At 52.0% G+C, this 57671-nt stretch carries 43 protein-coding genes and 5 pseudogenes (2 of these 48 running past the window's edge); 21 read left to right on the forward strand and 27 right to left on the reverse strand.

Translation table 11 applies throughout. From position 1 onward, the window contains the following. The 4 genes from nrdE to NL510_RS06065 form a co-directional block, all read right to left on the reverse strand. Nucleotides 1-1081 carry the 5' portion of a class 1b ribonucleoside-diphosphate reductase subunit alpha gene (nrdE, locus tag NL510_RS06050; RefSeq protein ID WP_253382459.1) on the reverse strand. Its footprint begins 1064 nt before the window's first position, so the window shows 1081 of its 2145 coding nt (coding positions 1-1081); its start codon is at nt 1079-1081; the stop codon falls past the left edge of the window. Then, the gene (gene nrdI, locus NL510_RS06055) at nt 1054-1464 is read right to left on the reverse strand and encodes a class Ib ribonucleoside-diphosphate reductase assembly flavoprotein NrdI (protein ID WP_253382462.1); all 411 of its coding nucleotides are present in this window, start codon (nt 1462-1464) and stop codon (nt 1054-1056) included. Before nrdI ends, nrdE begins: the two co-directional genes overlap by 28 nt. Next, entirely contained in the window at nt 1461-1700 is a 240-nt protein-coding gene (gene nrdH / locus NL510_RS06060) for a glutaredoxin-like protein NrdH (protein ID WP_253382464.1), read from the reverse strand. The genes nrdI and nrdH overlap by 4 nt, the downstream gene beginning before the upstream one ends. Before the next feature lie 243 nt (nt 1701-1943). Further along, entirely contained in the window at nt 1944-2270 is a 327-nt protein-coding gene (locus NL510_RS06065; protein ID WP_253382466.1) for an ElaB/YgaM/YqjD family protein, read from the reverse strand. A gap of 158 nt (nt 2271-2428) precedes the next feature. Here NL510_RS06065 and NL510_RS06070 point away from each other — a divergent pair, with 158 nt between their 5' ends. Then, nucleotides 2429-2773, forward strand: coding sequence for a DUF2002 family protein (locus NL510_RS06070; protein WP_253382468.1), 345 nt, complete (start codon nt 2429-2431; stop codon nt 2771-2773). Nucleotides 2774-2805: 32 nt separating this feature from the next. On the opposite strand, the gene alaE is transcribed toward NL510_RS06070, so the two are convergent. Continuing rightward, nucleotides 2806-3255: an L-alanine exporter AlaE gene (gene alaE / locus NL510_RS06075; protein WP_253382470.1), complete on the reverse strand. Its 450-nt coding sequence runs from the start codon at nt 3253-3255 to the stop codon at nt 2806-2808. A gap of 482 nt (nt 3256-3737) precedes the next feature. On the opposite strand from alaE, the gene stpA reads away from it, so the two are divergent. Then, nucleotides 3738-4142: a DNA-binding protein StpA gene (gene stpA, locus NL510_RS06080; RefSeq protein ID WP_253382472.1), complete on the forward strand. Its 405-nt coding sequence runs from the start codon at nt 3738-3740 to the stop codon at nt 4140-4142. Between the two features lie 38 nt (nt 4143-4180). On the opposite strand, the gene NL510_RS06085 is transcribed toward stpA, so the two are convergent. Further along, complete coding sequence (locus tag NL510_RS06085) at nt 4181-4360, reverse strand: GDFGVC terminal motif YodC-like protein (RefSeq protein WP_253382475.1); 180 nt, start codon at nt 4358-4360, stop codon at nt 4181-4183. A 209-nt stretch (nt 4361-4569) separates the two neighbouring features. Here NL510_RS06085 and NL510_RS06090 point away from each other — a divergent pair, with 209 nt between their 5' ends. Further along, complete coding sequence (locus NL510_RS06090) at nt 4570-4728, forward strand: YqaE/Pmp3 family membrane protein (protein WP_253382477.1); 159 nt, start codon at nt 4570-4572, stop codon at nt 4726-4728. Here the strand turns inward: NL510_RS06090 and NL510_RS06095 are convergent. After that, nucleotides 4725-5654, reverse strand: coding sequence for a LysR substrate-binding domain-containing protein (locus tag NL510_RS06095; protein WP_253382479.1), 930 nt, complete (start codon nt 5652-5654; stop codon nt 4725-4727). The two genes, NL510_RS06090 and NL510_RS06095, sit on opposite strands and share 4 nt — an antisense overlap. A 320-nt stretch (nt 5655-5974) precedes the next feature. On the opposite strand from NL510_RS06095, the gene NL510_RS06100 reads away from it, so the two are divergent. From NL510_RS06100 to NL510_RS06130, 7 genes are all read left to right on the forward strand, one after another. Continuing rightward, complete coding sequence (locus tag NL510_RS06100) at nt 5975-6580, forward strand: ankyrin repeat domain-containing protein (RefSeq protein WP_253382481.1); 606 nt, start codon at nt 5975-5977, stop codon at nt 6578-6580. Nucleotides 6581-6686: 106 nt separating this feature from the next. After that, the gene (fdrA, locus tag NL510_RS06105; protein WP_253382483.1) at nt 6687-8228 is read left to right on the forward strand and encodes an acyl-CoA synthetase FdrA; all 1542 of its coding nucleotides are present in this window, start codon (nt 6687-6689) and stop codon (nt 8226-8228) included. Then, on the forward strand, nt 8225-9643 hold the full coding sequence (locus NL510_RS06110; protein WP_253382485.1) for a YlbE family protein: 1419 nt from the start codon (nt 8225-8227) through the stop codon (nt 9641-9643). Before fdrA ends, NL510_RS06110 begins: the two co-directional genes overlap by 4 nt. An 11-nt stretch (nt 9644-9654) precedes the next feature. After that, on the forward strand, nt 9655-11208 hold the full coding sequence (locus tag NL510_RS06115; protein ID WP_253382487.1) for a xanthine permease: 1554 nt from the start codon (nt 9655-9657) through the stop codon (nt 11206-11208). Beyond that, complete coding sequence (locus NL510_RS06120; protein WP_253382489.1) at nt 11205-12161, forward strand: carbamate kinase family protein; 957 nt, start codon at nt 11205-11207, stop codon at nt 12159-12161. The genes NL510_RS06115 and NL510_RS06120 overlap by 4 nt, the downstream gene beginning before the upstream one ends. Before the next feature lies 1 nt (nt 12162). Beyond that, the gene (locus NL510_RS06125; protein ID WP_253382491.1) at nt 12163-13542 is read left to right on the forward strand and encodes an amidohydrolase family protein; all 1380 of its coding nucleotides are present in this window, start codon (nt 12163-12165) and stop codon (nt 13540-13542) included. A gap of 178 nt (nt 13543-13720) precedes the next feature. After that, nucleotides 13721-14902 carry an aminotransferase-like domain-containing protein gene (locus NL510_RS06130; protein WP_253382493.1) on the forward strand — a complete coding sequence of 394 codons (1182 nt, stop codon included), beginning with the start codon at nt 13721-13723 and terminating at the stop codon, nt 14900-14902. 272 nt (nt 14903-15174) lie between these two features. Here NL510_RS06130 and NL510_RS06135 read toward each other — a convergent pair whose 3' ends face one another. From NL510_RS06135 to NL510_RS06180, 10 genes are all read right to left on the reverse strand, one after another. Further along, nucleotides 15175-16158, reverse strand: a complete 984-nt coding sequence (locus NL510_RS06135; protein WP_253382495.1) for a fimbrial protein — start codon at nt 16156-16158, stop codon at nt 15175-15177. Nucleotides 16159-16172: 14 nt separating this feature from the next. Beyond that, nucleotides 16173-18662, reverse strand: coding sequence for a fimbrial biogenesis outer membrane usher protein (locus NL510_RS06140; protein ID WP_301308590.1), 2490 nt, complete (start codon nt 18660-18662; stop codon nt 16173-16175). A gap of 10 nt (nt 18663-18672) precedes the next feature. Next, entirely contained in the window at nt 18673-19356 is a 684-nt protein-coding gene (locus tag NL510_RS06145; RefSeq protein ID WP_253382497.1) for a fimbria/pilus periplasmic chaperone, read from the reverse strand. 50 nt (nt 19357-19406) lie between these two features. Beyond that, nucleotides 19407-19955 (reverse strand): fimbrial protein, encoded by a 549-nt coding sequence (locus tag NL510_RS06150; RefSeq protein ID WP_253382499.1) that lies wholly within the window; start codon nt 19953-19955, stop codon nt 19407-19409. A 475-nt stretch (nt 19956-20430) separates the two neighbouring features. Continuing rightward, on the reverse strand, nt 20431-21600 hold the full coding sequence (locus tag NL510_RS06155; RefSeq protein ID WP_253384776.1) for a beta-barrel domain-containing protein: 1170 nt from the start codon (nt 21598-21600) through the stop codon (nt 20431-20433). A gap of 10 nt (nt 21601-21610) precedes the next feature. Further along, nucleotides 21611-23803, reverse strand: coding sequence for a type I secretion system permease/ATPase (locus NL510_RS06160; protein ID WP_253382501.1), 2193 nt, complete (start codon nt 23801-23803; stop codon nt 21611-21613). Next, nucleotides 23800-25203, reverse strand: a complete 1404-nt coding sequence (locus tag NL510_RS06165; RefSeq protein WP_253382503.1) for a TolC family outer membrane protein — start codon at nt 25201-25203, stop codon at nt 23800-23802. Before NL510_RS06165 ends, NL510_RS06160 begins: the two co-directional genes overlap by 4 nt. An 83-nt stretch (nt 25204-25286) precedes the next feature. Then, nucleotides 25287-37328, reverse strand: coding sequence for a BapA/Bap/LapF family large adhesin (locus NL510_RS06170; protein ID WP_253382505.1), 12042 nt, complete (start codon nt 37326-37328; stop codon nt 25287-25289). Nucleotides 37329-38016: 688 nt separating this feature from the next. Next, nucleotides 38017-38373, reverse strand: coding sequence for a KPN_00521 family repetitive protein (locus NL510_RS06175; protein WP_253382507.1), 357 nt, complete (start codon nt 38371-38373; stop codon nt 38017-38019). A gap of 155 nt (nt 38374-38528) precedes the next feature. Continuing rightward, nucleotides 38529-38945, reverse strand: coding sequence for a hypothetical protein (locus NL510_RS06180; protein ID WP_253382509.1), 417 nt, complete (start codon nt 38943-38945; stop codon nt 38529-38531). A 412-nt stretch (nt 38946-39357) separates the two neighbouring features. On the opposite strand from NL510_RS06180, the pseudogene NL510_RS06185 reads away from it, so the two are divergent. Continuing rightward, nucleotides 39358-39585 (forward strand): annotated as a pseudogene (locus NL510_RS06185) (IS3 family transposase); the annotation flags it as partial. A gap of 30 nt (nt 39586-39615) precedes the next feature. Here the strand turns inward: NL510_RS06185 and NL510_RS06190 are convergent. Both NL510_RS06190 and NL510_RS06195 read right to left on the reverse strand, forming a co-directional pair. Further along, nucleotides 39616-40310: pseudogene (locus NL510_RS06190) on the reverse strand (IS3 family transposase); the annotation flags it as partial. A 71-nt stretch (nt 40311-40381) separates the two neighbouring features. Further along, nucleotides 40382-40839, reverse strand: a pseudogene (locus NL510_RS06195) (IS5 family transposase); the annotation flags it as partial. A 90-nt stretch (nt 40840-40929) separates the two neighbouring features. Here NL510_RS06195 and NL510_RS06200 point away from each other — a divergent pair. The 5 genes and pseudogenes from NL510_RS06200 to NL510_RS06220 all read left to right on the forward strand — a co-directional run. Beyond that, nucleotides 40930-41520, forward strand: a pseudogene (locus NL510_RS06200) (His-Xaa-Ser system radical SAM maturase HxsC); the annotation flags it as partial. After that, nucleotides 41517-42140 (forward strand): His-Xaa-Ser repeat protein HxsA, encoded by a 624-nt coding sequence (gene hxsA, locus NL510_RS06205; protein ID WP_075205844.1) that lies wholly within the window; start codon nt 41517-41519, stop codon nt 42138-42140. The pseudogene NL510_RS06200 and the gene hxsA, both read left to right, overlap by 4 nt. Nucleotides 42141-42146: 6 nt before the next feature. Further along, nucleotides 42147-42479 (forward strand): hypothetical protein, encoded by a 333-nt coding sequence (locus NL510_RS06210; protein WP_253382512.1) that lies wholly within the window; start codon nt 42147-42149, stop codon nt 42477-42479. 80 nt (nt 42480-42559) lie between these two features. Beyond that, a pseudogene (locus NL510_RS06215) lies at nt 42560-44749 on the forward strand (AAA family ATPase). Between the two features lie 426 nt (nt 44750-45175). Continuing rightward, nucleotides 45176-45712, forward strand: a complete 537-nt coding sequence (locus NL510_RS06220; protein ID WP_253382514.1) for a hypothetical protein — start codon at nt 45176-45178, stop codon at nt 45710-45712. 662 nt (nt 45713-46374) lie between these two features. Here NL510_RS06220 and NL510_RS06225 read toward each other — a convergent pair. From NL510_RS06225 to NL510_RS06255, 7 genes are all read right to left on the reverse strand, one after another. Further along, nucleotides 46375-47604 carry an integrase domain-containing protein gene (locus tag NL510_RS06225; protein WP_253382516.1) on the reverse strand — a complete coding sequence of 410 codons (1230 nt, stop codon included), beginning with the start codon at nt 47602-47604 and terminating at the stop codon, nt 46375-46377. Between the two features lie 666 nt (nt 47605-48270). Next, nucleotides 48271-48834: a DUF8453 domain-containing protein gene (locus NL510_RS06230; protein ID WP_253382519.1), complete on the reverse strand. Its 564-nt coding sequence runs from the start codon at nt 48832-48834 to the stop codon at nt 48271-48273. A gap of 108 nt (nt 48835-48942) precedes the next feature. After that, nucleotides 48943-51276, reverse strand: coding sequence for a primase-helicase zinc-binding domain-containing protein (locus tag NL510_RS06235; RefSeq protein WP_253382521.1), 2334 nt, complete (start codon nt 51274-51276; stop codon nt 48943-48945). Nucleotides 51277-51290: 14 nt separating this feature from the next. Further along, nucleotides 51291-51611, reverse strand: a complete 321-nt coding sequence (locus tag NL510_RS06240; RefSeq protein WP_253382522.1) for a DUF5375 domain-containing protein — start codon at nt 51609-51611, stop codon at nt 51291-51293. Beyond that, nucleotides 51608-51835, reverse strand: a complete 228-nt coding sequence (locus NL510_RS06245) for a hypothetical protein (protein ID WP_032983269.1) — start codon at nt 51833-51835, stop codon at nt 51608-51610. Before NL510_RS06245 ends, NL510_RS06240 begins: the two co-directional genes overlap by 4 nt. After that, entirely contained in the window at nt 51832-52383 is a 552-nt protein-coding gene (locus NL510_RS06250) for a host cell division inhibitor Icd-like protein (protein WP_253382524.1), read from the reverse strand. The genes NL510_RS06245 and NL510_RS06250 overlap by 4 nt, the downstream gene beginning before the upstream one ends. Next, on the reverse strand, nt 52380-52646 hold the full coding sequence (locus NL510_RS06255) for a helix-turn-helix transcriptional regulator (RefSeq protein ID WP_137561653.1): 267 nt from the start codon (nt 52644-52646) through the stop codon (nt 52380-52382). The genes NL510_RS06250 and NL510_RS06255 overlap by 4 nt, the downstream gene beginning before the upstream one ends. A 537-nt stretch (nt 52647-53183) precedes the next feature. Between NL510_RS06255 and sid the strand changes: the two genes are divergently transcribed. The 5 genes from sid (at nt 53184) to NL510_RS06280 (ending at nt 56634) form a co-directional block, all read left to right on the forward strand. Then, nucleotides 53184-53927: a capsid size-determining scaffold Sid gene (gene sid / locus NL510_RS06260; protein ID WP_253382526.1), complete on the forward strand. Its 744-nt coding sequence runs from the start codon at nt 53184-53186 to the stop codon at nt 53925-53927. Between the two features lie 2 nt (nt 53928-53929). Continuing rightward, entirely contained in the window at nt 53930-54148 is a 219-nt protein-coding gene (locus NL510_RS06265) for an ogr/Delta-like zinc finger family protein (protein ID WP_014830132.1), read from the forward strand. A gap of 28 nt (nt 54149-54176) precedes the next feature. Further along, entirely contained in the window at nt 54177-54740 is a 564-nt protein-coding gene (locus NL510_RS06270; RefSeq protein ID WP_253382528.1) for a phage polarity suppression protein, read from the forward strand. Between the two features lie 374 nt (nt 54741-55114). Continuing rightward, on the forward strand, nt 55115-55972 hold the full coding sequence (locus NL510_RS06275) for a hypothetical protein (RefSeq protein WP_125366330.1): 858 nt from the start codon (nt 55115-55117) through the stop codon (nt 55970-55972). Further along, nucleotides 55969-56634, forward strand: coding sequence for a hypothetical protein (locus tag NL510_RS06280; RefSeq protein WP_125366332.1), 666 nt, complete (start codon nt 55969-55971; stop codon nt 56632-56634). Before NL510_RS06275 ends, NL510_RS06280 begins: the two co-directional genes overlap by 4 nt. 135 nt (nt 56635-56769) lie before the next feature. On the opposite strand, the gene NL510_RS06285 is transcribed toward NL510_RS06280, so the two are convergent. Further along, nucleotides 56770-57671, reverse strand: partial view of an integrase domain-containing protein gene (locus NL510_RS06285; RefSeq protein ID WP_125366334.1) — the 3' portion only. The gene runs 307 nt beyond the window's last position; 902 of the gene's 1209 nt are visible here — the last part of the coding sequence; its start codon lies off the right edge, out of view — the gene reads right to left on this strand; it ends in the stop codon at nt 56770-56772.

Below are 57671 nucleotides of genomic sequence, written 5' to 3' on the forward strand. Positions count from 1 at the left end.
ATTCAAACTGGATCTCCGCCAGCGTCTGGAAAAAATCGCGGGCGTTGATGTACTTCTTGCGAATACGCGGGTCGGATACCAGCGCGTCGTACCGTTCGCTGATGGCGACGTCGCCGAAGGCTTTGCCGTAAATACGCTCAATATCGTAAGGCGAAAACAGCGCCATGTCGGCGTTCTCTTTGGCAAGCGCAAAGGTGATATCGGGGATCACGACGCCCAACGACAGGGTTTTAATGCGGATTTTTTCGTCGGCGTTTTCACGTTTGGTATCCAGAAAACGCAGAATATCCGGATGGTGCGCATGCAGATAGACCGCTCCGGCCCCCTGACGCGCCCCTAGCTGGTTGGCGTAAGAGAACGCATCTTCCAGCATTTTCATTACCGGGATCACCCCGGATGACTGGTTTTCAATACGTTTAATCGGCGCGCCCGCTTCACGCAGGTTAGAGAGCAAAAACGCCACGCCGCCGCCGCGCTTAGACAGCTGCAGCGCCGAGTTTACCGCGCGACCAATCGACTCCATATTGTCTTCAATGCGCAGCAGGAAGCAGGAGACCAGCTCGCCGCGCTGGGCTTTTCCGCAGTTGAGAAAAGTGGGAGTAGCGGGCTGAAAGCGCCCGGAAAGGATCTCTGCGGTGAGCCGTTCAGCCAGCGTCTCATCCCCTTGCGCCAGCGTCAGCGCGACCATCACCGTGCGATCTTCAAAGCTCTCCAGGTAGCGTTTGCCGTCAAAAGTTTTCAGGGTGTAGCTGGTGTAATACTTCCATGCCCCGAGGAAGGTCTTGAAACGGAAACCGCTGGCATAGGCCTGCGCAAACAGCTTCCTGACAAAGGGGCGATCGTAACGGGCCAGCACGCGTTCTTCGTAATAGCCTTCATTGACCAGATAGTCGAGACGTTCATCCTGGCTGGCGAAGGTCACGCTGTTAGGACGGACGTGGGTGGCAAAAAACGCATCAACTGCATCATGATCTTTGTCAAACTGGATACGTCCGTCGCGATCGTAAAGGTTCAGCATGGCGTTTAATGCGTGGTAATCCGGTGCCGCCTGAATTAGAGGTTCTGCAGTTGTTGTTGCCAAAATTGGTTCACTCCTTTACGCACGTTTTCGACGTCCTGCTGTGTCCCCATCAGTTCAAAGCGATAGAGATACGGGACGCCGCATTTTTGAGAGATGACATCTCCGGCGCGGCCAAAGGCATCGCCGAAGTTGCGATTGCCCGCCGCAATGACGCCGCGGATCAACTGCCGGTTATGGGGATCGTTGAGAAAGCGGATCACCTGGCGAGGCACCGCCCCAGCCGTACCGCCTCCGCCATAGCTGGGCACCACCAAAATGTACGGTTCGTCTACCTGAATGCGCTCTCGTTCGTTGAGGGGAATACGCGTTGCTGGCAGCCCGAGACGCTCCATAAAGCGAAGCGTATTCTCCGAGCTGCTGGAGAAGTACACCAGCCCACTCATGCACGGGGGGCCTGGGCGGCCAGTTGGTTAATCATGTCCGGGCGAAAGCCGGACCAGCTGGTTTCACCCGCGACCACCACCGGCAGTTGACGGAACCCTTGCGCGCGTAGCGTGTCGGCGGCATCAGGTATCAGGTCGATGTTGACCATCTCAAATGCCACGCCACGGCTTTCCATCGCGCGTTTTGTTGCGTGGCATTGAACACAATCGCTACGAGTGTAAATAATAATGCTCATGATTCGTATTTCCATTTAGAATAAAAGTGCGGCGCGATTGTACGCGTCATGTAGTGCGACTCTTGCTAAAGGAAATACTAGATGTAGTTGTGAAAAGTTTCAACCATACAACATATGGGAATTATAGCGTGATGATGCCACGATGATGAGCATAGCGGGGCAGGGCAAGCTGTACGAGTTTTTCAGGCGCAGGGGCAAAGAAACGCCCCGGAGCCAGAGGCTACCGGGGCCGATGAACATCACTTACTTACGCAGGCTGAGCAGGGCACCAACAAAAATACCCACAGCGGCGACGGTACCCAGCGCGCACAGCGGTTTATCACGCATGAAAGTATTGGCACAGCTTACCGCGTCGCAGGCAGCCTGTGTCGCACGCGAACGTCCGTTCATCCGGGCACGTGTTTCACGGAGTAAAGACTGAGCCTTACGTTTTGCGGCATCGGCTTCATCCTTAGCGTCAGTTCCCCAGGATTTCAGCACCTCTTCCAGCGTATCCGCTAATTGACTGACATCGTGACGAATATCCTGAGCGTTGTCGTTAATATCGTTTCGGTTCGGTCTGTTAAACATACGATCCTCCGTAATATGTGTTCCCGTTTAGTTTAGTTCAGAAATGTAATATCTGAAGCGAGTCATCTCTTATCAGGGCGTTTATGGAATATTCTGAAAGCCCTGCGAAGGCTGAATACGGTAAGGTTGCCGGGCAGGAATGATAACGAGGAAAAGATATGTATTTACGACCCGATGAGGTGGCGCGCGTTCTTGAAAAAGCGGGATTCACCATGGATGAAGTGACATCCAAAGCGTATGGTTATCGCCGTGGCGAGAATTATGTTTACGTTAACCGTGAAGCGAGAATGGGGCGAACGGCTCTCATTATTCACCCGACGCTAAAAGACAAAAGCCAGTCATTTGCAGAGCCAGCCTCGGATATTAAAACCTGCGACCATTACCAGCAATTCCCGCTCTATTTAGGCGGTGAGAGGCACGAACATTATGGTATTCCGCATGGATTCAGCTCGCGAATGGCGCTGGAGCGGTTTCTGCAGGGACTGTTTGGCGACGTACAATAACACTGCGACTGGCACAGGCCAGTCGCCTCGCATCACGCCTTTGCCTGGTGGTACTGGCTGACTTTAAATAGCCGACGACAGTAGTCGAGAAAATAGCCGTACACCGCGCCCATCAACATTGAAATCACGATATTCGAACTCACTGCGGCAATGATTTGATGCCCGTCAGCGCCGACAACCAGCAAAATAACGACGTACACTGGAGACTGGAACGTCACATAGGCCAACACATCTGCCAGGTTTTTCATCCAGCCAGCCTGGCTAAGGCGGCGCGCGTAGCGCATAACCGCATCGCGGTATAATCCGTAAGGCCAGGCAATAATGATATTGACCGGGATCGCGACCAGGCGAGAAGAGAGCGACTGCTCGAAGGACATTCCCGAGAGGAATATTTCAATCAGCATATTCACAACGGAACAGTAAACAACCATCGCGAAAGTATCCGCTACCGCGTGGCGCAGGCGAGATTGCGATGAGAACATGGCCGAACTCCTTGAGAAGAACACAATAGAAACGTATTGCCTGCGGCGTATAGTGCTTTAGGTTGCTTTTTTTGATGTGTATAGCGTATAGCTCTGAGTTTGAACTGACAACTAGTGATAAGTTTTTATTTATTGGCGTTTTGTCGACAAAATTCTCTAAATTTGTTTATTTTATGTTCGGTGCGTTATTTTGTCTCTCAAATGTTGTTTTCTTTCTTAAAATCAAGGCATTGAATATTTTACCGACAGGCGATTCCTCCACGCCAGGAACGGTCATGCTTTCTGTAAGGCGGAGTAAATGTAAGCGTTTATATTGATATGATGATTTGCTCGTGCGGGATCCTGCGGTTGTAATTAAATTACGTATTTAAAAATATTTACAATATTGACGAATAGACGCGATGGGTAGATATTGGTGAAGAAATCAATTATTCTGTCCGTTGATTTTTCGACTCCCACTAAATAAAAGGTTTTCATTTAATATGTCTTTGACTTTACAGAATCTTAATAATATCCGCACTCTGCGTGCCATGTCGCGTGAATTATCCCTGGACGTTCTTGAAGAAATGCTGGAGAAAGTCAGGATTGTCGCTGAAGAGAAACGTAGTGAACAGGCGGAATTCGAGCAACAGCGCGCTGAGCAGCAGGATAAAATTAATGCGCTGCTGGAGCAGATGAAAGCCGATGGTATTTCACCGTCCGACTTGCTGGGCACTGATCGTGTTCCGGCAGGACAACCGGCGAAAAAACGCAAAGCGCGTGAAGCAAAATATCGCTTTATTGACGTGAATGGCGAAGAGAAAACCTGGACTGGCCAGGGCCGCACGCCAAAACCTATCGCCGCTGCGCTGGCAGAAGGTAAATCACTGGATGATTTTCTGATTTAATTCATGAACCGGGCGGGAATTTCCGCCCGGCTATTTTGTTAGCAAACGCCGAAATCACCCGCTTCGGTATATAGCGTCACATCCGCCGCTTGCAGGGTAAATTTTTCCCCTTGTTCATCGCTGGCCTGCACCGTCACAAGGCTTTCACCTTTCACTTCGAGCACTTTCAGTTTCGGACCGCCCTGGCGCGGTTGTACAAAATCACCGACAGAAAACATAGTACCTCCTCAATGTTTAGCGATCTTAACCATAGCCGACGCCCCGCGCGGGGTACAGTCTCATCACGTGATCGGCGGCGCTTAAGCCAGTGTAAAGAGGGTAAAGGCAGGTAAAAGCGTGAGAGCAACATGGCAGCAACGCGTAAACTGACTACGCTTAGAGATAGTCTCTTTTTTATTTTCAATTGGTTAGCTTGCACGGAGTATTTATGGGTTTTTGGCGTATTCTTTTTACTATCGTTTTGCCGCCGCTGGGCGTGCTGCTTGGCAAAGGTTTTGGCTGGGCATTTATTCTGAACATCCTTCTGACGTTGCTGGGCTACATCCCCGGCCTCATCCACGCGTTTTGGGTCCAGACCAAAAGCTAAGCACGCCACAATAAATCACTGTAGATCCCGGTCAGCACGCCCTCTGGTGCAAACTGCTGTTTGATCCAGCGTGTTACCTGACCGGTCGCCGCATGTTGTGTGGCAAGCAGCATGCGCGAGTCCTGACGGGGATTATTGATCCGCCGCGTCACCAGCAGCCCGTCTTGCACCGCCTCCCTGGCCATATGTTCCGGAAGAAATCCAATCCCTTCGCCGAGGATTTGACACTGGCATTTGGTGTTAAAGTCCGGCACCAGAATCGCTTCCTGGCCGTGAAGCAACCAGCCGACCTTCTTGTTTATCGTATGCGCGGTATCCTCCACCATAATAGTGGGATACAGGCGCAACTGGCTTTCCGCTATCGGCTCCGGGGTGAAGGCCAGCGGGTGTGTCGGGGCGATGGCGAAGATCCAGCGGATGGCGCCGATCTCGGTGTAATCAATGCCGCCTCCGTCGAGCAGGGTGTCCGGCGCGCCGATCGCGATATTAGCCTGGTGATTAATGATGGAGTCCCAGACGCCATTATACACCTCGGTGGTGACGGTTATCTGGCAGGTCGGAAACTGTTTTTTCAGCACCTGCAGCAGCCGTGCGGTATGGCGTGGTGTATACAACAGTTGATTGATACAGATACGCACCCGCGCCTCTATCCCTTGTGAAATCGTATCAATGCCGCGCTTGATGGCATGGAAGTCATTGAGCAGATCCGTGGCCTTACGGTAAAAGTAAAGGCCGGATTCGGTTAACTCTATGCTGCGCGTGTTACGCACAAACAACACCACGTCCAGCCCGGTCTCCATGCGCTTAATGGTGTAACTGATGGCCGACGTGGTAACGCCAAGCTCTACGGCCGCTTTGCTAAAGCTGCTAAAGCGTGCTGCGGTAGTGAAAGCCAGAAGGTTCTCTTCGGTAAAGATGGAATTCATATCACGGCTCCCGACAGCCATCAGTTTTGAACATATTTTAATAACCACGCTACAACGCATTTGAAGACGATCACAGTTCTTGCTCTTTACTGAAGCCCGCATCGGAAGTGGCCTCTTCAGGCATAAGCATAATGCAGCCAGACGAGCCAAAAAGCGCTGAAACATAAAAAAAAGGGTGCACAGCCGCACGTTTTGGCTGCATTGTTAAATTTAACTCAACAATGAATTGCCTGTCGATGAATCATTTTTAAGCGGATTCTTTTCTGACCAGGCTATTGCTATTCTCAGGTCAACAGCAATGAAATGAGCGGAGTCTGAATATGTCTGCAACTGAACGCGTTACTGAATTTCTGCTGGCAGCAGAGCAAGGCAACCCTGATGCGCTAAAAGCCTGTCTGGATAAAGGTGTGGATATCAATGCCACCAACCGTCAAAAAAGAACTGCGATTATTATTGCCAGCCTGAAAAAACATTATGTCTGTGTGGAATTACTCATTGCCGCAGGCGCGGATATTGATAAACAAGACCAAACCTGTTTTAACCCCTTCCTGATTAGCTGCCTGACCAATGATCTTACGCTGCTGAGAATCGTATTACCGGCCAATCCCGATCTTGATCGCCTGACGCGTTTTGGCGGGGTGGGTATCACCCCTGCCAGCGAGAAAGGCCACGTTGAAATTGTGCGTGAGCTGCTTGAGCGTACCGACATCAACGTCAACCACACTAACTTCGTCGGCTGGACACCCTTGCTGGAAGCCATTGTGCTAAACGACGGTGGTGCAAAACAGCAAGAAATAGTAAAGCTGCTGTTGGATAACGGCGCCAGCCCACATATGACCGATAAGTACGGCAAATCCCCGCTTGAACTGGCGCGGGAAAAAGGTTTCCACGAGATAGCTGACCTGCTGCTGGCCGCTGGCGCGTAACAACATCGGTTAGCCATATCCGGCTGACCGCTTATTTAAAAAGTCTTTCACCGACGTGCATTTTGCACGACGGCGGCCCCTTTTTATCTTCAATCAGGTGAAAATAATGCCTACAAAAATCGTTATAAAAAAGAACACCTATTTCGATTCGGTCTCATTAATGTCGGTGTCTACCAAAGCCAATAAATTGCCGGGCGTAGAGCAGGCCTTCGTCGCGATGGGCACGGAAATGAATAAAGGCGTATTAAAAAATCTTGGGCTGTTAACGCCGGAATTAGCCGATGCCAAAAACGGCGACCTGATTATTGTCATTCGAGGCGAGGCGGCGAATGATGAAACGCTGGCGGCCATTGAAGCCTTGTTTATCCGTAAAGAGAGTGGCGGCTCCCATGAAGCGCGCTACGCCACGCTTTCCAGCGCTAAAGCCCATCGCCCTGATGCAAACCTTGCGGTGATATCGGTGAATGGCGCCTTTGCTGCCCGCGAGGCGCGACAGGCGCTGGAAAACAACCTCAACGTGATGCTGTTTTCCGATAACGTGTCCCTTGACGACGAGCTGGCGCTAAAACAGCTGGCGCATGAGAAAGGACTGCTGCTGATGGGACCGGACTGCGGGACCGCCATCATCAACGGGGCCGGACTTTGCTTTGCCAATGCGGTACGCCGCGGGGCGATAGGCATTGTCGGCGCATCCGGCACTGGCAGCCAGGAGCTGAGCGTACGGATCCATGAATTTGGCGGCGGCGTATCGCAACTGATCGGCACCGGCGGACGCGATCTGAGTGAGAAGATCGGCGGCCTGATGATGCTGGACGCCATTGAGATGCTGGAAGCAGACGACGCGACGCAGGTGATTGCGCTGATCTCCAAACCCCCTGCGCCAGCGGTGGCCACAAAAGTGCTGGCCCGTGCGCGCGCCTGCCGCAAGCCGGTCGTTGTCTGTTTCCTTGGCCGTAACGCTCTCCCGGCCGATGAAGAGGGCCTGCAGTTTGCCCGAGCGACCAAAGAGGCGGCGCTAAAAGCGGTGCTCCTGACCGGCATTAAAAAAGAGTCTCTCGATCTGCATCCGCTTAACTGGCCGCTGATTGAAGAGGCGCGCGCCCGCCTGACGCCTCAGCAAAAGTACATTCGCGGCCTGTTCTGCGGCGGCACCCTGTGCGATGAGGCGATGTTTGCCGCGCTGGAAAAATACGCCGATGTTTACAGCAACATTCAGCCCGATCCGTCAAAACGTTTGAGTAACATCAACGTCAGTCACGCCCATACCTTCCTCGACTTTGGCGATGACGATTTCACCCACGGCAAACCGCACCCGATGATCGACCCGACCAACCGTATCAGCCGTCTGCTGCAGGAGGCGCGGGATCCACAGGTGGGGGTGATCGTGATGGACTTCGTGCTGGGTTTCGGCGCCCATGAGGATCCGGTGGGGGTGATGCTCGACGCCATTAAAGAGGCGCAGGCGATTGCCAAAGCCGATAACCGGCCGCTGGAGATTCTGGGCTATGTGCTGGGCACCGACCAGGATCCGCAGTCGCTGGCGCAGCAGTGCCAGCAGTTGACTGACGCAGGTGTGATCTGGGCCAGCAGCAGCACCAATGCCGGATTACTGGCACGCGAATTTGTCTGCAAAGGGGAGAAAGCATGATGACCACCTTATTTAGCCAGCCGCTGAACGTAATCAACGTCGGCATTGCGATGTTCAGTGATGACCTTAAAAAACAGCATATTCCCGTGACCCAGCTCGACTGGACGCCGCCGGGGCAGGGCAATATGCAGGTGGTAGAGGCGCTCGACCAGTTGGCGGAAAAACCGCTGGCGGAGAAAATCGCCGCTGCGAACAATATCGCGCTTGAGCGCATTATTCAGTCCCATCCGGTGCTGGTGGGCTACGACCAGGCGATTAACGTCGTGCCCGGTATGACCCGCACCACCCTTCTGCACGCGGGTCCGCCCGTCGCCTGGGAACACATGTGTGGGGCGATGAAAGGGGCGGTCACCGGGGCGCTGGTGTTTGAAGGATTAGCGAAAGATCTCGATGACGCCGCACGGCTGGCGGCCTCGGGAGACATTACCCTTTCCCCCTGCCACGAGCACGACTGCGTGGGCTCAATGGCGGGCGTCACCTCTGCATCCATGTTTATGCATATCGTTGAGAACAAAACCTACGGCAACCGGGCCTTCACCAACCTCAGCGAGCAGATGGCGAAGATCCTGCGCATGGGCGCTAACGACCAGAGCGTGATCGACCGCCTGAACTGGATGCGCGACGTGCTCGGCCCGATGCTGCGCGACGCGATGAACATCATCGGTGAAATCGACCTGCGTCTGATGCTGGCCCAGGCGCTGCACATGGGCGACGAGTGCCACAACCGCAACAATGCCGGGACCACGCTGCTGATCCAGGCGCTGACGCCGGGGCTGATTCAGGCGGGTTATCCGCTGGAACAACAGCGAGAGGTGTTTGAGTTCGTCGCCAGCAGCGACTACTTCTCCGGCCCGACGTGGATGGCGATGTGCAAAGCCGCGCTGGATGCCGCCCACGGCATTGAGTACAGCACCGTGGTTACGACCATGGCGCGTAACGGCTACGAGTTCGGCCTGCGTGTCTCAGGCCTGCCGGGGCAGTGGTTCACCGGCCCGGCCCAGCAGGTGATTGGCCCGATGTTCGCGGGCTATAAGCCGGAAGACTCCGGGCTGGATATCGGCGACAGCGCCATTACCGAAACCTACGGCATCGGCGGCTTTGCCATGGCGACGGCCCCGGCAATCGTGGCGCTGGTGGGCGGCACGGTGGAGGAAGCCATCGACTTCTCGCGACAGATGCGCGAAATCACCCTTGGTGAAAATCCGAACGTCACCATTCCGCTGCTCTGCTTTATGGGTATCCCGAGCGCCATCGACATCACCAGAGTGGCTGGCAGCGGCATTCTGCCGGTCATTAATACCGCCATTGCCCATAAAGAGGCGGGCATCGGCATGATTGGGGCGGGCATCGTTCATCCGCCGTATAGCTGTTTTGAAAAGGCGTTGTTGACCTTCCGCGATCGCTACTTTTTATAAGGCAAGCATCCATGAAAAACATGAAACTGGAGTGGAAAAGAGGTGACTGGGCGGCGTATTTCGGGTTGATGACCAACAACCTGACCAATTTGCTGACTATGATGGGGCTGCTCATTTTTGTCGTCGGCATCCCGAAGGAGATTGTATATGGACGCATCGCGCCCGCCTTCGGGCTGGCGGTGCTGGTGGCGAGCGTCTGCTATACGTGGTTTGGCCTGCAGATGGCGCGCCAGAGCGGGCGGAATGACGTGACTGCGTTACCGTCCGGCCCGAGCGCGCCGTCTATTTTTACCGTGACCTTCCTGGTCTTAATGCCTGTTTATCAGCAAACGGGCGATGCGGATTTTGCCATTCAAATTGGCCTGGTGTGGTGCTTTGTGGAGGCGATGATCCTGGCGGGCGGGTCGTTTTTAGGCGAGACCATTCGCAAGATGATCCCGCGCACCGTGCTGCTGTCGTGCCTGTCTGGCCTGGGGTTGCTGCTGCTGGCGATGAACCCGATGCTGCAGGCGTTCGAGGCACCAACCGTGTCGTTTATCGTCCTGCTGCTGATCTTTATTAACTGGTTTGGCAAAAAGCCGATCTTTGCCCGTATCCCGACCGGTTTGCTGCTGTTAATTGCCGGTACAGCACTGGCGTGGATCTCGGGTCTGCAAAGCCCGGAGGCGATCAAATCGTCCATGTCATCGTTCGGTTTTAACCCGCCGCAGGTCCACATCGACAACTTTATACAGGGGATGCCGCACGCATTGCCGTACCTGGCGTCTGCGGTGCCGCTGGGGCTGGCGAACTACATTTTCGATCTGGAAAACATTGAAAGCGCCCACGCAGCGGGAGATGAATACCCGACGCGTAAAGTGATGCTGGCAAACGGTCTGGCCTCCATGCTCGGTTGCCTGATGGGCAACCCGTTTCCGGTAACGGTCTATGTGGGCCACCCGGGCTGGAAAGCGATGGGGGCAAGCATTGGCTATACGCTGGCTTCGGGGGTGACGATGTTCATCGTGCCGCTGTTCGGGCTGGGGGCGTTTATGCTCGCTATCATTCCGATGACCGCCATCGTGCCGATATTGGTGTTTATCGGCGTGGTCACTGCCAACCAGGTCGTGAGGGAAACGCCCAAAGTGGAGGTGCCGGTGATCTTCATCTGTCTGTTCCCGTGGATCGCCAACTGGGCGCTGACCATGATGAACAGCGTGATGGGCGCGGCGGGCACCAGTGCGGCGAAAATCGGTAGCGACGTGCTGCACGGCAAAGGCATCTACTACGAAGGATTAGTTCATCTGGGCAACGGCGCGCCGCTCGCCAGCATGCTCTGGGGCTGTATCGCCATCTTCGCCATTATCAACAAGCCGCTGCGCGGCGCTGTTGCGGTAGCCGTCGGCGCGTTGCTGGCGCTGTTTGGGGTGATCCACGCCCCGGTGGTCGGCTTTGCGCAGGGCAGTTCGCTGATGTTCGTCACGGCCTATCTGATGATGGGCGGCATGTTTGTGGTGAAACATTTCCTCGATAGCCGGGAAGCGGCAAGCGCTGAATCTGGCGCTGTTGCAAAGGAAAACCTATGAAAGCGCTTATGGTGGTTGCCATTGGCGGCAACAGTATTATCAAAGACAACGCCAGCCAGTCGATTGAACATCAGGCGCAGGCGGTAAAAGCGGTGGCAGAATCAATACTGGCGATGCTGGCCTCTGACTATGACATTGTGCTGACGCACGGTAACGGCCCCCAGGTTGGGCTGGATCTGCGACGCGCGGAAATCGCCCACGAGCGGGAAGGGCTGCCGCTGACGCCGCTGGCAAACTGTGTGGCGGACACCCAGGGCGGTATCGGCTACCTGATCCAGCAGGCGCTCAACAATCGGCTGGCCGTGCGCGGTGGGCAGAAAGCGGTAACGGTGGTCACCCAGGTAGAGGTGGATAAAAACGATCCCGGCTTCATTCACCCCACTAAGCCGATTGGCGCGTTTCTTAGCGAGGCGCAGCGCGATGAGCTGCAACGGGCGCATCCGGACTGGCATTTTGTTGAAGACGCTGGACGGGGCTATCGCCGCGTGGTGGCGTCGCCGCAGCCGCTGCGCATTGTCGAAGCGGATGCGATCAAAACCCTGACGCAAAAGGGCTATGTGGCGATCGGCGCGGGCGGCGGCGGGATCCCCGTGGTGCGTGGCGAGCAGGGCGATTACCAGAGCGTCGACGCGGTGATTGATAAAGATCTCTCTACCGCGCTGCTGGCGCGTGAGATCTGCGCCGACGTGCTTGTTATCACCACCGGCGTCGAGAAAGTATGCATCAACTACGGCAAGCCGGACCAACAGGCGCTGGATACCGTCAACGTGGCGCAAATGACGCGCTACATGGCGCAAGGGCACTTCCCGGCAGGCAGCATGCTGCCCAAAATCGTTGCTTCGCTGGAGTTTTTAAACCACGGCGGCAAGCGCGTGATTATTACCTCCCCGGACTGCCTGCCTGCGGCGCTGCACGGCGAAACCGGTACCCATATTGTGAGTGAAGGAAGATAAGATGAGTGAGAATAAAAGTCGCCGGGAATTCATCAGCCACAGCGGCAAAATGGTTACCGCCTGCGCGCTGTTTGGCGCGACCGGCTCTGTTGCGTATGCTGCGCAGACCGCCGCGCCCGCCTGCGAGACGGGCAAGCTGATGAACATTACCGCAAAACACTATTATCTGGATAACGTGCTGCTGGAGGCTGGGTTTAACGTTGAGGGCAACGTAGCGACGAGCACCCGTACCGAGCTGAAAACGCTGGAGATCAAAGACGGGAAAATCGTCGCTCTGCGCGATAACCAAAGCCATGCCGATGCCACATTGCCGCACTACGACGCGGGCAGCAAACTGCTGCTCCCGGCGATGCGCGATATGCATATTCACCTCGATAAGACCTTTTACGGCGGCCCGTGGCGCTCCCTGAACCGCCCGGCGGGAACCACAATTCAGGATATGATCCGTCTGGAACAAACGCTGTTGCCAGAGTTGCAGCCCTACATGCAGGAACGCGCGGAAAAGCTGATTGACCTGATCCAGTCGAAAGGTTCAACCCTCGCCCGTAGCCACTGCAACATTGAGCCTGTTTCCGGCCTGAAAAATCTGGAAAACCTGCAGGCGGTATTAGCGCGCCGCAAGCCCGGGTTTGACTGCGAAATCGTCGCCTTCCCGCAGCATGGCCTGCTGCTGTCGAATGCTGAAAAGCTGATGCGCGAGGCGATGCAGGCCGGGGCGCACTACGTGGGCGGGCTTGATCCCACAAGCGTTGACGGCGCGATGGAAAAATCCCTCGACACCCTGTTCCAGATTGCGCTGGATTATGATAAGGGGGTCGATATTCACCTGCATGAAACCAGCCCGGCGGGCGTGGCGGCGGTGAACTACATGGTTGAAACCGTGGAGAAAACCCCGGCGCTGAAGGGTAAGTTGACCATCAGCCACGCCTTTGCGCTGGCAACGCTCAACGCACAACAGGTGGATGAGATTGCGACCCGCATGGCGCAGCAACAGGTGACGATTGCCTCCACCGTTCCGATTGGCACCCTGCACATGCCGCTTAAACAGTTGCGGGATAAAGGCGTGTTTGTGATGACGGGCACCGACAGCGTGATCGACCATTGGTCGCCGTACGGCCTGGGGGACATGCTGGAAAAAGCCAACCTCTATGCGCAGCTCTATATCCGCCCGAACGAGCAAACCCTTTCCCGGGCATTAGGTATCGCGACCGGTGACGTACTGCCGCTGAACGATAAAGGTGAACGCGTGTGGCCAAAAGTACAGGATGATGCCAGCTTTGTGCTGATGGACGCCTCCTGTTCCGCCGAAGCCGTGGCGCGCATTTCTCCGCGTACCGCGACGTTCCACAAGGGCAATCTGGTCTGGGGAACCCTTCCCTGATCCCTTGTCGGGGTATCGCTGCAGGTGATACCCCGTCAGGCGCAGCGCACTTTTGAAATGACCTCTATAGCCAATAACCGAGCGATAAAAATGCACACGTTGGCACTAAGCTTACGGAATTTATCGCCTATATTCTGCTAAGATTGGGCACAATATAATAAAAGAAGGTAAACAAAGAATGTCTGTGAACAAACTCGCCCACAGCGCACAGGGCCTGCAATCATCTGCCATCCGTGAACTATTAAAACACAGCAAAATGGCGGGCGTGATTTCGCTCGGTGGGGGGATCCCAAACCCTGACCTGTTCGATCACGAGGGCCTGAAAATAGCTGCGGATGCCGTATTATCACAGCATTTTGGCGAGGCGTTTCAGTACGGCCTGACCGAAGGCGTACCGGGGCTACGTGAAGAGATCCAGCGTATTTGTGAAGGCCGTGGAATTGTCTGTAAAGCCGATGATGTGGTGGTTACATCCGGTTCGCAACAGTCTCTGGATGTTCTGGCGCGCGCGTTGATTAACCCTGGCGATACGGTCGTCGTAGAACGTCCTACCTATCTGGCCGCGCTGCAGGTGTTTGGCCTGGCGCAGGCAAATTTTGCATCCGTTGGCACCGACGGCGACGGCATGATCGTTGATGAGCTCGAAACGCTGGTGGCGCATAAAACCATCAAAGCGGTCTACATTGTGCCGACGTTTGGTAATCCTGGTGGCGTAACGCTTTCAGAACCCCGTCGTAAGCAACTGGTGGCATTATCAAAACGTTATGATTTCGTGATTATCGAAGATGATCCGTACAGTGAAATAAATTATACCGACGAGGTATTCCGCCCGCTGATTGCCCATGCCAAAGATATCGGCAATGAACAGAATCTGGTTTATACCTCGACCTTCTCGAAAATTCTTGCGCCGGGAACCCGCGTGGGTTGGGTGCTGGTACCTGAGTGGCTAAAAGGCGCGGTGGTGAATCTCAAGCAAACGACCGACCTGCACACCAGTACGCTGTCGCAATTGATGACCTGGGAGTATCTAAAAACCGGTCGTCTGGCGGCTCAGATTGCTATGATCCGCGAAGCGTATCGTCAGAAATACCAGACGTTCGCCAACGCGCTGGAAGCGGAACTGGGTGATGTAATGTCCTTTCACAAGCCGAAGGGCGGTATGTTCCTGTGGGCAAAAATGAATAACGGGATGAACACCACGCGCTGGCTGGAAAAAACGTTAAGCAATGGCGTGGTGTTTGTGCCGGGTGAGTTCTTCTACTGCAATGAATCAGACCCTACTACGCTGCGTATGTCGTTTGTCACACCGACGGACGAACAGCTGAAAGAGGCGGTAAGACGTCTGAAGTCATCTCTGTAAATGTTAACAGGTGCCGCTTAATAGGCGGCGCTCATTTTTGTGTAGTGTTAATAATGTAAGCTCTTGAGGAGGGAAACTCAGTTGAGCCGGAAAAATTTGCCGAAGATATGCTTCATCAGTCCCTCTTAACGTTGGCGCAGGATAGCAGCCTTGATGAGAAGGTTAACCATCTTTGGTGCCACTACCTGAGTAAAATTGATCCGCAGGATGTCCCTGAATTTATACGCTCGAATTTTTTGTTTGCGCAAGCGCGTAGATGATTTTTTTATTTTTTAATCGTATATCATCATTACGCGCATCCGGCTTTCAACTTTCCCCGCTTTAACTTTACCGCTACCGTAGCGGGTATATTTGAAGGTCAGACTAAGGGGATAAGAGGTAGATTTGAGCGCCTGATAGCGTGAAAAAATCTTGGTTGTCGTCGGTTCGGCCTGGTTAACGTTTACGTTAATACCGTTGCTTTTCAACGCAAACCCGACCTCACCGGCGCTGTCTCGCGCATCGCGGACGTTCCTTAGCACGTTATTGCCCCCAATATTATCTGCGGCGAAGTAATACTTTACATTGCTGCTGGCGAATCCAAACTTGCTGCTGCACGCTATTTCGGGTTGCGTTGCAGGCTCCAGGTAACCGCGGGTGTCGATTTCTTGTGCGGATATATTGGGTATGATAAGGCTGTTGTTTGTCAGAGTGCAGGTGGTGGGGGTGAACTTTACGCTGACAATAATATTATTGATGTACTGATCTTTGTTGTTATTGCCACTAAAACCACAGGAAATGCTGCAGGGTGCTGGCTTTATTATAATTTGCTCTCTCAACGGGAATTCTTCGCCTATTGTGTATTCTGGTGGGTTAAGATCTTCCGGGTTATCAATGATTGCTGTCTTAATGCTGTATGCACTGTTGAGGCTAGCAGCGCTTTGATTGTCTCCAGGGTTGAAGTGGTTTTTATAAGACGTATTTGCCTTTAACGATATTTGTAAAATAAAAAAGTGGTTGGCGCTGTATTTTATTTTGTACTCCTTATTGCCTTCAGCGATGTGAGTAGTAAAATAATTACCGATAAATGTACAGAAGAAGTTAGAGATGTCAGCATCAAAATTCATAGTCGAGCTAATAAGTATTTTAGAGGGGTCATCTAAGTTGATCTCGAGTGTTGCGGAGTGCTTAGTGTTTTTACTTGTATCTTTTATCTTGCAATACGCCTGGGCCTGACTTGCGCTCAGTATCAGCATTAGCATGAATAACCCTTTCATAATAAATCCTTTTATTATTGACAAATGTACGTTTTATTTTCATCAATTGCTGCGTTCAGCGTTATGAGGCACGAGGATACGCCATCGCGATCTGCGCCCACCCTGATTTGCACCGGGATGACGTCAGCACGCATATAAACCTGGCTCCCCTGGCCGACCACCCCGATAGGGCTGCCCGTCATATCAAACACGTTATAGCCAAAGGTGAGGGGAGACGCGTCGGCATGGCGGGCTTTAACATACCACGGACTCCGCGAGTCGGTTTCGAACCGGCTGAGCACCACCGCTCCCCGGTAAGGCGCAACCTGGTTACGGTTGCCCAGCAGCGCTGTGTTGCTGTCCGTTTGTGAAATATCCAGAGTGAGCTGATTTTCCCGATACGGCGTCAGGCCATCATAGACAACGGTACCGGAGCGATCGGTGGTACGGTAACGCTGGCCGTTGACATAAGCGCCTGCAAGTCCAGGCGCTTGCAGGATGGCAACGGTGTCGGATAGCCGGTTCGCCAGGTTTACGCCCCCGGACCAGACAACAATACCGCCGGCAATACTGCCGCTAGCCTGCTGATATTGGGATGAATGGCTTACGCTACCGTTGAGGGTGGCGAAAGCGCTATTCCAGCTCAGGTTCGAGCCGATACTGGTTTCATTATTCTGACGCTGGTTGCTGACATTGACGCCATAGCTAAACTGATCGCGACTCCCGGCCATTCCATATAATCCGGCGGTATTTGAGGCATAGCCGTTATTATCGAAAGTTGTCGAGTTAGAGACCGTCAGGCGTCGGGGCAATGCGCTATCACCCTTGTCCCAGTTGAGCGGTACCGAGAAGTAAATACTCACCCGTTTGTCTTGCCGATCGTCTTCGTCGTAGGTCTGGTTAGCCGAAAGGGAGAAGCTGGTCTGCCGCCAGTTATTGGCATAACTGACCTGGTAATCTTTTCTGTTTCCGCTTTTCCCCCAGTAATCGCGCCACAGCACGCTGGCAGTAAGTGAACCCCAGCCGTCGGGAAGAGACTGACTGACGTTAACTGAAAAACTGTTTTTACGACCAAAATCGTTTTGATAATAGTTGCCAACGTTATACACGTCGTTTTCGTCATACTTGTAACGATCTTTGCTGTTGGCCCAGACATGATCGTTAAACGTCCGATAATTGCGGGACGAATAGCGGTATGCCGCCAGGCCAAAACGCGTCTGCGTCGGCGCCACGAATTTACTGTAGCTTAGCTGATAGCTCTGCCCGTCGAGGGTCTGCCCGTCATCCTGTTTGCTATGCGATTTAGTGGCATCAACAGAAAGTGCGCCAATCAGGGTGTTCCACCCCGTGCCGAGCGTCGCCGCAGTGTAATCATCAGCGAGAAGCGTGCCGCCAAAGAGGGTGAGAAAATTATTTAACCCATACTGGTAGCTGGTTTGCAGGAAGTCAGTTTGTTCCGTCGCGCCCTCAATATAGCTCTGACCGGCGGCAATATCATATTTTGAGACGCCCGGCTGCAGCATATTGGGAACGGACGAAAAGGGGACCAGATAGTGAGTGACTGAGCCATCGGCCTCTTTGACGCTGACGTCAAGGTCGGCGCCGCCCCCCGCAGAGCTTAAATCTGAAATCGCAAACGGGCCTGGCGGCACCTCCTTCTGATAGATGATAAAGCCGTTTTGCTCAATGGTAACCAGAGCATTACTCTGAGCAATCCCCTGCACGATGGGGGTAAAGTTTTGCCGAGAATCGGGGAGCATTTGCATATCGGTTGCCAGCCGTACGCCACGGAAACGAACGATGTCAAAAATATCGCCCGAGGTATAAATATCACCGGCACGCAGCGTGCTCATCAGCTCCGCTATACCGCGCTCCAGATATAACGTATTGCTTTTCCATTCACCCTTATTGTCGTCACTTTTGTTGTAAGACGCATCTGAGTGCAACTGCCATCCCAGCAGATTCAGGCCACTGTTAAAGCGCGCATAGCTGCTTTTGCTGTCGCCTCCCTGCTGATGATGGCTGACGTACTGGCTAAAATAGTAGGAAGTGTAGAGCGCATTAATCCCCCGGTCCCAACTTTCAGGAGTCAGATAACCTTGTTCGCGCTCGATGACAAAGGCCTGCGGGACGGTAAGATTAAGGCGCAGCAGGCTCATCTCCCATGACGTCTGCCCCCCCTGAACGACCTGTTGCAGGGGAATGCACTGCGATGAGGAGGCCTCGCCGGAAGCCTCAGTTTTGATACCCAGCATGACGACGGTATTCAGCGGTAAGCAGGTTTCCTCCGTCGTCTCTTTTACCTCAACGGCATATTTTCCGCGCCATTGCTGGTTAATATAAATATCGAGATCGTATACTCCCGCCAGCGGGCGATCGGCTGACACCGCAAACTGTGATTGCTTTTCACCTTTCATTCCTCCTATTAGAAAATGGGTGTCGAATGTTTCATCGACGCCGAGCACATCAGAAGAAAAAAGAAGCATATTAATCGCGCAGGCAAGGGCCGTTATCTTACTGAACATGATTAACGCCTCACTTCACACTGAGCTTATGACTGATGGTATTGCCACTATCATCAATAATTGTCAGGCTGTAACTGCTGGTCAAAATATTTTTCAGGGACAGCACCTGTTTAGAGAACGGCGCCAGCATAACGCTGTCATTATTCACCTGGATATTGGCCGTTTTAATGGCCGTTATGGTAACCCAGTTAGCGGTATTATTCGTAATGAATGGCTGATTGTCACGTCGTGTAATTTCTAGTTGGGAAAAAGTTTTATCACTTATTCCTGCTATACCTTTGGGTCGATAAAATAGCTTTACCCTGTTTTGCATCGCCAGCTTAAGGACGCTGGTATTACTTTCGCTGGATGAATTGGGTGGGATATCCAGAACATTCAGATAAAATAAACTCTCTTTGTTTGCTGGCAGCATATTGGGTGTTTGTTTTATTTTTATCTGCTGCCCTGAATTCGCTGATACACGCACAATTGCCGGAGATAATACAAAAGGGACGTGGATCTTCTCGGGGGGGAGGGAGCTGTCGCCATCATCAATCCATGATTGAACCAGTGACGTCCTGGGACTCTGATTCATCAATTGTACAGTGATCTCTTTTTTATCCGCCGGATAAATAACTCTGGTGCCATAAATGACGACCCCAGCCTGGGCTGGAAGAATGGCGGATAGAAGAAAGAGAGTGATAAATCCTTTCATGCGGCTCTCCTTTTTAGGCCCGGCAACAGCGTTGTTGCCGGGGTACTTATTTAATCACTGCTCACTTCTAAGGTGACGGTTGCTGAGACGTCACCTGCGGTAACGGCGCCATCTGCACTTCGGGCATAGTATGCGGAAATGGGTATTTGATACTCACCCTTATCATCGAATGCGCCAGTAGGGACGATTATTTCATTATAGTTTTTGGTGATCTGCTTATCATTATATTCTAAGTAGAATCCCGTATTGTTACCCCCGGCTGAATTGTTGTTTTTAACTATGTTTTGTGCAGTCAGGTCGGCCGCTTTAATTTTTATTGAAATATTTTTATTATTTCCTTCGCATTTGATTTTGAGGTTTTCAGTTTGCGCAGACGTTCCTTCTATTTTTTTACCAATGTCGCTTCCCTGGACGTCCGAAATTTTAATACGTTCCAGTCTGATCTCTTCCTTGCTATTCCCTGAAACAAATTGGCATGGCGTATCAACGACCGTGCCTAAAATAGTCAGTTCACCCGCATCTTCATAATCTGCTGCAAAGACGGCAGTACTTGCAAATATGGTTGATAACATAGCGGTAGCAATTAATGTTTTTTTCATGATGAATTCCTTGTGCGATTTTTCCATTTTAAGAATCGACTGGGGCGGGCATAAAGTTCGCATAAGAACATTCTCAAATCAACTGAATGTTTGTTTTTTTATTCAGGCAGGATGAAAAGAATGCAAGCGCATTTGATTGGTGAATGAATTGTATTGTAAGTATTATTTATAGATATTATTGCCCGTAATTTATTTATGTGTTACCCGAATTTGTCGAATGTTTCGGCTATTGTATTTGCGGTGTGAATCAATCAGGGCGCTTCATGAAAAATGCGCCTGGGAGGGTTAATACCTCACTGCCTCAGGCAACCTTTTTTTTAGCAAGGACTTTTGCAACTAATTTAGCCAAAAATACATCAGGGTTAGTAAACCCGTACGCGAGTAACGCACTCCCGCATTGCGCGCAAGTGCGTTTTTGGTCTGTTATTAATATTACCGGGACAATGTGCTCAGGGAACCGGGGCACCCTCAAACATCACCGCTCCCTCAGCGCCTCTTTCGCCCGGTTAAACGGCTTAATCATATAATCCAGCACCGTTTTCTCACCGGTTTTGATATCCACCGTGGCAATCATCCCCGGGACAATCGAGAAATGCCTGCCCGCTTTATTGACCAGATAATCCTGGCTGGTGCGGATAAATACCCGGTAATAGAACACTTCCGGCTTGGCTTCATCCTGAATGGTGTCCGGTGAGATGGTCTCTACGACGCCGTGCAGCCCGCCGTAAATGGCGTAATCATAGGCCGTTATCTTCACCAGCGCTTTCTGCTCAGGATGGATAAACGCGATATCGCGCGGGGATAGCCGCGTTTCAATCAGCAGATGATCGTCGACGGGTACAATCTCCATCAGCTCACCGTTGGGCGGAATGACGCCGCCTATGGTGGTAACTTTGATGTTTTTCACGATCCCGCGCACCGGGGATTTTACGGTCAGGCGGTTGACCGAATCCTCACGGCCTTTCAGTACCGCCGCAACCATATCAACCTCGGCGTTGGCTTTGGATAAGGCCTCACGCGCCTGAACGTAATACTGCGAGCGTACGTCGGTGAGTTTCAGCTCCAGATCGCTTTTTTGCCGCTGCAGGCGCAGCACTTCCACGTGGCTGGCAGCACCGGTTTTGACCAGCCGCTGGGTGATGGCCAGCTCTTTGTTAGCAAGATCCAGCGCGGCGCGTAACTCTCTTTGCGTATCTTCAAGCTGCGCGCGACGGGAGGTATAAAGTCGGGTTTCTGCCGCGGTCAAATCCGTCCATTTCGCCAGCGAAGGGGGAAATTTGAGCGGCAGGTCGTTGACCTCAGCGTACAAACGCACGCTGGAGGCCAGCGACGCCCGGTAGCGCGCCGCGCTTTCACCGACGTTGGATTCCGACCGCGTTGGATCAAGCCGCGCCAGTACCTGACCGGCCTGCACCTGATCGCCCTCATGCACGTTCAGCTCGGTGAGGATCCCCCCGTCCAGCGACTGCAAAACCTGTTCACGCGAGCTGGGGATCACTTTGCCGGTCCCGGTTGAAACTTCATCCAGAACGCCAAACCACGCCCAGATCCCAACAACGATAAACAGCAGCAGTGAGAAAATCACTATCCGCCGCGCACCGGTGTAGCCACTTTCGGAGTCGAGGGCGTTATCCAGGTCTTCCATTGCCGCAACGTCACGCCGATTGATTTTCATTTTTCCACTCCCGTCCGGTTGCCTGCTGCTGTTGCTGCATGCGGCTGCTGTTTAGCGCCTGCGCTTTCGGCGCGTCCATTACCAGCATGCCCTCTTTTAGCACAACCACGCGTTCCACCAGCTCCAGCACCGGCACGCGGTGGGTAGCGACGATGAGCGTTCGGTTGCCGAGCCAGGCCCCCAGACGCTGGATAAATTCCCGCTCGGTATGCTCGTCAAGCGACGCGGTGGGTTCGTCCATCAGGACGATGTTAGGGTCGCGCAGGAGCATGCGTGCCAGCAATATGGACTGCCGCTGCCCGCCGGAAAGCCCGACACCGTTCTCCATAATCGGGTAATCCAGCCCCTTCGGCAGCTTCTGCACGAAACTTGCCGCACCGCACATCTCCAGCACCTCAAAAATCTCTTCATCGGTGGCGCGCGGCATGCCGAGGGTGATGTTCTCGCGCAGGGTACCGTAAAACAGCCGCGCGTTCTGAGTCATAAAACCGACGTTACGCCGCACGTCCGCCACGTCCAGGTGGGGCAGGCTGAAATTGTCGAGCCGCAGCTCGCCGCCAGCCAGATCCATGCCGCCTGCCAGAGCCTGCAGCAGGGTCGATTTGCCCGCGCCGTTACGCCCGAGGATCGCCACTTTTTCACCCGGTTTGATCTCCAGGCGGTTAATACGCAGCGCCATGCGCGGATCTTCCGGGTGGTAGCGAAACTGGGCCTGCTCAAACAGGTAGTGACCGCGCAGCACGTCCTGGCGGATGGGCGTCTCTTCGCGCTGGTTTTCCGTCGGAAGTTGCATAATGCTGTCCAGCCCTTCCTTCGCGGCTTTCACCTGCTGCCAGCGTGCGAGAACGCCGCACAGCGTCGCCATCGGCGCAATCATGCGTGAAGCCAGCATGGAGGCGGCGACCACCGAACCGGTGGTTAATGTCCCGTCAATGACCATCGGCGCACCCACCACGATCACCGCGGCATAGACCAGGCTCTGGATGGTCATGCCCCAACTGATGAGGTTCTGCGTCAGTTCGCGGGTGCGTAAACCCGATTCCGCCGTAATCTGGATATAGCTGTTCCACTGCTGCAAAAAGCGGTTTTCCGCCTGCATCAGCTTGATGTCTTCCAGCCCCTGCACGCTCTCTACCAGTACCGCGTTACGTAGGGTCGATTCATGCGCCGACTGTTTCGCCAGTTCAGCCAGCTTCTTTTGCAGCAGCAGGCCAGGGAGCACCATGATCACCGCCGCAACCGGCGCTATCCACGCCAGCTGCGGGGCAATGATCGCCAGCACCACCACAAACAGTAAAAAGAACGGCAGGTCGACAATCGTCGAGATGGTCGAAGAGGTGACCATCTCGCGGATCTGCTCCAGCTCACGTAACTGTGAGATGAAGCTCCCGGTCGAACGCGGAATGGCGCTGTTGCGCAGGCGCAAGGCGTGGCCGAAGACCCGGTCAGAGACGCGCAGATCCGAACGCTTGCCCAGCAGATCCATAATGTGCCCGCGCGCCACGCGCAGCACAAAACCAAACAGCGTGGCAATCAGTACCCCAATGGTCAGCACGTAGAGCGTGGGATAAGACTGGGCGGGGATCACGCGGTCATAGACCTGCATGGAGAAGACAATGCCCGACAGCGACAGCACGTTGATAAACAGCGCGGCCAGCATCACCCAGGTGTAGGGGCGCAGATCGCGCAGTACCAGCCGGTAGAGCCAGTCCGGGCGGTATTTTGAGATGTAAGCATCCACGCGGCTGTCCTTCAGCGCCGCCAGCGGACGCAGGGCGATGACGTAGCGGATGGCGGGTAACATCGCGCTCATCGACAGGCGGTTAGTGTGGGTTTTGTCATCAAAAAAACTGACTTCCAGCGTATCCTCGCCGTCGAAATGTTCAATGACGCCGATTTTGCCTTCATCCAGCGCCACCACTACCGGCAGACGCCAGCTGTTAATGGCGTGCTGGTCGGCTGTCAGCAGTTGAAAAGAGAGCCCGGCCTCGCGGGCAAGCTGGGTGAGGGCGGGGACCATCGGCTTGCCCTTTAACCAGGGTGCGCCCGCCATCAGCGCGCCGGGAGAGCAGGCGACGCGGTAGCGCGTGGCGACATAACCAAAGGCCTGCGCCCACTGTTCCAGCTCTTCGTCCGTTACCATCTCGCCTTGCGGAATGTCACGTTGCTTCATGGCTGGATCTCCACGGTCTGGATGGTACGGTTTTCAAGATCGAACGAGTGGCGTAAGCGTCCGGTGTTATACAGGCAGTTCAACTGCAGTTGATGCAACTGCCCGGCCGTTTGCTGCTGGGTGAAGCGCGCCTGAAAAACCTCCTGCTCGGCGTTGAGCACGTCGAGCAACGGACGAGAACCGAGATCGAGATATTGCTGTTGATACAGCTCGCGGGTGCGGGCGCTAAGCGCTTCCTGGCGGCCCTGAATTTGCAGGGTGCTCATCAGGCTCATCACCTGGCTGCGGGCTTCCAGCAGCTTTTGCCGCACATCGAGGCGCGTGCGCTGGATGGTCGCCTGGGCGGATTCCACCGCATGTCCGGCGGCGTTACGCCGGGCGGTGAGACCGCCGCCCTGATAGAGCGGCATTTGCACTTTGACCCACGCCGAATACTGGGTGCGATCCCGCGTTTCGTTCCCCGCAAAGCGATCGTTAAGGTAGTGACGGACTTCTGGCTCAAGTGAGATAGTTGGCGTCATCTGCGCATTGGCGTAGTCGAGATTCGCCTGTGCCGCGTTGGCCTGCGCCCAGGCGGCGAGCACGGCCGGAACCAGCCGGTCGTCCGGCTCGGCGATATCGCAACTGCGGGCCAGGCTTTGCGGGAATTCGTTACTGACCTCGTTGAGGTTGTTCCAGCCGAGGAAGCTCATCAGCGTAGCGCGGGAGCTGTCGAGGCTGGCCTGATACTGCATCAATTGCGCGCGCGCGCCTTCGATACGCGCATCGGTTTGCACCACGTCAGAGAGTGAGCTGGCGCCTTCGTCATTGCGCAGTTTCGCCAGTTTGCCGATAGAGGTAAGGGCGTCGAGCTGTTCTTTCGCGGTGTCCACCATCTGTTGCCAGGTTTGGACCTGTACCATGGCGATGGCGGTATCATGCGCGATGGTGTCGATGCTCACCAGTACGTTGGCCTGCTGCTGAGCGACGCCAGCGCTTTCAGCACGCACCTGGCTCGCCACTTTGCCGAAATCGTAGAGCATTTGTGAAAGAGAGAGCACCAGCGACGGGGTAAAACCATTATCTCCGCCGTCATGGGTATAACCATTTTCCATTCCGGCATTGACCTGCGGGTAATATTTCGATTTCGCGACATCCACGTTTTCATTCTGTTCGTACAGCCTACCGACCGCTTCACTGATGGCCGGGTGCCAGGTGACGGCGCGGTTGACTGCTTCACCCAGCTGTAGCGTGCCGGGGGCGGCAATGCCCGCTACGGGGGCCACGCGGCCATTTAAAGAGGGGAGTTCCTGCGTTTCGCTGAGTTGTCCGGTATTGATCAATGCCGCCGGATTCGCCGCAAGCGTGGGCACAGATATCAGGCAGCACGAGAGCCACCAGTAAGGCATCTTCTTTCCCATGTCAAATCCCTAATAAAAGGTACAGCTTTATTGTTTATGCCCGGGCGCTGTGGGTGCGCCCGGGTCATTTGGTGCAGGTGCTATCAGGTAATGATGTGTTGCTGGTTAACAAGCTCGTCATAGGTGGTCTGAACGCTGTCCAGCGTCACGAGCGTAGATTTAGTGTAGGCGCTCCCTGTACCATCACGGTCGATAGAGATCACAGTATTGCCACCGCTTTGAGAAACAGAGACGTAGTTACCAAGCGTAGCCGCGCTCCCGTTCCAGCCCACCAGCAGATCGCCGATGTCGATTTTATCCCCCTGCGCCAGCGAGAAGTTGGTCCAGTGATCGCCCGCAGTGCTGTTGACGTTGCCTGCCGTGGCGTTGCCCGCCGTGTTGTTCAGCACCTGGTAAATCAGCGTATCCGCATAGGCCGTACCGGTAATAATGTCGTTATGCTCAGAGCTGATAAACTGCGGCGCCATGTTGATGGTCAGTGTGGCGGTATCCGTTTTGCCAGCCGCATCGGTCAGGGTGTAGTTAAAGACCTCCTTCGAGGTGATAGTTGCCAGCGACACGCCGCTGTTCAGGGTGTAGGTATAGTGGCCGTCCGCCGCAATCGCCAGGGTGCCGTAATGACCGACAACATTGACGGTGGCGCTACCGGTGTATGGATCCAGCGTGGTGGTAACACCGTTGTAGCCGGTCACGCTCAGTCGGGTGTCGACTGAGTTCAGCTGATCCATGGCGCCGGCGGAGTCGGTTCCGTCAAAGATGTTACCGTTGACGGTATGACCGCTGGTGGAGTCGTACTGCGTCAGTGAATAAGAGGTCCCGGTGACGCTTGGGGTAATGGTCACCGGACCTACGCCGAGTGCAGGCATGCTGCCGGTGTAGCTCAGGGTGTAAGTACCCGCGTTAAGATCCAGACCGGTTACGGCAATATTTGCAGTGCCTCCCAGCAGCAAACCGCCGCCGAACGAGCCCGTCTTGAGCGTGGTGCCGCCCTGCGAAATGGCCCAGTTGACCGTCAGCCCGCCCAGCGTCAACAGGGATGCGACGTTGAAGTGCAGCACAATGTCATGCAGGGCGGTGTTGGCATCGACCACAAACGTCCCGCTCCCGTTACCCGAGGAGGAGGACAGCAGGGCCGCGTTCCAGCTTGCGCTGCCGACGCTGGTATCCGAATACCCCGTGGTATGGTGTACCGAGGTCACATTAAGGACATCGCTAATATCGTTCACCGCATCCATCGCCCGTGCGGTTGGGGTGATATTCAGCGACGCGGTGTCTTTCGCGCCGTTGGGTGCTTTAATGGTGTAGACGAAGGTGTCCGGCGTGCTGATATGGTCCGCGCCTACCCCGGTTTTCAGGGTATAGGTGTACTGCCCGGACGAATTGATCGTCAACGTACCGTACTCGCCAACAATGTTGGTTACGCCGCTGTTGTTGATCGCCACGCCGTTCACTTCCGACACCACCGTGCCGGATGGCGCAATATCATCCGCCAGCACGTTACCGGCGGTGCTGGTGCTTACGCTCGATACGCTGTAGACGTGATCTTCCAGCACGTTCAGGGTATAGGCCGTCAGCGCGGTGATCCCCGCCGCGGTGTTCAGGAGGAACAGGTATTCCCCGGACGGCAGGTTCAGCGTCAGCGTCGACGAGGTGCCGCCAAGCAGCGGCGCACGCAGCCAGCCCGGCTGGACGCGCGTCTGCTCGAAGGTCTGGGTCGCGTCGTTGAACTTATAAACGTACAGGTCAAACACCGATGCCAGCGCCACGCCGCCAACGGAGGCCTGAATAGTCATGGTGCGGGTCGTGCCTTCCTCCACGCTGTAGATGATCGGGTTACTCAGATCGTCAAGCAGGTTCAGCCCCAGCGTATTGCCAAGATTGATACCCACCACGGTAAAGCCACCCTGCGACGAGGTCCCGTTATTGATTTCATTCACGGTGGTGTCGAAGGTCAGCGAGGCTGAGTTGTCCACTGCCACAATGCTGTTGGCGGTGGTGCCTGCGCCCAGCGACAGCACCAGGTTCGCCGAGGCGCTGGTCCCGTTGTGGGTGATGGTGTAGGTGAAGTTCTCCGTACGGCCAACCACCGAGGCGCTGGTATTGGTCAGGGTGTAGGTGTAGCTACCGTCACGGTTAATGGTCAGCGTACCGTACTGGCCCTGAATCACCGTGCCGTCAGTGGTAACGTTCGTCACCACGCCCAGGGCGTTGGTCACCGCCGTCACCGTGGTGCCCGCAGGGGCGTTGTCGCTGCCGGTGGTCGGGTCAACGTCGAGGATAACGTTACCGCCGAGGCTGGTTTCGCCGGTCACCACGCCCGCGCTGGTCTCTTTCACACCGACGTCAATGCTGGTGTAAGAGCCCGTTGCCAGCAGATTGGTGTTGTAGCTGAGTACGCGATACTGGCCGCTGGCAAGGCCGTTCAGGTTCAGCGAGACGCCGGTGGACCCCAGGGTCAACAGGTCGGCGAACTGCGGCTGTCCGGTATTCACGACGGTGGTCCAGGTGTTGTTGACGGCGTCGAAACGCTGTACCACCAGCTCAAGGGTATTGAGCAGCGATAGCACCGCGCCGGTCGCGTTGGCATTGACCGTGATATCCGCGCTGCCGCCGCTGCCGACCGTGAAGCCAACCTGCGCCGTGTCGTTGCCAAGCAGCGTCAACACGTTGCCCAGAGCGCCCACCAGCAGGAAACCGTAATCGCTGTACTGCGAGTTGGTGACCGTCGCCGTGGTGCTAAGTTCCAGCTCCTCGACGTTAGTGCTGGCCGAAAGCGGAACCACTGGCGCGAGGACAGAAGCTGGCAGGGAAGGGTTGCCTGCGGCATCCGTCGCGGTGATTTGCAGCGTCTGGCCTTCGGTCTGTTTGTTGAGGAAGGTGTAGCTGTAGGTACCGTTGCTCCCCGCCGTGGTGGTGACCGTGCTGCCATCCGCCAGGCGAATTGTAACGGTACTGCCCGCTTCGGCACTTCCCGTCAGGACGCTACCGTCGGCGTTAAAGGTACCGGTAGGGAGGGTTGGCCCCGTAACGTCGACAATCACCGTGGTGGCCGACGAGACAGGCCCGGTGCCTGTACCGTTACTCGCCGACGCGGTAAAGGCATGAGGGCCTTCACTCAGCGCTGGCGTAGTGAACGTCCAGTTGCCCGATGCGTTTGCGACCACCGTGCCCATCGGCACGCCGTTGTTAAACAGGGTAACGGTGGCGTTTGGCTGCGCCGTTCCGCTCAGGGTCGGGGTGGTGTCATCAGTGGTTTTACCGTTGGTCAGATTCCCGGTGATGGTGCCGACGTTATCGTTAATGGTGGCGATAACCGGCGCGTCAGGCAGAGTGGTAAACGGTGCCGTGACCGTGGCGCTGGAGCCAGCGTTACCGGCTTTATCCGTGGCGAAGGCCAGCAGCGTTTCGCCGCTGGTCTGCGCCGGGCTGATGGTGGCGTTAAAGTTGCCGTTGCCGTCCGCCGTGGCGGTGCCCAGTACCGTGCCGGTGCTGGTGGTGATAGTGACCGTGCTGCCCGCTTCTGCCGTACCGGTTACTTGCGTTCCATTAACGATCACCGCCAGCGCCAGCGGCAGCGCCGGTGGTGTGATATCCACCGTAATTGAGGTGATGGAGGATGCCGGGCTGGTATTGCCCGCCGCATCGGTCGCCGTGGCAGTGAAGTTATGTTGCCCTTCCGTCAGCGTCGTGCTGGTCTGCCCCAGCGTCCAGTTGCCGTTAGCATCGGCGGTCACGGTGCCGACCAGCGTGGTGCCGTCGTAGATCCTGACCGTTGCATTAGCCTCAGCGGTACCGTTGAGGGTTGGACGGGTATCGTTGGTCGGGTTGTTGCCGACCATCGGTCCGGTAATGCTGCCCACATCATCGACGACCGCGCTAATAACCGGCGCGACGGGTGCGGTAGCATCCACAACAACCGTAAAGCCCGCCGTCGGTGGGCTGATGTTGCCCGCCGCGTCGATCGCTCTGATGGTAAGGGTATGGGACCCCTCCGTCAGCGCGGTGGTTGGCGTAAAGCTCCAGTTGCCGCCAGTGGCCACCACGCTGCCAATCAGCGTACCGCCATCGTAAATATTTACCGTGGAACCAGCCTCTGCCGTGCCGTTCAGCGTCGGCAGTGCATCGTTGGTCAACTGGCCGTTGGTCAGATTGACGGTGGCCCCGATGTCGTCCACAACGGAGGTCAGAACCGGCGCTGCAGGCGGCGTGGTATCGATATTAACCACGAAGTTGTTAGATGCGCTGCTGACGTTGCCCGCCGCATCGGTTGCCGTTGCGCTGAGGGTATGAGCACCACTGGTTAGCGGCGTGGTGAGCTGAATCGACCATTTACCGTCGGCGCCCGCCGTGGCCTGGCCGATTTGCGTTCCGTTCTCAAACAGGCGTATGACGGCGTTAGCTTCGCTGGTGCCGTTGAGCACCGGCAGCGTGTCGTCGGTGACCTGGCCGCTGCCAAAGGTGCCGGTAATGGAACCCTGATCGTCAACGCCCTGACTGATGATTGGCGCGACAGGTGCGACGGTATCTACGACCACCGTGAACCCAGACGACGGTTGGCTGAGGTTGCCGGCCGCATCGGTCGCCGTCAGCGTCAACGTATGGCTGCCGTTGGCCAGCGGGGTGGTCGGGGTAAAGGTCCAGTTGCCCGCACCGTCTGCGGTGGTCTGGGCAATTAACACCCCGTTATCGTAGAAACGGAGCACGGCGTTGGCTTCAGCGGTTCCCGTAAGGGTCGGCTGGGTATCGTTGGTTGCCTGGCCGCTGGTGAGCGCGCCGGTCGACGGCAATTGATCGTCAGTGACGGTGTTAATCACCGGTGGGACAGGAATGCCGGTATCGACGGTCAGGTCAAACAGCGTGGTGCCGGTGCTGGTGTTCCCCGCCGCGTCCGTTGCCGTCAGGCTCAGCGGATGCGGCCCTTCGCCCAGAGGCGTGGTTGGCGTAAAAGTCCAGGTGCCGGAGGCATTCACCAGGGCGGTGCCAATCTCCACGTTATTATCAAAGATATGAATAGTGGAGCCGATTTCCCCGGTGCCGTTGAAGGTTGGCTGGGTGTCGTTGGTGGCAGAGCCGGTGGTCAAGGTTCCGGTGACCGGACCGACATCATCCACCACGCTGGTTAACGCAGGCGCGATCGGGCTGACGGTATCGACGGTCAGATTAAAGGCCGATGAATTGGCGGACACGTTGCCTGCGGCGTCGCTGGCGTTAATGCGAATGCTGTGCGCACCCTCAGGCAGTGCGGTCGCCGGGGTCCATGTCCAGGTTCCATCGCCTCCTACCACAACGGTCGCAATTTCAGCGCCATTATCAAGAATATGGAGAGTATCACCCGCGGTTCCCGTCCCGGCGAGGGTAGGGGTGTTGTCGTTAGTGACCTGGCCCGACGTCAGCACACCATTTACGCCACCCGGGACGTTATCCGTGACGGTGGTGAGAACGGGCGCATCTGGCGCAAGGGTGTCGACGATCACGCTGTACGAGTTGGATGGCGCACTGACGTTACCCAGCGGGTCGGTGGCGATAACGTTGAAGGTATGGTTGCCTTCACCCAGCGCAGAGGCCGGGGTGAAGGTCCAGGCCCCCGATGCGTTGGCCTGCACGGTGCCAATCTGGGTTGCCCCTTCAAAAATGGCAATGGTGCTGTTGGCTTCCGCCGTGCCTGAAAGCACCGGCGTGGCGTCGTTGGTTTCCCCACCGCTCGGTACGTTGACAACCGTGCCTACGTTATCCTCTGCTCCCGTAATCACCGGCGTGGTCGAAACCGTATCGACGATGATGTCAAACGGGGCCGAGGCGGGACCCTGGTTACCCGCCGGGTCGGTCGCGCGGATCGTGAGCGTGTGGGTATCGTTGCTCAGAGCAGCGGAAGGCGTAAAGCTCCATGCGCCTGTCGCACCGACCACCGCGCTGCCCAGCAGATTGCCGTTATCGTAAACGGAAATGGTGTCTCCTGGCGTTGCGGTGCCGCTCAGGGTTGGACGGTCGTCGTTGGTAGCCTGGCCGTTAGTGAGTGGCCCTGTGCCTGGCCCCACGTCATCCGTCACGGCACCGATCGTCGGTGCCAGCGGCGCGGTGGTATCAATCGTCACCGTCGACGCCGGAGAGCGACCGCTGGTTTCAGCCCCTACCGTTGCGGTAACTTCGAAACGGTGTAGCCCCTCCGTCAGCGGCGTAGCCGGCGTGTAACTCCAGGCCCCGGTGGCGGCGTCTGCGACCAGGGTATCCAGTACCACGCCGTCAAGATAAATTGTGACGGTGCTGCCTGCCACGGCGGTGCCGTTGAGCGTTGGGGTGGTGTCGTCGGAGGCGCTGCCTTTCACATCGCCGGTGAGAGCACCGACGTTATCAACGATGGTGGTGATGACCGGGATAGCCGGCAGATCCGGGGTATCAACGACGGTAAACGGCGCGTCAGGGCTAATGTTTCCGGCAGCGTCGCTCGCCGTGACCTGAAGGGTCGTTGGGTTGGTTTGCGCAGGCGTCAGCGCAATAGAGAAGCTTCCGTCTGTCCCTGCGACGCCCGTACCAATAATGGTCGTGCCGTCACGTACCACGATGGTGGTACCGGCCTCAGCATTCCCGGTAAGCGGCGTACCTTGCTCAGTCAGTGCCAGATCGGTTGGCGCATTTGGCGCCTGGTTGTCTACGGTCACATTGACGGTGGTGGCGCCCGATACATTACCTGCGGCGTCTCTGGAGGTGACCACCAGGCTGTGCGCGGCGTTATCGGCCAGGACAGGATCTGGCGTCCATGTCCAGCTACCATCGGCCTGAACGGTGGCGGTAACGGCTGAAAGCGTACCGTCGACGCTGACGGTGATTGTCGTGCCCGGTTCACCGGTTCCGCTCAGGGTTGGGGTCGTGTCGCGGGTATAGTGAATGCCATCGACAAGGTTGCTGGCGCCGACGGTGGTCAACAGCGGCGTCGTTGGCGCAACGGTATCGATTGTGACCGTGTAAACCCCGCTGGTGCCGCTGACGTTACCGGCCGCATCAACGGAAGAGGCGGTGAGCGACAGTGTTCCATCCGCCAGTGCGGCTGGCGTGTATGACCACGCCCCGGCCACGATGTCGACACGGGCGATCTCTACTCCGTTGTTGTAAATAATGACCCGATCGCCGGTACTGCCGGTTCCGGAGATAGTTGGCGTAGTGTCGGTGGTTGACCCACCCGATGCCACGCCCCCGGCCAGGGTGATTTCCGGCGTGGCGGGCGCAGAGGTATCTACGCTGAAGGCGAAACCGGTGGAAGGCGCGGAAACGTTACCCGCCTCATCCGTTGCGGTGGTCGTAATAGAGTGACTGGCTTCCCCCAGCGGTGAGGCCGCGTCTGGTCGCCACGTCCAGTTACCATCCGCGCCGACGGTCGCCTGGCCAATCTGCACGGCGGTATCGCCGTTCACGCTATCGTAAATAGTGATCACATCGTTCGGCGTGCCTGTGCCGCTGAATACCGGACGGTCGTCGTTGGTGCTGGTGCCCGCCGTGATTGATCCTGTAATTTGATCAACGTTGTCGGTGAGGGTCGGCGCAGTCGGGGTCGCCGGCGCGTCGGTATCGATGGTTATTTGAATCGGCTGCGATGGCGCACTTTCATTACCCGCGCCATCCTTCGCGGTGACGGTCAGCGTCAGGTTATAGGTACCGTCGTCCAGACCACCCGGTGGCGTCCAGGTCCAGGCGCCGCCAGGCGGGATCACCACGGTACCCAGTATGTCATCCCCGTTATAAATGGTGATGGTATCGCCCACTGTCCCCGTTCCGCTCAGCGTTGGGTTGGTATCACGGGTGATATCGCCCGAGCCAAGCGTAACGTCTGTGCCATCCGGATTTACCACTACGGCTGGCGTCTCTGGCGTATCCGGTGCCAGCGTATCAACGATGATAACGATGGGACTGGATGTCGTCGTCGTCCCCGCGCCGTTGGTGGCAACCACGGTCAGGGAGTGCGTGCCATCCGTCAGCGGGGTGGTGGGGGTGAAGGTCCAGTTGCCCGCGCTATCCACCGTGGCGGTGCCAATAGGATTTGCCCCGTCAAAGACGGTTATGGAGGTGCCCGGGTCGGTAGTGCCTGACATCAGCGGCAATGCGTCATCGGTTGCATCGCCACTGCTGATTGGCCCCGTGTTAGGCCCGACATCATCGGTAAGGGTTCCAATTACCGGCACAGACGGCGCGTCGGTGAAAATGTTCAGCGCAAAATCAGCGGAAGGGAGGCTCTGGTTACCGGCGGCATCGGTGGTGATCGTCGTTAGCGTGTAATTACCGTCAGGGATAGGATCGACTGGCGTAAAGGTCCATGCGCCGTTTTGCCCTACGACCACCGTCCCGAGGGGATCTCCGTCAAGCAGAACCGTGATCGTCGCGCCGGGTTCGCCTGAACCATTCAGCGTAGGGCGGTTATCATTGGTTAACTGACCGCTGGTAATGGCACCGGTCACGCTATCCATATCATCGACCACGCTATTCACCTCAGGCGCGTCCGGGACCCGGGTGTCGACGGTAATGCTCCAGCTGTTGGACAGTGCGCTGTTATTGCCCGCGGTATCTGCGGCTGAGGCGGTAAAGATGTGCCCGCCCTCGCTCAGTGCAGGGGGGGTAAAGCTCCAGTTGCCGCTTCCGTCGACCTGAACGGTATCCACCAGCGTGCCGTTATCGAAAATGGAGATGATAGCGCCCGCCTGGCCAGTGCCCCGGATCAGCGGCGTGTTATCGTTGGTGATGGCATTATTGCCCAGCAGGCCGGTATTGGCGTCCACGTTGTCTTCCAGCGAGACAATCACCGGCACCGACGGTGGGGTGACGTCCGGGGCGTTAACCGGGGTGGAATCCCCGATATTGCCCGTTGGATCCTGTGCGCTTACGTCGAGGGTTTCGCCATTTTTCTGTGGCGGCGTGAGGGTGACGGTGAAGTTCCCGTTATCGTCGACATTGCCCGTGCCGATGGTGGTGGTCCCCTGTTTGACTGTGACCGTGGTACCCGGCTCCGCGCTGCCGGTCAGCGTCGTGCCATCCGGGCTGACTGCCAGCCCGGATGGCGCGTCTGGCGCGGTGGTGTCCGGCGCCGTTGTCTGTGTCGCCGGGCTGGTATTGCCTGCGTCATCTTGGGCGGTGACATCCAGCACTTCGCCGTTATTTTGTGCCGGGCTTAATGGAATGGTGAACGTACCATCCCCGCCCACCGGGCCTGAACCGACCGTGTTGCCGTCCGGATCCTTAATGGTGACGGTGCTGCCTGGCTCCGCACTACCCTGAATGCTCTCGCCATCGGGCGCAACGACCACGCCGGTTGGGCTATTCGGGGCGGTACTGTCCGGAGCGGTGGCATCGGTACCGGTGCTGCCGTTACCCGCTTTGTCTGTGGCGGTGACCGACAGGGTCTCACCATTTTTTTGCGCAGGTGCGATGGTTACGGTAAAGCTGCCATCGTTCCCGGCAACGGCGGTTCCCAGCGTCACGCCGTTAGCATCTTTCACGGTAACGGTGCTGCCTGCCTCCGCACTCCCGATGACCTGAGTGCCGTTTGCGAGGACTTCGACATCGTCCGGCGCCGAAGGTGGCGCGGTATCTACGATGATGTTGAAGGTAACAGACTCACCGCTGGTGCCCGCCGGCGTGGTGGCCGTGGCGGTGATAATGTGTGTGGCATCAAGCAGGATCGGCGACGCGAAACTCCACTCGCCGCTGGCATTAGCAAGCGTCGTGCCAAGCAACACGCCATTGTCATAGATTTCAATGACGGCATTAGCCACCGAGGTCCCGCTAATAAGCGGGGTGTTATCGTTTGTCGCCTGCCCGAAACCAACCGAGACTGGATCCGGCCCGTTGTCATTATCCACGCGGATGATGATCGGCGTATCCGGGAAGCCCGAGTCGCTGGCGTTAAATGGCGTCGAATTTCCGGTGTTTCCGGCCGCATCCTCTGCAACTGCGGTGAGCGCTTTGCCATCGGTTTGTGCAGGCGAAACGCGTACGGAGAAGCGACCGTCCGCCCCGGCGATCCCTTGCCCGATTAAGGTTGTACCGTCATAGATGGAAACGGTGCTGCCCGCCTCTGCCTGACCGGTGACAAAAATACCGGTATCCGCCATCGGGTCGACCTGAGGCGGCTCTGGCGGCGTGGTATCGACAATAAAGTTTATGGCTTCGGAAGGCGGGCTCTGATTGCCAGCCGGATCGCTTTCACGCACGGTGATCGCGTGCGAGCCTTCCGCCAGCGGCGTGGCTGGCGTGTAGTTCCATAATCCATTCGCCCCCACGGTGACGGTGGCCACCTGCTGACCGTTATCATAAATAGTGATGGTATTGCCCGGGGTGCCTTGTCCGCTCAGCCCCGGACGGGTTTCATCCGTTCTGTCGCCGTTCTCGACCGATCCGACAATCGTCCCTGCACCGTCATTAACAACGACGGCCACGGGCGTTGCGGGCGGAGTGATATCCACGGTAAAGCTAAAGCTTCCGCTGGCAGGCGTTGTATTGCCCGCAGTGTCCGTGGAGGTCAGGGTTATCTGGTGCGTTCCCTCGCCGAGGTTCGCCGTCGGTGAGAAGGTCCATTGTCCGTTAGCGGCAACGGTGGTTTGCCCGAGATAGGCACCCTTGTCGTAGAAAGTGATGACCGTACCCGCTTCGCCGGTTCCGGTAAACGTCGGGCGTGGGTCGTCAGTTACCTGGCCACTGGTGAGTGGTCCTTTTATCGTTCCGGTATCATCCGTGACGCTGCCCAGAACGGGGATGACTGGCCCTGTGGTATCGACAATGAGGGTGAACCCACCGGAGGCGGGGCCGGTATTGCCTGCTGCGTCTGTCGCTTTAACGGTGAACTGATGGCTACCTTCACCGAGAGTATTGCCGGGTGTGAACATCCACTTGCCGCTGGCATCGGCTTTTACGGTGCCAACTAACACGCCTTTGTCGTACAGGTTGAGGGTTGCATTGGCTTCGGCGGTGCCGGTCAAGGTTGGCCGTTGATCGTTAGTACTGCCGCCGTTAGCGATAGCGCCAGTACCAGGGTTAACGTCATCGCTCACGCTGGTAATGACGGGTGCCTGCGGCGCAAGTGTATCCACCACAAACGAAACCGCCCCGGAAGCCGGGCTGGTGTTCCCTGACGTATCTGTTGCCGTTGCCGTGAGGGCGTGATTTCCTTCCGTCAGGGCGGTTGAGGGGGTGAAAGTCCACTTCCCTTCGCCGTCGACCTTCACGGAGCCAATGGCTTTGCCATTATCGTAAATGGTTATGGTCGTGCCAGGCTCGCCGGTGCCGCTGAGCGTCGGTCTGGCGTCATTGGTCTGTTGTCCGTTGCTGACAGGGCCTGTTACCGTACCAACGTTATCACTCACCAGAACAATATCGGGCGCATCGGGCGCCGTGATGTCAGGTGCGGTGGCGTGCGTCTCTTTACTGATATTCCCTGAGCTGTCGGTCGCGGTGGCGCTGATTTCCTGGCCGTTGGTCAACGGCGTGCCCAGATCGATGGTGAAGTTGCCATCGCTACCCGTTTTACCGGCGCCAATCACATTACCTTCACTGTCTTTGAGCGTGATGGTGCTGCCAGGTTCAGCTTTGCCGGTGACGGTTTTTCCATCCCCTGAAATCTGCAGGCTGGCTGGGGCATTCGGTGGCGTGGTGTCTGGTTCGGAAGGATTGCCAGGATTCCCCGGGTTACCTGGGTTGCTTATATCGTCATCGCCGCCGCCACCACCACCGCCGCTACTGGCCGCGATAGCTATCCCACCCGCGACGGCCAGCCCACCTAACACCCAAGGCCAGGCGGCTGCCCCACTGGCATCGCTACCTGACGCGGCCAGTAGTACGTCCGTGGAGGCGATAGATTCGTAGGTGCCGGCACCGGTTGGATCGGCAATCCACCATAATGCGCCGTCGCTCTCGGCCAGAACCAACTGGCTCGCCCCCTCTGCGTCAGCGACATAAAAATTCTTGAGGGTGATCACTTCGCCGGAGTGGAGCGAAATAACCAGATCGTTCCCGCTGCGTGTGTACTGTGCGATATCGGCTCGCTCTACATGAAGTTCAACGATTGAGGAGTGGCTCAGCGTAACCTGAGAGCCTTCCGTAGTCGTTTCCACGCCAGTAAGTTTCGAGATAACAGAGATTTGGCTCATATTATTATTACTCCAGCAGAGTTGTCATTGACGGCGTGCAAGATGAGCCACCTCTGTGCGAAGGGTTGAGCGCACTCCCGGCAGAGTTGCTGTCAGTTATGCAGCACTCACCGTAACGTTTTTTAGCGCGATCGATGCCCGCCCGCATATAGAGTGGCAACATCAGAGCGAATCTAATTATTTAGAACAGGTATTATCGTCTTTTTGATTTTCGATGAATGTTAAACCCTGTGATTAATAGAGGAATTTATTTAACACTATGAAAATGATATAGCCAGAAAAGACGGGATATGCAAATTAAGCGGCTGTAAACACTTTGAAATACATTGAAGAGGAGGTTAACTCATTGCTGTTAGTTATATATTGGTTTTCTTTAAGTATTTGTAATTTATGTTTTTTGTTATTTTTGATGGGTTGAAAATATATCGCCGTTAGCGAAGCGGCAATAAGCAGGGGGCGTGTTTTTTATTTCTGTGTGCAATTTTTATTTACCGCTGCTTAATTCGGGTTTAAGTTAGGGTAAAGTTCCGTTAAAGGATATATTATATTTACGACCATTATTTAAATATATTCTGGTAGGCAGGCGATAATCTGCTAGTAAGGCGGAGAAGTAACCAAAAGACTATTTGATTAAATTACCTGCAGACAAAAAAAGGCCGCGAATGCGGCCTTGTAGGAACAGTGGCAATTACTCAGTGACTTTCTTCTCTAACTCACTGGCGTCTTGTTTGGTTTTGTTCCAGCCTTTCTCGGCACCTTCTTTGGTAGCATCCCACCCCTTCTCGGTGCCTTCTTTCGTTTTATGCCAGGCTTTCTGGGAATCTTCGCTGACCTTGCTGCCAAAGCTCTCGCTTTTACCTTCTGCGGCATGTTTCTGTTTCAGCCTCAGCTCCTCGCCTTTGTTCTGCTCTTCATGCAGTTTTTGCTTCGCATCGTTGGCATTGGCCTTCGCCGCAGCGACGGTATCATCGGTAGCATGTGTGGTCGCTGCAAAAACAGGAGAAGCCAACAGAATGGCAGATAGTGCAACAATTGTTTTTTTCATAATATCCTCATGTACGTTATCAGTTATGAGCGTGATTAAGGATGACACAGGCGAAGCGGTGAGGCTTTAGGAAAAAACTGTAACTCAATCATTTTACTGCAATCAGACGGGATCTGAGTCGGGTTTTTAGTATTCCGTGCTTTTACAATCAGAGATTACATGACGGTTCTGGGTAAGCACATTACCTGATCCCATGGAGAGTCAGATCCACTGACTTTTACAGTACCATGGAAAACGGACAAAATATCATCTCCATTTTTATTAGTTATACGGTAAAAACAGTTGTCAAAGGAAGTGTTTACATCTGCAATAAAGTTATTTTTGTATCCTGGCGCCGCCAATTCTTTAAGCTGGTAAAACAGGTCTTCCACTTCTTGTCTGGATATACCCGGTTCAGGATGGCAAAGTTTATAAAGGCAATCCATTGCCTGATCATGATGATTATTAAAGAAGAAATCTTTAATTTTCTCCCATAAGCTCAGTGACGGTGGAGCATCAGACAAATGTATTTTATGTATTGTCTGACTACTGATGCAGGCAGGAAAAAAACTCGAACCAACGTTAAAAGACATAGACTAACTCCATTAAACAATTTTATGGTTATCGAACCATGTTTCCATGATGTGGTGAATAAGGTGAAAGGCTGGGTTGTAGTGGTTATTGCAAGCTACTTTTGTCGCAGTTATAAGGCTTAACCCTGAGGTTATTGATATCTGAGCATGTATAGATTCATTAGTTTCTGGCATCGCAAAGGTAACCGACGGTAGAAGGTTCGGGTTTTAATTAGTTAAGTTCGTACTTCGCGGGACAAATTAAGGGCACAAAAAGCCCGCATGGCTTGTGCCGCGCGGGCTATTAGGTCTTCATCGGATGACTCTGGTAATCACCGCTGGCGGTATGCAGGTAATTGATCTTACCCAGCAATAGTGGACACGCGACTAAGTGAGTAAACTCTCAACCAGAGGTGACTCACATGACAAAACCAGCATCAAAGCTATGTGCTGTGTACTTCAGGTTGCCCTTAGCGGCTGGTACGTCTGGCATCAGCGTCGTCATCAGATAAACCGGCGTCAGGGGTTGCGGGCGAAAGCTTCATGGAGGTTCAGCCCGGTCAGTTACCGCGAACATGGCCTGCCGGCGTCTGAGAATCTGCTGAAGCAGAACTTTTACGCCTGCGGCCCGAATCGGAAGTGGGAGGGTGACATTACGTACTGTGTGCCCGCCCTGAACTCCGGGCACACTATAAGTCACATCACCGCACCAGACCTGATTAGGTTCTGTTACAGCAAACTGGCGTTCCAGATAATTGGGGATCTCAACGTGTTCCTTAGACGCCTTTTTATATCGATGACCTGGCTGCTGACAGCTGATGAGGCGAAGCTCTTTCATCAGTTTTGATGCTCGCCAGCGACTCAGTTTTACACCTTTGTTCGTGACCATCGCTGCAATATTACGTGCGCCTGCAGAGCCGTTACTTTCGCGATAACTTTCACGAACAAGACTGAGTAATGTCACTCGCGTGGCATCAGGTTTTTTTGGCTGCCGCCAGTATTTATAACTGCTGCGATGAACCCCAAACACGTTGCACATAACGGCAACAGGAAACCGCGCCCTGAGTTTCTCAACTAATGAGAACTGTTCAGGGAGTCTGACATCAAGAGCGCGGTAGCCTTTTTTAATATATCCCTTTCCATTTCAACGCGTTGAAGTCTTTTCTTCAGCTCGCGTATTTCAATCTGCTCTGGTGTCATGGGGGACGCTACGGGTGATTTCCCTCCTCGTTCTTCTTTCAACTGCCGAACCCACTTATCCATCGTGGATTTGCCGACATTCATTGCTGTAGCAGCGGCGGCAACGGTGTAATGCTGATCGAGTACAAGCTGGGCAGCTTCGAGGCGAAACTCGGGGCTAAAATTACGTCTGTTACGTCCGGTCATAATGTCACCTGTTTTGACTTTGAGGCGATGATATCACCTCTATTCAGGTGACCAAATTCACTATGCCACTACACTATGTTTAACGGGAGACCGTTTCCGTCTGTCGCCAGATGGATTTTGGTGCCAAAACCACCGTGAGAGCGACCCAGCCCATTATCTCCGGCGATATCGGGATGTTTTTTTGAGCCCCGGCAGCACATTTCAACACCCGGATATTGCTGCCATCCAGCGCCGTAGCAGACCAGTCAACAAGATTGCTGGCATCAAGTAGCGAAAGCAACCTCTTGAAAATAATGTTAATAACACCTGATTTTGACCACCGGTTAAAGCGGTTATAAACCGTTTTCCATGGTCCATATCGTTCAGGTAAATCACGCCACGGAGCCCCGGAACACAACACCCAGAACATACCGTTGATAATTTTACGATGCTCAGCCCATGGGCGTCCGGCCCGTGGAGATACGGGTTCAGCAGGCAATAAAGGCTGGATGATAATCCATGCTTCATCGGGAAGGTCGTAGCGAGCCATAGTTCAATATGTTGTGGAAACAGACAGTTACTATAGCTCAAACGATTAGGGGACACAGCCTAGTAGACTTCATCGTACTTCAAACAACTAAAAATTGCTGATATCAACTTTACTCAGGAAATGGCAAAGCGAAGCAAAAAGATCAAAATCACCTTTGGTATCCCGCTCTACTCATCAAGACCACTTGTGCATGATCATCTGGTAGGGAGTGATGGCGCATTTAATGAAACGGTTAAGGGGTTAATCAATGCAGGAAACTCAGGGATTAATATCGAACTTAGAGTTATTCCGACACTGGCTAACTATACAGAATTGGATGATATTGTAGAGTTCGTTGGCCGAGTGTTCTCCAACATTAATCAGATTTCCCTTATGGGGCTGGAATCTATCGGTTGGGCACGAAAGAACTGGTCAACAATCTTCATTGAGCACAGCAGTTATAGTGAGAAAATAACCTCCGCCATAGACGCTGCACACAGGTCAGGCATACCTCTAACAATTTTTAATTATCCTTTGTGTCATCTTCCTGAAAGAGCTTGGGAGCTTGCTGCTCAGTCGATCTCTGATTGGAAAAATTACTATTCGAAAGAATGTGATGAATGCACTCAGAAGTCTTCCTGTGCTGGTTATTTCAGTTCCTCAACAGGCCGTTTTCATCAACCACCGAGACCAATTTTATGAAAAAATTTAATTTTGCTGCTCTACTTCCGGGATTTTTGGCACTTAATAATTCTGTATGGGCAAGTGATTCATCTACCGGAGCAAGTGATTTGCCAGGTATGACTCTTAATGAACATGATTTAGTGATAGCACCACTTAACACCGAAGTTCCATTCTACGTTGCAGGGCATCGCAGTCATAGCTCCCATCGGAGCCATAGTTCTCACCGATCTTCATCAGGCGGCGGGTACTATGGTGGCAGCACTCCTTATTATCCGAAAACATACAGCTCACCAAGCTCATCTGGGTCTTCAAGTTCCTCATCGTCCTCTTCCTCTGTGCGTTCGCTTCGTTCTAACGACAATAACAACTCTACTATTACGAATTCTGTTGGAACTACAGAAGCTAACCGTGCAAGTAATGGGCTGACTTCTGATACAGAGAAGCGTAAGCGTTTAATCATGCGGGTTCAATTCGCTTTGCTGGACAAAGGTTATTATAACGGGAATATTGATGGCATAATGGGGCCTTCCACAAGGCAGTCAATAAAAAATTATCGCATTGCGAACGGATTACCAATCCCCTCAAGAGAAACTCTGGATACGCAGCTATTGAATTCACTCAGTATTTTAGCTCGTTGAAAGAAAGTGATTCATGTTCAAACCAATAACATCATCAATGATATCTTGGAGATTATGATGGCTCTTATAAATAAATCAGATTTGAAATATACATATAGTTGGACTGCTATAGGTGATGACGATCCTAAAAAGACAGGTAAGCCTGACAGCACATTGCTCAGCAGGAACGAAGGATATGAAGTTCTTCCATTCATAAATAGGTTTGCAGAAAAGCATTCTTTTAAAAATAAACAATCAGCACTCAAAGCTGAGAAGATGATAAAAGAATATTTGCCTGGCGATGTCAGAAGCCACAAGAATGTAACTTCGTGGCTTGAGAATAACTGGAGTAAATATTGATACTCATCGATGAAATGGCTCATTAATTAGCCATTTTAAATTATTATATTTGTGTCTTGTAGTATAAAAGGAAGGTATCAATGGCACAGTTAGTAATTAAAAATGTAAGAAGCTATTCTAAAGAACGAAGCATTAACATCGATTTGAGCAAAAAAGTTAATCTCATATATGGTCAGAATGGAAGTGGAAAATCAACTATATCAGGGTATTTTTACAGCCCCTCTAATGTGGCATACAATGATTGCTCTTTTAGCAAAGAAGGTGATTATAATTATGTCGTTTATAATAATCAGTTTGTAGAGGACTCTTTTTATCATAAATCAGAACAACCGGGAGTATTTACATTAAGCCAAAGTAACAAAGAAGTGCTGGACGATATAAAACAGTCAGATAAAAAAATAGCAAGTTTGAAAAGTCGGCTCACTCGGTTGGATAGTGAAATAAAAGAAAAAGATGAAATGCTTATTAAGCTTGAGAATAGCTGTAAAGAAGCTGTATGGAAAAAGACAGCACATATCAGAGCAACTGAACTTACTGAGTTGATGGCAAAAAGTTTAAGAAAAGATAGTCTGTATAGTAAAATATGCACACAAGATGAAAAAGATGAAGCAAGTACGTAAGATGTTTTGAATGAATATAAGAAGTTGAAAAATAATAAAACTTCTTCTTTTAATTCAATCAACCACCCATCAATGCCTATCTTGAATACACAAAAGGAAGAATTGCTCATAACACCATTAATCCCATCTTCTAATAGTTACCTTTCAAATGTTATTGAAGAATTAGGCAATGCAGATTGGGTCAAGTCGGGATTAGGATATGTTAATGATACAATGTGCCCATTTTGCCAGGGCGATACAATCAATAATGATTTTTTAAAAGCCATAACAGATGTCTTTGACGAAACGTATGAACTAAGATTAAAAGATCTTAAAGATATTTATAATGATTACTCAAATTCTTGTGATGAATACATAAGAGAATTAGAGCATTCTTTGTATGATTTGGGTTATGTTTCTGATGACGATAATATCTGGGGTATGATCAAACAGATCGGGCAATCTCTTGAACTAAATAAAAATGCTCTGAAAGAAAAGATAGAAAAGCCATCGGCAGCAATATCACTTATTGATTCATCAATAAATTACGATGAAGTAAACGCAAAAATCAAAGTTTTGAATGGTGAAATAAAGGAGATTAATGACAGATTAAATGCCTATGAAACGAGCATTTATAATATTACAAGTAAGCTCTGGAAGGTCTTGAGGAATTTATGCAGTGATGTAATTGATAATAATAACACCAATATGGAGGAGTTAAAAGGTGAAAGGAATTCAATAATACAAAGGAAAGATATAATTGAAGGTGAAATACAACAGGAGAAAGTTAGGCTTTCAAACCTTAGGAAACAAGTTTCTAACATGGATGAAACGGTAGATAAAATAAATGCATTACTCAAAAATCTTGGCCTAAATAGTTTAGAGATTAAAAAATCACATGAAAGAAATTTCTTTCAAATTCACAGAGGGAACGACAATGTTGAAATTTATAAATCACTAAGTGAAGGGGAAAAAACAATAATAACCTTTTTGTATTTCTTAGAGTGTTGCGAAGGTCAACTTGAAGATGGGGAACTTAAAGATAAGTTAATTGTGATTGACGATCCTATATCGAGTTTATCTCATGACTATATTTATGAGATATCATCTTTAATACATTATCGAATTATTGAAGGAATAGCACCAGATGCTAAAATTTTAATACTTACGCATAACTTATTCTTTTTTCAAGAAATTTTAAAACTAGCTCCTCCTAAAATAAAAAATTTTGATAAGCAATATAATTTATTGAGAGTAGTGAAAAATGAATATAGTGATGTTATCGCTATGTCTAAAGGTGATATAAAAAACGAGTATGAATCCTATTGGATGGTATTAAAAAATGTGAAGGAGGGCATTGTAAATCCTGTTGTTCTTCCTAATGTAATGCGAAATATTCTTGAATACTATTTTTCATTTTCTTGTAAGCTGGATAGTCTTAAAAAAGCATTAGAAAAACTTGCAGAATCTGAGAGTGATATTACATATAAGTCTTTCTGTCGCTATATGCACAGAGGATCACATTCAGACTCTTCCAATATAAATAATTTAGGAAGAGGAACAACTGAAAAGTATTTCGAGATTTTTAAGAACGTCTTTGATAAAACGGATGATTTACCACATTATAATCGAATGTTTGGAGTTGAAATTGACAAAGAAAATGTAGAATAAGAACGGTTACCACTGAGGCACCATCAATCATTAACGGTTAGGTAGGGAACGGAGATGCTGACACACCGTTTCCCACCGTCCAAACCGAAAACGTTGATACTGGCATACCAGCACACATTTGTTATTCATGGTTTTTACTCAATCTTGTCTCAGTCAGCTACTGATAGCCTTTACACCCCATGTGCAAAGCAAGCATACTATGGGATCTGGCAGAAAGAGTGCCTCAGTGGCAGGTACATATTAAAGGGTTTTCTTGTAAAATCCATCAACATTTTTTTCTGATCGCTAATACTTATTTTAATTGAAAATATATTATAAAAAACCACTTAAAGGCTAAAAAGGTGATGTAGATCATGGTAAAAAATTATTAATTGCGCTATGTGTAGATGTTTTATAACTAACTGATAAATTAATTTGGAGAAAAGTATGTCCCTGAATTTTTTAGATTTAGATGATAAAACTAGACTACATATGGCATTAGAAATTCAGTATGATAAGGAACATAACAATTTTTATTATAGTAATTATTTAACAGAATATGGTAAATCTTTATGGCCCTCATTGTTAGAAGAAGCAGTTAAATATGATGATGCATGGTTGGAGAATGAGATCCGATCTAGAGGACTGCTTGCGCAATTTTATACAAAAAGGAAACCGAAAAGCACTGAGTTGATGCAGGCACGAGTGCCAATAACGGCGGCTCAAACCTTAGCTGAAGGAGAATTCAGCAGACTCTATGGAAGAGGATTATGTTCAGCCGTTATTTCAGAAGGTGGTAGCATTGTGGAAGTATATCGAGCCAGAGTGTCCACTAACCCTCGACCAGAATCGGTAGCTATCATTGGTAAGCAATTCTCGGCTCAGGCAGTTTTGAATGATCTGCGTTCAAATCCTGGTGTCGATAGTGCATTAGGTGTTCCTCCAGGTCCGAATTCAGGTATCTCTCTCAAAAGAGTTAAGTAAATATTAGATTAAGGGAGCGGTGTTTTTTACCATCCCTTTTTTATTGTTTGCATTGCCTAATTAATAAAAATAATGTTTTTTCTACTGGGTAAGCAATCTAGATTAGATTGGTTTTGCTTTTTAAAATAATTCAATACCATTAATCTAACAGGTTGAAATAACTTTCTATTAGCGTATTTTCAGAAGTTAACTGCTAACCAATATTGATGGGTTTTTATTTTTGTTATAACCTCTTAAGTTTCATGCTCTCAAGGGAAATAATAATAAAGTTGCGCTGCATATAAAAACCAAGGCTTATTAATAATTTTAAATTTCAAGCTTCGGGATTCTTCTCCTGAAAATGTTAAACATAAACCAAGTATACTACTAAAGCGGTAGTTCCTATTGTAGGAGCGATATCGCCTTAATCATGTGATTTGAGATTTATGTTGAAATTAAAAAATCAGCTATTCAAATCCCCAAGTTATAAATTCTCCTATAGTCATTGCTTCCAGTAAAGTTGCAATATTTCAGTTGTGGGGTTGTGTAATGCGTATTTATCTTGAAAAATCTTAAATAACGATAATCCCAAATATAAAGTGGTCTGGAACTAAATTTTTCAAAAATTTTGAATAAGGTTTCCATTTTCTTTACCTTTAGGATTATATTAGCTATTCTGATACCTAGGCTACCAGAGCATTTAATCTTTGAGCTTGAACGTAATCACCCCACCATTGCATCAAACTCTGTCGCTCTATCAGATATTCTGCACGATTGTATGCTGCGATAATTTCATCTTTTTTAGAGTGGGCAAGTGCTGCCTCAAGAACTTCAGCTCTGAACTTACCAGACTCCTCTGCCGCTGTTCTTGCAATCGAACGCATACCGTGAGCTACAAGCTCCCCTCCAAACCCCATTCGGATAATAGCTGCGTTGGCTGTTTGTTCATGCATATGATTAAGAGGCGCTTTAATGCTGGGGAAAACCCATTCTCTATGCCCACTTATTGATTTCATTAATTCAAGGATGTGCAAAGCTTCTTTACTCAAAGGAACTTTGTGAGGCTTTTTCATTTTCATAAAATCAGCAGGAATGTTCCAAATGCTGTTGGTTGTATCAATATCAGACCACCTTGCGCGGACGGCTTCACCCGGACGAACCCATGTCAACAATTGCCATTCAATTAGCATACGTGTTTCCAACTGGATTGACGCATTCGTCAAAGATTCCATAAACCTTGGCAATTCGCTTGGGGGAAGGGCAGGCATATTTTGCTTTGTTGGTTTACTGAATCTTTGACCAAGGTTGTCAGCCGGGTTGAACTCAATAAGTTCTTCAGTGGCTGCCCACCGGAAGATTTCATTCAGACGTGAAATGATGCGGCGTAGAGTTTCCAATACGCCTCGTTGCTCAATAGGATCAAGGTGTTGTTTTAAGAGCTTAGGTCGGATCTCATTGACAGGAACATTACCCAATCCGGGAAAGATATTTCTCTCCAGGCTTCGCCAGATGTCTTCTGCATGGTCTTGTGAGATACCTGAGGTCTTTACCTTCTCATCCAACCATTTCCTTGCCACGGTTTGGAGAGTGTGTTCAGTAGCATTCTTTAAGGCATTAGCCTTATCGTTGTTATGGACTTGAGGATCAATGCCATTGGCAAGCAAGGAGAGGTACTCATCTCGCAAGGCCCTTGCTCTTGCCAGTGTAAGGTGAGGGTAGGTCCCAAGGCTCATTTTAGTTCTTTTCTTACTCACTGGCACTGCATACCTGAAATACCAATTTTTCTTGCCTCCTTTCGACAAAGGAGCGATTCGTAAGATCAAGCCATCACCGTCAAACAAGTTGATTTCTTTGTCGGCTGGCTTGGTGCTTTTGATTTCAGTGTCAGTGAGCTTCTTAGCGATTTTTGCCATTTTGGGACCCTCGGTTTTTGGACCCTTCTTAGTGGGTCCCATTCAGGGTGCCATAAGTGATAGTTCTCAGCAATTCTCACTGGACGACAATAGACGTAAAAAAGCCCGCAGAGCTTGTGCTGTGCGGGCTTAGTAGACTTCATTGTACTTAAAACAACTAAAAAGTGGTGGGCTGGCGGAGTCTGAATAAACTAATTAACTTTATGTTTTTATTGGTTATTTATCAATTCAACTTTCATTGGTATACCTAAGCGTATACCAATGGCGATTTGTTGCATTGTTTCCTGTGGTTAAGCAAACCTGTTTTTTGAATGGAACACATCAAAAAAGAGTTTATTTTGCATTTAACTGTTCACACTGTTCACCTCGGTTTTTTTCTTTTTAATATCATAATGATAAGTGGTGAATGGTTGGTGAAGAGTGAACAGTCGACTCTTCACCTTTGTGATTTGTACTGGTTCTGGATGCGCTCGTTTAGGCGATGCGCGGGGGGGATAAAAAGTTTTTTTGGGTTTGACTGTTCACACTGTTCACCTTTTGTATTTTATCAATAATTTCATAGAGATAAAGGGTGAACATACGGTGAAGGGTGAACAGTAGATTGTTCACCCTTCATGGCAGAAAATATAAATTGCAGGTAAGAAAGGCTATCCTGGCGCAGATGAATTAGTGTTGTGTTTTGATATTAAGCAAAGCTTTCTCAATTCTGGCTAGATTTTCAGCAATCTTTTTCTCATTACTGTTATCTGAGGCATCCACCCTGGCCAACGATAACAATTCAATATAACTTTCATTAGTAATATTTTGTGCGAAAGGGTTCTTGCTATTAGCTTTACGGAAAGTTGTAGTTACTCTAATTTTGTGGTCACCTAAAATCTTCTTCGAATCAGCGAAATTTCCAAGCCTCAATATCCTGCATGAACCAGGTGCAAGGAATGGTATGCCTGAAACCAATGCACCTTTCGTTAACGCAGTATACTCACCATTAGGCAGTGAATTCTTAAAGGTATTTTCATTAAAACTGAAGGTTACATCTTTTGCAGCACTTTTACCTATATTCTTAATTACAATATTTAAAACAGTTTTGACTTCATTGTTTTGTTCAAGGTAAACAATGACGTCTGGGTAGGTGCTCTCTTTGTAAACAAGATAACTGATACATGATGAGCCAACGGCAACTAACATTGTTAATATATTTATTAATAACCCACTGGTCTGAAAGTAATCCATTTCCTACCTCTCGAAAAACAGATGAAATATTCGACCATTATACACATCTCGTAAATCGTTATGTTGGTAGTTAACGTAACAGACCGGCTATAGCCGGTCTGAGTTAGGTTATGTCGCTGCGGGTTCGTCGCACTTCGGCAGCCAGTCGCCGTAGCTTTCTTCTTTCAGCGACAGGTTGGTCTGTATCCCCTGCTTTGTGTGCCGCTTCTCATAATTCAGGCCGTACTCTTTCAGCATCATGGGCAGCCCCAGCCCGAACATTTTCAGGCTGAGCACGTTCCTGTATCCGTTGGCCTCCATATAGGCCAGATACGCGTGATAAAGATATTTACGGTAATTACGCGGGACGATGCTGGCATTACCCATAAACATCCCGTTGGCCTGCGGCAGCATTTCCAGATAGCCGCAAAAATCAAACGTCGGGTCAGCATCGCGCTTGATGCTGAGCGCTTCATCGGAGTTCTGCTGCGACTGGAGCAGTGCTCGCGCCGTCATCGGGTCGCTGAACCGCTGCATAAGCTGGCGCACAATAACTGCCAGCTCGCGCGCAATTTTATCCCTGAGCTGCGGGTCGCGTTCCTCCGGGGCAATCTGCTCGGGAAAGTGAATAATCACCCGGCGGCGTGACACACCGCCGCTGCGGTCGGTGAAGCGCATCGGGTTGTTATTCACGGCCAGAATCACCGCAGGAATATGTGTTGAGTACGGATTCTGGTATTTCGGGTCAACCGAGACCGCATCGCCGCCGGTGATGGCCTTCAGCCCTGCACCGTCACCGCTCCATTTTTCCTGGTCAGGCAGACGTATCAGCGAGAAGCCAATCAGGGAGGCACGCTTGCGCGGGTCTTCCAGCGTGTCGATATCGGCCGACGTGGCGTTATCCTCTCCGGCAAGCAGGGTCGCAATTTCGGCCAGAATACTTTTCCCGCTCCCGCCGGGACCGGTGACTTCGAGAAAGAGCTGCCAGTCGTAGCGGTTCGCCAGCACCATAAACAGCGCGGCCAGAATTACATCGCGTTTTTCTGGTCTGCTACCGGCAGCACGGTCGAGCCAGCGCCAGAAATTCGGGGCATGGGTTTCCAGCGTTTCACCTTCCACCGGCGGGGTAAAATCCACGTCGCACAGCGTGCGCAGCCAGTGCGATTTGCTGTGCGGGCTGAACAGGCCGCTTTGGGTATCGAGTACCCCGTTGCGAAAACCAATCAGACGGCGTGCCGGTGCGGCCTGCTGAGGAATAATCAGCTTCAGCGTCTCCACCACTGAGGTGATTCTCCCCGACGAGAACGGGGCGCGCAGGCGCTGGAAAAGCCCGGCTACGTCGCGTTCGAAGCTGGACGGCTGAACGACTTTCCATATCCCTGCTTCATAACGGGACAGGAGCTGGCCGTTCGCATCCACCGCCAGCGCTTCGCCGTAATGCTCATGCACTCGCAGAGCCTTGTCGCTGGCGCTCATGGCGGTAAATTCCGCCTCGCTCATGGTGTCGAACGGACTTTGTACCGGTGGCCGGATGGCATCATAAATCGCTTTTCGCGTGGCCTCCCCGCCATTCTGCATAAACGCATCATTCCAGTCACCAAACACCGGCGGCAGGGCAACAACACCCTCACAGGTTTCTGCGGCCACTGCGGCTTTGTTCTGGCCGTCGCCGTTAAGGTCACGGTCAGCAGCGAGCACAATCTGACAGGCCGGGTGTTTCTGACGGGCAAGGCTCGCCAGAGAAAGGAGGTTCACGGACGACAGTGCCACCATGACGGTTTCGCCGGTCAGGTGATGCACGGTGAGCGCGGTTGCATAGCCCTCCGCAATCCACAGGCGTTTTCCGGCCTGTTTTTTCCCTTCGATGATATGACATGCCCCTTTAACCAGACCGCCTTTCAGGGTGCGTTTGAGACCGTCAGAATTGATAAGCTGAAGGTTAACCAGCACGCCGGTATCGTCATACAGCGGGACAACCACATCACCGGCGCGGAACATCACGCCGCCGGTTTTATGTGTGGCCGTCAGCATGACACATTCATGACCGGGGAATCCCTTGCGGGTCAGATAAGCGTTGCCGCTGGCCGTGCGGGTTTTCTCCATCAGTCTGACGGCCAGCGCGGCCGCCGCTTTACGGTCTGCTTCGGTTTCAGCCTCTGCGGTCACAATCATTTCGGGGGAAACCGGTGGCAGGTTGCCGGTCACGGCATCCACCTTTCCGGCTGCCTCGGAGGCCGACACGCCAAATACTTTCTCTATCAGCTTAAGACCGTCACCCGCACCGCACTGGTTACAGAACCATGTGCCGCGCCCCTCTTTATCGTCAAAGCGGAAGCGGTCAGAGCCGCCGCACACCGGGCAGGCCTGATGGCGGTTTTTAATGACCTTCACACCCAGCGCCGGGAGAATGCGCGGCCAGTGGCCGCACGCCTGTTTTAAGGTTTCCGTTACGTTCATTTTCATGGTTATTTTCTCCCTCAGTGCATAACAGGCGATTGCATGTGACGGGCGCAGAGTTCATCCATCACGGCCAGCCCGAGAAAGGACAGCGACGGCGCGGCCATGAGCGGTCCGGCTTCCATTAAATCTTCCAGCAGCGCACAGGCAATCTGGCGGCCTTTTTCCTCACCGTGCTGGCGCAGATAGAAGCCCTCCAGCTCGTCGGCGATGGCGCTTTCCAGCGCATCAAGGGTGAGGTGTTCGTAGCGGTGCTGACGCTCGCATACTGTCAGCCATGCACAGGCCACGGCGCGGCGATAGAGCGCGGCGCGTAATACGGGTGAAAGAGGCTTTTTCATACGTTATCCTCCCCGGTCAGCCAGCGCTTTTTGCAGCGCTCGACCACGCCGTCGAGCTGGGCGGTCATGAGGTAAATCACGGAGGTGAGCTGCAACTGTTGCGCCGGGTCGCGACAAACGGAGGTTGAGTCCTGCACCTTCATCAGCTCGTCAACGAGCTGGCCGAGATTACGCATATGCTCAAGGCACTCGATATCATGAGGGGTGATAAGGGTCTGTTTCATGGTCGCACCTCCATAACCGGCAGGCGGCCAGCGAACGACAGAATGTAATCGCGAACGAGGGAAAGGCGTGCGGCGTGTTCATCACCGGCAACGGTGCGAAGCATACAAATGCGGGGTTTACGGTCTGCACGACGAACGGCGGCAAACACAAAGACGAATTGCGGGTGTGACGGGGTGAGGGTCGTAGCCATAAGGGCAACCTCCATTGAGTAGCGGTTATCGCCACCACCGGAGCTGCAAATCTCATGGGTGGTGGCCCGGACAGGGTTTGCAGTACCGGCCTCAATGGATACCGGCCAGCCCGAAGGCTGCCCCGCCCGAACCACCATTATCTGACAGGAGCCACGGTGTAAACACCACAGCCCGAAAAATGGGTGTGTCTGAGCTACGACGAAAAAAAAGACGCATGGCGCGTCTGGTGTCGCCATTGAGTTACACGGGCTGCAAATCCCGGCTGCCGATTTTGCGACAGCGTGAAAACTATACCTAGAAACGGCGACAGGAAGCAAGCCAGAAAAAGGGGTTGTTTGCTGAACGGTCATCATCATGCGTCATAGCCCCGGTTACGTTCGGCAATGCGATCCGCCATCCATGCAGTGATTTCAGACTGCGCCCACGCCACGTTTTTACCGCCGAGGGAGATTTGTTTCGGGAAAGCCTCCCGGCTGATGAGGTCGTAAATGGTCGACCGGGACAGACCGCACAGGTGCATCACTTCAGGCAGGCGGATAAAGCGTTCGTGAACGGCATCAGAAATCGGCATCAGCGGCGCGGCAGGGGCAGAAGACGGGGAAGAAAAAGCGGTGTGCATCGGGCTACCTCACAAAGTCCATACAGTGCCGGTCATGTCCGTCCGGCTTCGGGTAGCTCCTTATTATGTCTATATTTTTCCTCAGGTCATGTGAGATTTTCGGGGAAACAAACATTGACTTTTCGCTATGGCAAACAAAGGAAAACGCTGGCAAACATATGCAAATCACTGCATTACAATGCAGCAACTTCTATTGCTTTTAGTTATACGTTTTTCTTTTTTAATCGAAATAAAGTCTAAGTGGTATAGACAGAGCAAAACATGAAGGTGAACAGTGGTGAACAGACGGTGAACAGTCAGACCGGCAACTGTTCACCCTTTAACTTACTGTATTATTTATATTTTTATTTATGGTGAACAGTGGTGAACAGTTATAAGTAAAAAAACAAACTATGAGTAAGGTTTTGCTGAGACCTTTCTCTGGCAAGCCGGGTTTTGGGTGCTGTTTGTGCCAGAACTGCCACAACTGCAATGAATCGAGATGTTGTGTGATGAAGGGCAGAATCATTTCAGGTTGAACACACGGAGAGCCTGAACATGAAACCCGAAACAGTCATTACCACCCTGCAGAATGCAGCCGCTCAACAGTCAGCAGAGAGCAGCCAGCGCATCACAGACAAGCTGAGTGCATTCACTGCGGCCAGAGACACGCACGCGGCCAGCATGCAGGAACTGAAAGAGATTGATACGTCCATTGAACGCTGTAAGCAGGAGCGGCAGACCGCCCTCAGTGAGAGTGCAGAGGCGGAGCAGGACTGGCGCAGTCGCTTCCGCAACCTGCGCGGCAGTCTCACCCCTGAAATGAAAGCTGAGCACAGCAGGCGTATCGCCAGTCGCGAGCTGGCCGACGAGTTCACCGGCCTGATTGCGGAGCTGGAAACCGACCGGACACGCGCCATGCTGAGTGCCTGCTCCACCGCCAGTAAATACCTGTCAGCGCATGATGATGCCTTTACCGCTTATGCCGGTGCGGAATGGGCTCAGGCGGTCAACACGCTCTCCGTCGCGCTCATCCGCGCTTTCCTGCTGCGTGTTCGTGCCCTCGAAATGCAGGGTGACAGCGCACCGCAGTCCGTGGCCATCGGCGAGCTGCGCGATGCGCTGAGCTGTCAGGGCAGCCTGTATCACTTCGATATGAAGCAGGAGCCGGTATTGTCCGTGACGGGCATGCACCGGCCGCAGATTAACGGTGTGGATATGGAGCTGTTACGCAGCCCGGCGAAGAGAATGATGCTCGCCAGAAAACTGGCTGATAATGGCGAGACAAAAGCGGAGGTATAAGCATGTTTCACTGCCCGTTCTGCAAAACCAGTGCGCACGCCCGCACCAGTCGCTATCTGTCTGAGAACGTCAAACAGCGCTATCACCAGTGCGTGAACGTCGAGTGCTCGGCAACCTTCCGTACGCTTGAATCCGTTGACGGGATTATCCGTTCACCGGTTACTGAGCCGGTTATCCCTGTACCCGCACCGGCGGCCACCGTTAACCGTGCCGGTGCGTGAGCACGGCCAGACATCAGGAGAGATATACGTGACCACACTGACGCTACAGAAAGCCTTTGAGGCCTGTCAGGCAAATAAATCCGCATGGCTGCAATGCCGGGATGAACTGAAGCAGGCCGAACAGGCATACCGCGAACAGCTTGCCGGTAACGGCCACAGCGGCCGGAGCCTGCAAACCCTGCGCGAAATTATCGACGTGAAAAAGTGGGAAATAAATCAGGCTGCCGGGCGTTATATTCGCTCGCATGAGGAGGTGCAGCGAATCAGCATCCGTAACCGTCTGAATGATTTTATGCAGGCACATGGCGCGGAGCTGGCCGCCGCCCTTGCCCCGGAGCTGATGAATTATTCCGGGCAGCATTCCGCCATTCAGCGCTGCGCCATGCAGCACTCACTCGACTATCTGCGTGAGGCGCTGCAGGTCTGGCTGGCCGCCGGTGAAAAAATTAATTATTCGGCGCAGGATAATGACATTTTAACGGCCATCGGATTCAGGCCTGACGCGGCTTCGCGCGATGATAATCGTGAAAAATTCACACCCGCACAGAACCTGAATTACACCCGCCGACGCGCAGAGCTGGCCGCGCAGTAGTCCTTACAAAAATTCCCGAAAATCCCGCCTTTTTCCAATAAAAAAGCCATGCATGCATAAGGTGCATGGTTTTGCATGCGTTTTACCGATACTGGAACCCCCGCCAGCGCCAGCACTGGCGCGCCCTGAGGCCATTCATGCACCTGCATTAAAAGCGCCCCCTTAAGCGGGCAGGCGGGGCGGGGAGAGCATTGCGCGCTATTCGAAATAACAAGAATTCATGTGAATTTAATTTCTTTTGGTAATAGTTTTAATTCTAATTAATTTAATATTTGAGAGATTCCACACTTTCTTTAATTTGCTAACATTAATATATTGATTTTTGTCTGGAATGTTATGATTATTGGGGTGAATCTTATATACGGAGTTTTTTTATGGCAAAGGTCCAGCTGCATTTCGATGGTGACATAGCAACAAATCATCAAGTTTCTCTACGTACTTTGGCTAAATCGTTTACCCATCTACAAAACTCTTTGGATCGCGCTTATCTCGAAATGCACGAAGGGCAATTACGCAAATATGCTCGAATGCAGCAATCTTATTACGATGATGTTGAATTACTTGTTCAAGAGCCTAAGGAAGGCGGGTATGTAATTGATTTTCTGACTCAGAATAAAGTAACGCAAAAAGTAATTGATCGTGTAATGACTGCTATAGATGGAGCCGTTGATGATGCTAAAAACAATGCTAAAAATAATGCAGAAGCGGTAGAGAAGTCCGTTGAAACAAGAAAGGCGCAACTAGCTAGCGGAGTACTTAAGGAAATTAATTATCAGCAATTACTAGCTGCTCCTGACAAACAACAAGTAAGAAAGTATGGTGACCGGGCAATAGTTCGCGAAGTCGACCAAATATTATCATTAATTAGAGCATCTCATGCTGGTGATAGCACTCTTGAGCTTTATTTTGAAGGGACTAAAACCGCGAAGTATGAGTTTGATAAGGCAAAGGCTACTGCTTTTCACAAGGTTGTAGCACAGAAAAATCTCGGAGACCCAGTAGCATTTAAAGTGATTATTTCCAAAATGGATAGGTATAATAATAGCGCTAAAATAATTAACGTTGAAAATAAATCAATAGCTAATTTATATTTCACAAACCCTGCTGATTTCCAAGGGGCAGTTCCTTTTTTTGAATATCAGACAGAAATGGAGTTTATAGGGTGTCCTTATATTGAATATGGCGCATTTGATCCAATGTCTGGTGATATTTACTTTATTAGGTTGTTATGATGGAAGAGTTAGCGAAAACAGTTCAGCAGAAATATATTGATGAAATTGTGTCTAAGTACCCCTTGCATAGATTCGTCATACTGTTTGTGTTTATTATATCTACATATGCATACAATGTTACCGAACATTCTTTGTTAACTGAGTTGAGAAGCGTCAAAGTAGGCGATTTATTTGATTTTAAAGATGGGCTTATAAGTAAAGTTACGCTTTTACAGCTAATTTTTTGTGTTGCCCTGACAGCAATAAATACTGTAGTTTTTGAAAAGACTAGTGGAATTATTTTTAATAAACTAATAAAAAGATATGATATAGCGAAGCTTACTCAAGACTTGAAGGCTAGATATGAAAAGATAAAAACAAACAATGAGTTAGTTAACTACTATCTTTCTAAGGATATTACATCTGATCTTGATAAAAAGAAAATAAGGTTAAGATGTTTAACCATTAATATAGAATATTTAACTGCAATTGTTTTATCTATTGTTATAGGCGTAATGAAAAATGGGGTACTGGAATTACTAGGTTTTATTGTGGTTCTATCTCTTTTAGCATTCTTACATTTTAGATTATTCATTTTTTATATTCAGTCTTTTATTCCATTGCATGTCGCAGAAAAAGTTTTGCAGGGAGCAGATGTTGATATCGAAAATCCATTATCATAAGTTTTGATTATTCTTTTGTAATGCGTCGGTTCTATTTCTGGTTGCTATAATGAATCAGGGAAGTTGATAGGGAATAGAAGAACTATCAACTTTCTTATTCATTAATATTAATGAAAATCAATTTGGAAGTATGATTTAAGAAAGGCTTTTGGCAAAAGCGGAGTGACAATAAGTTCCCCACCAAGACATCAAATCTTTTCGTTGTCCTAAATAGGTTGAACGATTATATGCGCGTCTTACCTCATTTTTATCGCTATGCGCTAAAGCTGCTTCAATTACGTCAGGGCTAAAACCTTCTTCATTCATAGCCGTACTTGCAATTGAACGTAACCCATGTGCCACAAGCTTACCTCCGAATCCAATCCGTTTTAAAGCGGCATTAGTTGTCTGACTATTCATTGGCTGCTTAGGGTCATTTCTACTGGGAAAAACATGTTCACGGTGAGCACTGATTGGTTTCATCACTTCCAGAATATCTAATGCTTGAGGAGATAGAGGTATGATGTGTTCACGCTTGGCCTTCATACGTTCTGCTGGAATCGTCCAGAGCTTTGCATCGAGATCGATCTCTGCCCACCGAGTACCGGAGGCTTCAGAAGGGCGCACAAGAGTCAGAAGTTGCCACTCAATAAGACAACGCGTCGGAACAGACAGATTAGACATAACCAAAGAACGCATCAGCTTTGGTAATTCTTCTGGCCGGAGCGTCGGCATGTTTTGTTTTTTGGGCTTCTCAAAGGCCATCCCAACACCTGATGCTGGATTAGCATCGATCAGGCCAGTGTTTACAGCATAAATCATTATCTCGTTAATGCGCTGCACCAGTCGACGTACAGTTTCAAGCGCCCCACGAGCTTTGATTGGCTCAAGAGCTTCAACCAGTGTCCGGGCTTTGATTTGCTGGACGGGGATCTCACCGATGGCAGGGAATACATCTTTCTCTAGCGAACGCCAAATATCTTTTGCGTAATCAGGGGTAACGCTTTTGCTTTTGAGCTGGAACCAGTTAGCGGCGACCGTTGAAAAAATACTGTCCA

It is taken from the genome of unidentified bacterial endosymbiont, assembly GCF_918797525.1.
Taxonomy (GTDB): Bacteria; Pseudomonadota; Gammaproteobacteria; order Enterobacterales; family Enterobacteriaceae; genus Enterobacter.

Coding starts and splice junctions, on each gene's coding strand:
- nrdI (WP_253382462.1), bottom strand. CDS start 1,464: ATGAGTGGGCTGGTGTACTTCTCCAGCAGCTCGGAGAATACGCTTCGC.
- nrdH (WP_253382464.1), bottom strand. CDS start 1,700: ATGAGCATTATTATTTACACTCGTAGCGATTGTGTTCAATGCCACGCA.
- NL510_RS06065 (WP_253382466.1), bottom strand. CDS start 2,270: ATGTTTAACAGACCGAACCGAAACGATATTAACGACAACGCTCAGGAT.
- NL510_RS06070 (WP_253382468.1), top strand. CDS start 2,429: ATGTATTTACGACCCGATGAGGTGGCGCGCGTTCTTGAAAAAGCGGGA.
- alaE (WP_253382470.1), bottom strand. CDS start 3,255: ATGTTCTCATCGCAATCTCGCCTGCGCCACGCGGTAGCGGATACTTTC.
- stpA (WP_253382472.1), top strand. CDS start 3,738: ATGTCTTTGACTTTACAGAATCTTAATAATATCCGCACTCTGCGTGCC.
- NL510_RS06085 (WP_253382475.1), bottom strand. CDS start 4,360: ATGTTTTCTGTCGGTGATTTTGTACAACCGCGCCAGGGCGGTCCGAAA.
- NL510_RS06090 (WP_253382477.1), top strand. CDS start 4,570: ATGGGTTTTTGGCGTATTCTTTTTACTATCGTTTTGCCGCCGCTGGGC.
- NL510_RS06095 (WP_253382479.1), bottom strand. CDS start 5,654: ATGAATTCCATCTTTACCGAAGAGAACCTTCTGGCTTTCACTACCGCA.
- NL510_RS06100 (WP_253382481.1), top strand. CDS start 5,975: ATGTCTGCAACTGAACGCGTTACTGAATTTCTGCTGGCAGCAGAGCAA.
- fdrA (WP_253382483.1), top strand. CDS start 6,687: ATGCCTACAAAAATCGTTATAAAAAAGAACACCTATTTCGATTCGGTC.
- NL510_RS06110 (WP_253382485.1), top strand. CDS start 8,225: ATGATGACCACCTTATTTAGCCAGCCGCTGAACGTAATCAACGTCGGC.
- NL510_RS06115 (WP_253382487.1), top strand. CDS start 9,655: ATGAAAAACATGAAACTGGAGTGGAAAAGAGGTGACTGGGCGGCGTAT.
- NL510_RS06120 (WP_253382489.1), top strand. CDS start 11,205: ATGAAAGCGCTTATGGTGGTTGCCATTGGCGGCAACAGTATTATCAAA.
- NL510_RS06125 (WP_253382491.1), top strand. CDS start 12,163: ATGAGTGAGAATAAAAGTCGCCGGGAATTCATCAGCCACAGCGGCAAA.
- NL510_RS06130 (WP_253382493.1), top strand. CDS start 13,721: ATGTCTGTGAACAAACTCGCCCACAGCGCACAGGGCCTGCAATCATCT.
- NL510_RS06135 (WP_253382495.1), bottom strand. CDS start 16,158: ATGAAAGGGTTATTCATGCTAATGCTGATACTGAGCGCAAGTCAGGCC.
- NL510_RS06140 (WP_301308590.1), bottom strand. CDS start 18,662: ATGTTCAGTAAGATAACGGCCCTTGCCTGCGCGATTAATATGCTTCTT.
- NL510_RS06145 (WP_253382497.1), bottom strand. CDS start 19,356: ATGAAAGGATTTATCACTCTCTTTCTTCTATCCGCCATTCTTCCAGCC.
- NL510_RS06150 (WP_253382499.1), bottom strand. CDS start 19,955: ATGAAAAAAACATTAATTGCTACCGCTATGTTATCAACCATATTTGCA.
- NL510_RS06155 (WP_253384776.1), bottom strand. CDS start 21,600: ATGGAAGACCTGGATAACGCCCTCGACTCCGAAAGTGGCTACACCGGT.
- NL510_RS06160 (WP_253382501.1), bottom strand. CDS start 23,803: ATGAAGCAACGTGACATTCCGCAAGGCGAGATGGTAACGGACGAAGAG.
- NL510_RS06165 (WP_253382503.1), bottom strand. CDS start 25,203: ATGGGAAAGAAGATGCCTTACTGGTGGCTCTCGTGCTGCCTGATATCT.
- NL510_RS06170 (WP_253382505.1), bottom strand. CDS start 37,328: ATGAGCCAAATCTCTGTTATCTCGAAACTTACTGGCGTGGAAACGACT.
- NL510_RS06175 (WP_253382507.1), bottom strand. CDS start 38,373: ATGAAAAAAACAATTGTTGCACTATCTGCCATTCTGTTGGCTTCTCCT.
- NL510_RS06180 (WP_253382509.1), bottom strand. CDS start 38,945: ATGTCTTTTAACGTTGGTTCGAGTTTTTTTCCTGCCTGCATCAGTAGT.
- hxsA (WP_075205844.1), top strand. CDS start 41,517: ATGAAAAAATTTAATTTTGCTGCTCTACTTCCGGGATTTTTGGCACTT.
- NL510_RS06220 (WP_253382514.1), top strand. CDS start 45,176: ATGTCCCTGAATTTTTTAGATTTAGATGATAAAACTAGACTACATATG.
- NL510_RS06225 (WP_253382516.1), bottom strand. CDS start 47,604: ATGGCAAAAATCGCTAAGAAGCTCACTGACACTGAAATCAAAAGCACC.
- NL510_RS06230 (WP_253382519.1), bottom strand. CDS start 48,834: ATGGATTACTTTCAGACCAGTGGGTTATTAATAAATATATTAACAATG.
- NL510_RS06235 (WP_253382521.1), bottom strand. CDS start 51,276: ATGAAAATGAACGTAACGGAAACCTTAAAACAGGCGTGCGGCCACTGG.
- NL510_RS06240 (WP_253382522.1), bottom strand. CDS start 51,611: ATGAAAAAGCCTCTTTCACCCGTATTACGCGCCGCGCTCTATCGCCGC.
- NL510_RS06245 (WP_032983269.1), bottom strand. CDS start 51,835: ATGAAACAGACCCTTATCACCCCTCATGATATCGAGTGCCTTGAGCAT.
- NL510_RS06250 (WP_253382524.1), bottom strand. CDS start 52,383: ATGATGATGACCGTTCAGCAAACAACCCCTTTTTCTGGCTTGCTTCCT.
- NL510_RS06255 (WP_137561653.1), bottom strand. CDS start 52,646: ATGCACACCGCTTTTTCTTCCCCGTCTTCTGCCCCTGCCGCGCCGCTG.
- sid (WP_253382526.1), top strand. CDS start 53,184: ATGAAACCCGAAACAGTCATTACCACCCTGCAGAATGCAGCCGCTCAA.
- NL510_RS06265 (WP_014830132.1), top strand. CDS start 53,930: ATGTTTCACTGCCCGTTCTGCAAAACCAGTGCGCACGCCCGCACCAGT.
- NL510_RS06275 (WP_125366330.1), top strand. CDS start 55,115: ATGGCAAAGGTCCAGCTGCATTTCGATGGTGACATAGCAACAAATCAT.
- NL510_RS06280 (WP_125366332.1), top strand. CDS start 55,969: ATGATGGAAGAGTTAGCGAAAACAGTTCAGCAGAAATATATTGATGAA.